Annotated in this window: 34 protein-coding genes and 1 pseudogene (1 of these 35 running past the window's edge); 8 read left to right on the plus strand and 27 right to left on the minus strand. The window is 36.4% G+C overall.

What is annotated here, in order from left to right; genetic code table 11:
* The coding region (locus BLU80_RS12830; protein WP_139188150.1) for an IS30 family transposase at positions 1 to 340 on the plus strand (340 nt) is incomplete at its 5' end.
* 70 nt (positions 341 to 410) lie between these two features.
* Here BLU80_RS12830 and BLU80_RS12835 read toward each other — a convergent pair.
* The gene (locus BLU80_RS12835; protein ID WP_091399096.1) at positions 411 to 1,385 is read right to left on the minus strand and encodes an ROK family protein; all 975 of its coding nucleotides are present in this window, start codon (positions 1,383 to 1,385) and stop codon (positions 411 to 413) included.
* 143 nt (positions 1,386 to 1,528) lie between these two features.
* A complete protein-coding gene (locus tag BLU80_RS12840; protein WP_091399099.1) occupies positions 1,529 to 2,770 on the minus strand; it encodes an MFS transporter in 1,242 nt (413 codons plus the stop codon).
* 631 nt (positions 2,771 to 3,401) lie between these two features.
* Between BLU80_RS12840 and BLU80_RS12845 the strand changes: the two genes are divergently transcribed.
* A complete protein-coding gene (locus BLU80_RS12845) occupies positions 3,402 to 3,965 on the plus strand; it encodes a helix-turn-helix domain-containing protein (RefSeq protein ID WP_091399104.1) in 564 nt (187 codons plus the stop codon).
* 1,092 nt (positions 3,966 to 5,057) lie between these two features.
* Here the strand turns inward: BLU80_RS12845 and BLU80_RS12850 are convergent.
* The 6 genes from BLU80_RS12850 to BLU80_RS12880 all read right to left on the minus strand — a co-directional run bounded on the left by BLU80_RS12850 (position 5,058) and on the right by BLU80_RS12880 (position 18,018).
* The gene (locus tag BLU80_RS12850; RefSeq protein WP_091399107.1) at positions 5,058 to 5,825 is read right to left on the minus strand and encodes a DUF3823 domain-containing protein; all 768 of its coding nucleotides are present in this window, start codon (positions 5,823 to 5,825) and stop codon (positions 5,058 to 5,060) included.
* Between the two features lie 64 nt (positions 5,826 to 5,889).
* Complete coding sequence (locus tag BLU80_RS12855) at positions 5,890 to 7,782, minus strand: RagB/SusD family nutrient uptake outer membrane protein (protein WP_091399109.1); 1,893 nt, start codon at positions 7,780 to 7,782, stop codon at positions 5,890 to 5,892.
* Positions 7,783 to 7,799: 17 nt separating this feature from the next.
* A complete protein-coding gene (locus tag BLU80_RS12860; RefSeq protein ID WP_091399112.1) occupies positions 7,800 to 11,108 on the minus strand; it encodes a SusC/RagA family TonB-linked outer membrane protein in 3,309 nt (1,102 codons plus the stop codon).
* Between the two features lie 1,402 nt (positions 11,109 to 12,510).
* Complete coding sequence (locus BLU80_RS12870; RefSeq protein ID WP_244518906.1) at positions 12,511 to 13,812, minus strand: oligogalacturonate lyase family protein; 1,302 nt, start codon at positions 13,810 to 13,812, stop codon at positions 12,511 to 12,513.
* 707 nt (positions 13,813 to 14,519) lie between these two features.
* Positions 14,520 to 16,238 carry a sulfatase family protein gene (locus BLU80_RS12875; RefSeq protein WP_211481836.1) on the minus strand — a complete coding sequence of 573 codons (1,719 nt, stop codon included), beginning with the start codon at positions 16,236 to 16,238 and terminating at the stop codon, positions 14,520 to 14,522.
* Positions 16,239 to 16,302: 64 nt separating this feature from the next.
* Positions 16,303 to 18,018 carry an arylsulfatase gene (locus BLU80_RS12880; protein WP_091399118.1) on the minus strand — a complete coding sequence of 572 codons (1,716 nt, stop codon included), beginning with the start codon at positions 18,016 to 18,018 and terminating at the stop codon, positions 16,303 to 16,305.
* A gap of 306 nt (positions 18,019 to 18,324) precedes the next feature.
* Here BLU80_RS12880 and BLU80_RS12885 point away from each other — a divergent pair, with 306 nt between their 5' ends.
* The gene (locus tag BLU80_RS12885; RefSeq protein WP_091399121.1) at positions 18,325 to 19,836 is read left to right on the plus strand and encodes a hypothetical protein; all 1,512 of its coding nucleotides are present in this window, start codon (positions 18,325 to 18,327) and stop codon (positions 19,834 to 19,836) included.
* Between the two features lie 154 nt (positions 19,837 to 19,990).
* Here BLU80_RS12885 and BLU80_RS12890 read toward each other — a convergent pair whose 3' ends face one another.
* From BLU80_RS12890 to BLU80_RS12905, 4 genes are all read right to left on the minus strand, one after another.
* Positions 19,991 to 22,018 carry a RagB/SusD family nutrient uptake outer membrane protein gene (locus BLU80_RS12890; protein ID WP_211481837.1) on the minus strand — a complete coding sequence of 676 codons (2,028 nt, stop codon included), beginning with the start codon at positions 22,016 to 22,018 and terminating at the stop codon, positions 19,991 to 19,993.
* Positions 22,019 to 22,061: 43 nt separating this feature from the next.
* On the minus strand, positions 22,062 to 25,301 hold the full coding sequence (locus BLU80_RS12895) for a SusC/RagA family TonB-linked outer membrane protein (protein WP_170831236.1): 3,240 nt from the start codon (positions 25,299 to 25,301) through the stop codon (positions 22,062 to 22,064).
* A gap of 348 nt (positions 25,302 to 25,649) precedes the next feature.
* On the minus strand, positions 25,650 to 28,298 hold the full coding sequence (locus tag BLU80_RS12900; protein WP_091399126.1) for a DUF2309 domain-containing protein: 2,649 nt from the start codon (positions 28,296 to 28,298) through the stop codon (positions 25,650 to 25,652).
* Positions 28,295 to 29,734, minus strand: coding sequence for a proton-conducting transporter transmembrane domain-containing protein (locus BLU80_RS12905; protein ID WP_139188151.1), 1,440 nt, complete (start codon positions 29,732 to 29,734; stop codon positions 28,295 to 28,297). The genes BLU80_RS12900 and BLU80_RS12905 overlap by 4 nt, the downstream gene beginning before the upstream one ends.
* Before the next feature lie 136 nt (positions 29,735 to 29,870).
* Here BLU80_RS12905 and BLU80_RS12910 point away from each other — a divergent pair, with 136 nt between their 5' ends.
* On the plus strand, positions 29,871 to 30,833 hold the full coding sequence (locus BLU80_RS12910) for a LysR substrate-binding domain-containing protein (protein ID WP_091399130.1): 963 nt from the start codon (positions 29,871 to 29,873) through the stop codon (positions 30,831 to 30,833).
* 17 nt (positions 30,834 to 30,850) lie between these two features.
* Here BLU80_RS12910 and BLU80_RS12915 read toward each other — a convergent pair whose 3' ends face one another.
* Positions 30,851 to 31,984 (minus strand): L-threonylcarbamoyladenylate synthase, encoded by a 1,134-nt coding sequence (locus BLU80_RS12915; protein ID WP_091399133.1) that lies wholly within the window; start codon positions 31,982 to 31,984, stop codon positions 30,851 to 30,853.
* Positions 31,985 to 32,069: 85 nt separating this feature from the next.
* A complete protein-coding gene (locus BLU80_RS12920) occupies positions 32,070 to 32,585 on the minus strand; it encodes a hypothetical protein (protein WP_091399136.1) in 516 nt (171 codons plus the stop codon).
* 908 nt (positions 32,586 to 33,493) lie between these two features.
* Here BLU80_RS12920 and BLU80_RS12925 point away from each other — a divergent pair.
* The gene (locus tag BLU80_RS12925; RefSeq protein ID WP_091399139.1) at positions 33,494 to 33,763 is read left to right on the plus strand and encodes a helix-turn-helix domain-containing protein; all 270 of its coding nucleotides are present in this window, start codon (positions 33,494 to 33,496) and stop codon (positions 33,761 to 33,763) included.
* 379 nt (positions 33,764 to 34,142) lie between these two features.
* On the opposite strand, the gene BLU80_RS12930 is transcribed toward BLU80_RS12925, so the two are convergent.
* The 5 genes from BLU80_RS12930 to BLU80_RS12950 form a co-directional block, all read right to left on the minus strand.
* A complete protein-coding gene (locus tag BLU80_RS12930; RefSeq protein WP_091399142.1) occupies positions 34,143 to 35,372 on the minus strand; it encodes an AAA family ATPase in 1,230 nt (409 codons plus the stop codon).
* A 418-nt stretch (positions 35,373 to 35,790) separates the two neighbouring features.
* Positions 35,791 to 36,408 (minus strand): ferritin family protein, encoded by a 618-nt coding sequence (locus BLU80_RS12935; RefSeq protein ID WP_091399145.1) that lies wholly within the window; start codon positions 36,406 to 36,408, stop codon positions 35,791 to 35,793.
* A 21-nt stretch (positions 36,409 to 36,429) separates the two neighbouring features.
* Positions 36,430 to 36,879 (minus strand): ferritin-like domain-containing protein, encoded by a 450-nt coding sequence (locus tag BLU80_RS12940; RefSeq protein WP_091399147.1) that lies wholly within the window; start codon positions 36,877 to 36,879, stop codon positions 36,430 to 36,432.
* A gap of 53 nt (positions 36,880 to 36,932) precedes the next feature.
* Complete coding sequence (locus BLU80_RS12945; protein ID WP_091399150.1) at positions 36,933 to 37,550, minus strand: DUF4142 domain-containing protein; 618 nt, start codon at positions 37,548 to 37,550, stop codon at positions 36,933 to 36,935.
* A 209-nt stretch (positions 37,551 to 37,759) separates the two neighbouring features.
* Positions 37,760 to 38,329 carry a YciE/YciF ferroxidase family protein gene (locus tag BLU80_RS12950; RefSeq protein WP_091399153.1) on the minus strand — a complete coding sequence of 190 codons (570 nt, stop codon included), beginning with the start codon at positions 38,327 to 38,329 and terminating at the stop codon, positions 37,760 to 37,762.
* Between the two features lie 495 nt (positions 38,330 to 38,824).
* On the opposite strand from BLU80_RS12950, the gene BLU80_RS12955 reads away from it, so the two are divergent.
* The gene (locus BLU80_RS12955; protein WP_091399156.1) at positions 38,825 to 39,379 is read left to right on the plus strand and encodes a hypothetical protein; all 555 of its coding nucleotides are present in this window, start codon (positions 38,825 to 38,827) and stop codon (positions 39,377 to 39,379) included.
* A 30-nt stretch (positions 39,380 to 39,409) separates the two neighbouring features.
* On the opposite strand, the gene BLU80_RS12960 is transcribed toward BLU80_RS12955, so the two are convergent.
* The 3 genes and pseudogenes from BLU80_RS12960 to BLU80_RS12970 all read right to left on the minus strand — a co-directional run bounded on the left by BLU80_RS12960 (position 39,410) and on the right by BLU80_RS12970 (position 42,767).
* Positions 39,410 to 39,715 (minus strand): hypothetical protein, encoded by a 306-nt coding sequence (locus BLU80_RS12960; protein ID WP_139188152.1) that lies wholly within the window; start codon positions 39,713 to 39,715, stop codon positions 39,410 to 39,412.
* Between the two features lie 318 nt (positions 39,716 to 40,033).
* Complete coding sequence (locus BLU80_RS12965; protein WP_091399162.1) at positions 40,034 to 40,483, minus strand: WYL domain-containing protein; 450 nt, start codon at positions 40,481 to 40,483, stop codon at positions 40,034 to 40,036.
* A 1,030-nt stretch (positions 40,484 to 41,513) separates the two neighbouring features.
* Positions 41,514 to 42,767, minus strand: a pseudogene (locus BLU80_RS12970) (NAD(P)/FAD-dependent oxidoreductase).
* 632 nt (positions 42,768 to 43,399) lie between these two features.
* Between BLU80_RS12970 and BLU80_RS12975 the strand changes: the two are divergent.
* Positions 43,400 to 43,978 carry a lipocalin family protein gene (locus BLU80_RS12975; RefSeq protein ID WP_091399165.1) on the plus strand — a complete coding sequence of 193 codons (579 nt, stop codon included), beginning with the start codon at positions 43,400 to 43,402 and terminating at the stop codon, positions 43,976 to 43,978.
* A 279-nt stretch (positions 43,979 to 44,257) separates the two neighbouring features.
* Positions 44,258 to 46,777 carry a hypothetical protein gene (locus BLU80_RS12980; protein ID WP_091399167.1) on the plus strand — a complete coding sequence of 840 codons (2,520 nt, stop codon included), beginning with the start codon at positions 44,258 to 44,260 and terminating at the stop codon, positions 46,775 to 46,777.
* Between the two features lie 352 nt (positions 46,778 to 47,129).
* Here the strand turns inward: BLU80_RS12980 and BLU80_RS12985 are convergent, their stop codons facing one another.
* From BLU80_RS12985 to BLU80_RS13005, 5 genes are all read right to left on the minus strand, one after another.
* The gene (locus BLU80_RS12985) at positions 47,130 to 48,014 is read right to left on the minus strand and encodes a phosphosulfolactate synthase (RefSeq protein ID WP_091399169.1); all 885 of its coding nucleotides are present in this window, start codon (positions 48,012 to 48,014) and stop codon (positions 47,130 to 47,132) included.
* Positions 48,015 to 48,363: 349 nt separating this feature from the next.
* Positions 48,364 to 50,133 carry an FAD-dependent oxidoreductase gene (locus BLU80_RS12990; protein WP_091399172.1) on the minus strand — a complete coding sequence of 590 codons (1,770 nt, stop codon included), beginning with the start codon at positions 50,131 to 50,133 and terminating at the stop codon, positions 48,364 to 48,366.
* A 254-nt stretch (positions 50,134 to 50,387) separates the two neighbouring features.
* A complete protein-coding gene (locus BLU80_RS12995; RefSeq protein WP_091399283.1) occupies positions 50,388 to 53,336 on the minus strand; it encodes a glycosyl hydrolase 115 family protein in 2,949 nt (982 codons plus the stop codon).
* Positions 53,337 to 53,601: 265 nt separating this feature from the next.
* Complete coding sequence (locus tag BLU80_RS13000) at positions 53,602 to 55,518, minus strand: sulfatase family protein (RefSeq protein ID WP_091399175.1); 1,917 nt, start codon at positions 55,516 to 55,518, stop codon at positions 53,602 to 53,604.
* 501 nt (positions 55,519 to 56,019) lie between these two features.
* Positions 56,020 to 57,671: the 3' portion of a BspA family leucine-rich repeat surface protein gene (locus BLU80_RS13005; RefSeq protein ID WP_091399179.1), read on the minus strand. 1,111 nt of this gene lie beyond the right edge of the window; the window shows 1,652 of its 2,763 coding nt (coding positions 1,112-2,763); the start codon falls outside the window, past its right edge; the stop codon is at positions 56,020 to 56,022.

A 57,671-nucleotide genomic window follows, 5' to 3' on the forward strand; every position in this document is an offset into this window, starting at 1 on the left:
CAAAAAAATCATTAAAAGAATGAAAAAATACCCACCGATAAAAACAATGACTTTTGACAACGATTTGGCATTCGCACAACATGAAGAGATTGCAAAAGCATTAGATGTCAAGACTTACTTCACAAGGCCATATACGTCACAAGACAAAGGGACAATTGAAAACAGGAACGGAATAATCAGACTATTCTTCCCCAAAAAAACTGACTTTAATGAAATTGATAACAAGGAAATAAAAAGGGTCGAAAAGGCGATCAATAACAGACCAATAAGAAAATTTGGCTATGCCACCGCAAATGAAGTATTTTTACGATTCGAAGGTAGCGTTGCACTTATTCCTTGAACACAGGATTAATTAATATCAAATATTTGGATACAGCCGGCAAACAATTAATATCTGGCTTCAAATGATGCTATTTTTCCCGGTCGTAATATAGTGCGGCAGCACCTAAAATCGCTCCATGAATTAATGTGGATGGATAGATTTTTATTTTTGTAAGAATACCGGGATATGCGAAATCCTGCAAGGCAAGCATCATACTTTTCTCAAATAAATCAAAGGCCTGACTGATAGACCCGCCTAGTACAATACAATCAGGGTCGTATGCATACATGGCAATTTTTATAGCCTGCCCTAAATGATGACCAAATTGCTGATACATTTTTATGGCAGCAGACTCTCCTTTTCTGGCTTGATTAAAACAAGTCTTTCCATCTACCCCATGTTTAATAAAAAAAGCCCCACTCACATAATCTTCAAGATTACTGTCCAGATAAGGCATACAACCAATCTCCCCTGCTCCACAGTTTGGTCCGCTATAAAGCTTGCCGTTAAGAATCAAACCAGCACCGAGTCCCGTTCCGAGCGTCAGACCTACCAGCGACATGGTTGGTTTGCTTTTTTGATCAGCGTCAATTATTTCATCCACGGGCTGCATTTTAATGCCATGGCTTCTCTGGGAATGATCTGCCTCACCAAAATAGAACTCTCCCAATGCAAATACATTGGCATCGTTATTTACAAGGGCCGGAATCCTGAAATTTTTCTTAATTAATTCACCAAGTTTCAATTCCTTACACGCCGGAATATGTTGGATGTCGAAAACAGTTCCTGTTTCAATATCCACAATACTGGGTACTCCAACACAAATAGCAACTGGATGTACCTTTTCATGTAAGGATAATAATTCAGAAATCAAAGTCGATAAGGAAGTCCATACTTCTCCAGCACCCCCCTGATTAGGTGTAGGCTTACTAATAATGTCAGTCATAGCCTTCCTGGAAACCAAGGCAGCTCTTAGCTGAGTAGCTCCAAAATCAATTCCTATTACCCATGAATCCTTATGCGCTTCCTCTTGTATTAGCCTATCTGAATTAATTACATACATTTTTTCACCTCCCTTAAACGCTATTCTTTATTTTTTATATAAAAATTCTCATATATATAAACAACTGCCAAAGTCGACTTACTCCAAATAGGACCACCTCCCCGTGATTTCCCCCAGGCCGGCATTTTTATCATATTTCAGGGTTAAACCTTCTCAATTTTGTTTTTATTACCGCCAATGGTTGCATTATTAATCAGAGGTTTTGCCCAAAATCCTATACTTAAAATATAACCCATGGTCAAAAACAACATGGACATGCCAGCGGTAAGGCCAAAACTGTCACTTATTGCTCCCATTATCAGCGGAATAATGGCGCCACCAATAATAGCAGTGACCAAAATCCCAGCAAAAGAACCGTGGTGCTCACTTAAAGAATTAAGGGCCAGGGAGAAAATAACCGGATACATAACCGAAATAAAGAAGCCCACCATTGGAAATGCGTATAAAACCAAGGTTCCGGTCCCAAATAATCCAATAGCCAGACTAATCATGGCAAGGATAGTAAACAATTTTAGTAAGGCTCTGCTATCCATAACCTTTAAAAGAAATAAGCCCAAGATATTGCCTATTGTCATGTAACCCCAGAAATTGCCAAGCGTATCCGCTGCTGTGGCTGGCTCTATCCCATGGAGCGTCTGTAACAATAATGAAATATTATTATTTAATCCCTGCTCCGTTCCCACATAAAAGAAAATTCCTAGAAAATACAGGATTACGACAGGCTTTTTAATCAAATCCAGATGGACCTTAAGACTTCCCGCCTTTTCATCCAGTGTAAGTTCAACCTTCGGAAATTTCATAAGCGCGATAATCAAAATCATTAACAGGGAAATCCCTCCAAAGATCCAATAAAGAGCAATCCAGGGCATTCCGGCCGGAACCCAATTGGAATAAATATCCCCCCCCTGAACGGAGAGACGTTGTACAACATAAGTGAATGCTCTCGGACTTAGAAAGGAGGCTGCTCCAAATATCAATTGAGCTAGTACAGAAGTGAAGGCATAGTTTTTTTCTCCTCCCGCCGTTCTAAGTAACGGGTTGATGACGACTTGCAGCATGGCCATACCACTTCCTATAATAAATAAAGAAATAATAGCTGTCAGATAATTTGGCCATATTGCCAGCAGCAGAGAACCTATAAAGGACGTTATAAAGCCAAAAATCATAATCTTTTTCTCCCGGTATCTCTCCAATAATATTCCCGTTGGAATGGAGACAAGACCATAAGCTATAAAAAAAGCAAAAGGAAGCAAGGCTGCCAGGGTCAGGCTCAGATTAAAATCCTTAATAAAATCAGGATTTAGGGCTCCAATTATATTGGTCAGAAAGGAGATCACAAAAAATGTGAGCATTATCAGGACAACAATAGTTAAACTCCTCTTCATTTTTATTAGCTATTTTAATATGTATAAGATTACAACCCCTATGTTTTAATCGATTCGTGCGTTGATATGAGGTCTTCTGATAAAAAATATTACGGAAGATTGGCCCACAAACAAAGAAGCACCAATCAATATATTTAAAAATGGCCCCCCAACAGCCGTAAAATATTAATGCTCCCATTATCCCTTAAAATCAGGACATTAATCGGCAATTCCTCTATAAATATAAGGTCATTGAAGTTTTTAGCAAAAAATTGCAACCATTTATTACCTGAATTAAATAAGGCATTTTATCCGTCTAATTTCAACTGTGGCATACAAATCCAATTATTACCACAATTAAAAGGTATATCGATTCAAAGAACAGTATCCTGTTTCAAAAACAAATTGATTAAGCGACTGAATTAAATTACCATTTGATTTCCCTAAGAAGAAATAAAGCCTGCCCCAGAGATTAAGCAATCAAAACCTAATCTCGTTTCCTTTTCCTTGCGAATGAATATTATATAATTCATCTTTATTTTAAATTCTTGTTTCCATTTCTGAGGGCCTACTTCTTTGTACCTGATAGATATTCTTTACAAATACCAGGATTTTAAAATTATCGTCAGTCATGCATTAATTTTATCCTACAATGGCAAAGAACAACCTAGATAGAAAGCGATTAGGACAGCATTTTAAAGAATTAAGGACCCGCCTTGGATACTCTTTGGAGAATCTTGCCAGTATTACTGGCGTAAGTGCCCCAACCATTAGCCGGTTGGAAAATGGCCATCAAATTACCTTAAAAAAGCTGACCTTTATTTGTCAGGTCTTGGGGATTTCTCTGGAAGATTTAGCCGGGAAAAGCTATATCCAGATCTCCAACAAGCAGTTTCAGGCCAATATCAAAAAGAAAATTGAAAAACTCCCCCTGTCATCAACAACTTATAAGGAAATTAATGAGGAAGCCAAAAGTTTTCATGGACCTTCCTACCTTGTGAAAATGGCTATGGAGGAAGGTTATTTGAATGAGTTCCGGGAAGTCCATGAAATTCAGCAGCACATCCACTACACCTCAAAAATAACTTTACTGCCATCCAGCATAACCAATGCCCTGAAACGAAATCCGGGAATTATTTATAAGGCTAGCGAAAGAAACGGTTACCTTAAATATAAATGCAAAGCAGCAAAAAAGGGAACAAAAAAAAGACCTTAAACACGATCTTCTGTTCTGATTTATTAAATTACAGGATGCCATAGCACGATAAGAATCCAGTAATACCCCCTAACACATAACGTTACTCAGACACTTTTAAGATATTTATCAACACCCTATTGGCTTAAACATAACCCGCCTGTTGTCGTAATATTACTACAATGATTTCCAAGGATTACTACAATTAAAACATATTGAAAATCATAATTTTGTTATTACAATTCAGAATAATGACGACACTCATTATTTAAATTTTAATTTGAAGATGCCTACACTATAGGTGCCAGGGTTAATTCGCAACCAATTTGGATCATATAAAAACCATTTTACTCTGGTACCTATATAACTTGTAGCATCATTTAAAGGATTAATATAAGGCATGCAGTAAAATTATGGTGCCTGATTTTGCCCGTTAATTTGTTGCCTATTTACATAACCATTTTAAAAAGCAACATACAATAATTGGCTTTCGGCCCATCCGTCCCTGTCAGTCTCAACAATATGTACCCGCTGTAAAATCAGCTTTCGATTTCCCTATGAAAAACACCTACCTTCTATTGCTTGCCTCGTGAAAGCAACGAATAAGAAATAAACTTAATAAATCTGATCATATAAATATATTTTCGATTAAGGACCGATTTTCCAATATACAAAAATTTGTCTCTAGTAATCTCTTTGATTGTATTCGCCTTTTGAGAAGTAGAAAAGCAATGCCCCTGTAGCCATGTTTGGATGTGAATAATCGCATAACACAGGCCGATCGGGGCATTACTAAATTAGGTTTGATTCTTTTAAAAACCAATCAAGTAGACGCTTTTGAATTTTGTTTTATTTTAAATTTATTAAAATTGGCCAAGCCTCGGAGAAAAAAAATACATTTTTCTGCCAACTATTCACCACTTTACCATTGTTTCTTATCAATTTCAACTAGTAAAAAAGTAAACTGGCCGACTTTTAAACTTTATAGAAAATGTCTAGATTCTCTTTAAGTTAATGCCGACCAGTCCACATTATAACTACACTAAACGCTTGCATATGATTTAAACAAGGCTCATTATTTTTATGAGGCCAAGTTTTAATCAAGAAATCTCCTTATGGAAGCTCCACCTTAATAATATCCGAGAAGATCATATCATCCACACCTTCAATTTTTACACCTACTCGGGCATAGAAGTAATTCTGATCGGCCACCCCGATGTTTCCTCCTGAAATATCTTCTGGAATTTTAGCTTGTAACGCAATACTTGAAAGATTGCTTAAATCAGATCCTGCTATAGTCTGTTTAGCAATATTATTGTCTTCGTCCACAAAGGATGTGCGATTCACATAGAGTCCTACAAACTCAATATCCTTCGCCCTGCTATCTGTTATAACTTTGCTGATAGCAGCAGAAGCCTTTACTATTGAGTCTGCACCCACAGTAAAATTTGCCTGATCAATCATATAATAAGGCAAGACTTCTATATCCATGTCTGTATTTCCATTTAAATGTAAAATTGTGGTATCGGAACCAGTCTGCTCATCTTGCAGACTTATAAAAGGACCTTGTGCAGAAGGTATAACGAGTTTATAATCTCCATTATACAGCAAAGCAGAAAAGGAACCATCCTGATCCAGGTACACATCAATTGCTCCACTTTTCCCAAAACCATCCTGCCAGAGCTCAAAATAAACAGCCCCGATTCCATTACCATCTGTTAGCCCCGTGTTTTTAACCCGAATCGGATTTCCTTTATAAACTAGGTGGCCGGTAAACCTGGTCTGTGGAGCTGTATAGTTATCTTTTTGACAACTGGCGGCCGCTAAAATCATCCCCATCATAATAGCCATTATCTGATAAATCAAACGAATATTTTTCATAAAATAATTTTTAAAACTAAATAAATACTAGCCGTAACCATGGATTACGGTAGAATACACCGAATTATTGGTTCGGATTTTTAATAATCTTCGGATTATTACTAATAATAGTCTGATCAATAGTGGAGTAATAATTACCTAACTGAAACCGATGCGCTGCAGTCACTTCACCAGGTTTTACGACTTTATAGATCCACTTCCCGTCATTTGCCTTACCGGGAGCATAAACTTTATAAGGCCATAGGCCATAGGCCATGGTATTGGGTGCGGTAGCGGTACCCACTCCCGCTTCTAATTCACTAGCAGAAATAGTCTGACCATTCCATACCTTATGCGCTATGCGCCAACGCTTATTATCAAAAAGCTCATGACCTTCAAAGGCCAGTTCCACTCTACGTTCATGGACAATCCGGTCGAAACTCATATCATTTGCCGTCAGATCTTTTGTGAACCCGGCCCTTTTTCTGATCTGATTGATGTATAAGGCGGCAGAATCCTTGTTCCCTAGCTCATACTCAGCTTCCGCCAGGTTCAACAACACTTCACCAAACCGGTAGCGTACCCACCATACTTCACTTTGGGTTCCTATCTGCCCGGAACCTGTGGCAGGATCCATAAATTTGCGAACATAAAATCCGGTTTGTGCAGCAAATTCCAGTCCGTCAATTGGCCCAGAAAATCCCACGGCCTGCTCCTTATAGTCTCTGTCGGGGAGTTGTGCCTGCCCGCCAAATGTACCTGAGGTAACAATTGCACCTGAGGACGCAACAAAGTAGCCGGCCCAGATATCTACATCCTTTCCTTTAAACTGACTTCCGGGAAGTATAAAAGTCCCTGCCAGACGGGCATCACGATTATTAAAAATATCAGCTTCATTTTCATAATAAGCATAGTCTGAACCGTTTTTCACAACAAAGGGTGTGTATTTATTATCCAGTGTTTCATATTTTAAGGCTAGGTTCAGTGTTGGATTCACCCTGCCCCCTTGAGCTTCCTCTGCAATTGCCCTTGGTTGATTATTCAAGGTCCAACCTTCAATAGTTCCACTCTTTAATTTGAAATTCTGAGCAAAAATCACTTCCGGATTGTTACCCTTATCGTAAAACAACGCAGCAAAGTTATCAGCCAAATCATCCGGCTTTTTCATATAAAGACTGTATTTCCCGCTTTTAACCAATGCCAACGATGCATTTCTGGAAATCTGATAGTATTTATTGGCTTCAGAACTTGCAATGCCAACTTCTCCTCCAGAAAGGCTGACGCTAGGAGTACTACTTCCAAATTTAGCTATAGAAGCTGCATATAAGGCAGCTCTGGACTTCATTGCCAGACACAATCCTTTTGAGGCTCTGTCTTGCACACTTGCATCATCGGGCAAATCAACCATTGCCGTATCCAATTCGGACAAAACAAAATCATATACTTCAGACTCTTTCGCCCTGGGCTGTTGCAAATAAGATGGGTCTCCGCTATAATCGTAGGTCAGCGCTTCAGTTACAATCGGCACCCCACCCATTCTTTTGACCAGTTCAAAATAGTTCGCAGCTCTTAAAAATCTGGCTTCTGCAATAAAACGTGCTTTATCCGCATCATCAAGTGCAGTTGCGCCTTTACAACGTGAAATGTAAATATTAATATTGCGGATATAATCATAATTCCACAAACTCCACCAAGAATATGGAAAATCTGTCTGCTGTGCCCGCCAGTAATTACCTGCTTCTGATGGAAATGCCTCATCAAAATTGGTAAATTCTGACCAGTTGGTGATAGTTTGCTGATCTACATACCCCTTATACAAATCTGCAAGCGCAGAGAAGGCAAGTTCCTTTGACCCGAAAACCTGGTCTGTTGTTAGAATGGAAGTCGGATCATTCGTTAAAAAATCTTTGCTACAGCCAGTCGTCATTAAAGTAATGCCGCTTGCAGCAGCCAAGGCTATTAAAAATATCTTTTTCATAACTTGTATTTTAAAAATTAGAAACTGAGGTTTACTCCCACGTTCAAATATTTACTTTGTGGATAAGTCAAACCATTCCCATCATAGATTTCTGCATCAATGCCATAGCTATGCATATTATCTATGGAAAACAGATTATTCGCATTTACATAAAATCTGGCCTTACTTATTTTAATTTTATCCAGTAAAACATTTGGTAAGGAATAACCAATTTCCAGTGTTCTACATCTGATGTATTTTACATTAGTCAGCCAGAAAGTAGAAGTTTTATTATAATTGCTTTGTCCCCCTTCATTAAAACGCATAGATGGATAATCACCGGCTACCCAGGGACTGTTTACGTCATAGATGTCCTCATGATGCCAATGACTTTCATAGAAAACTTCCTGCAAGGCCCCGCCGTTCTGATAAGGCCAGCGCATTTCGTAATCCCGGATAAAACTATAACCACTACCCATAGAAAAATCCATATGAAAATCAAAGCCTTTCCAATTGACGGCAATATTAAGCCCCCCATTAAATATAGGGTTACGGCCTGCGCCCCAGCCAATGGGACGTGTATCCTGCTGATTTATAACGCCGTCCTCATTTATATCTTTATAGATAAAGTCACCAGGAAGTAGCGTTTTATTACCCTGACCATCTATATTGACAGGATAATCATTAATCTGCTGTTGAGAGGTAAACTGGCCAATGACAGTATAGCCCCAACTTAAATTCTGCGGACGTCCTTCTGCACTATTGTAATACTCATCAAGAGAATTAAAGAATCTGGGCTTATACGTAGAAACAGTGTAGGTTCTGGCATAAGACATATTAGCTCCTACCGAAAAATCAAGATCCCCTATTTTTCCCGTGTAAGTCAATGCCCCTTCCAGCCCTTCTACCTTATCTTTATTATCTGCCAGATTTTCTTCTGGCAATGTATAACCTAACTCACTGGGCAACAAGACATCATATTTGGTACCTGGAATATCAGATCTTTCTCTTTTAAAATAATCAAAAGTACCGGTCAGTTTATTATGAAACAGGCCGAAATCCAAGCCTAAATCAAGCATATGGCTCTTAATCCAGGTAATATTGGTCACCGGAATTCCTCTGTATGAAGAACTAATAACAGCAGTCCCATCTAAAATAGCAGGATTCCCATTATTATAATCATAGGCTTCCAAATAGGAAAATTCATCGATAGGCAAATTTCTATCATCCCCAGTCAATCCGTAAGAGCCTCTTAATTTCAATTCATTTAAGATGCCAGGGCTTATTAGTTTCTGGAAAAAGGGTTCCTGTGTTATACGCCAGCCTGCTGAAGCAGACGGGAAAGTACCCCATTTATGGTCGGGACTTAAAATATAAGAAGCATCTCTTCTACCAGCAACCTCCAGATAATACTTATTATTATAATTATAGCTAACACGACCAACATAACCAATCTTGGAAGTAGTTACGTCCCCGTCATCATAAGTATCCATTGTGGAAAAATAAATCAAGGGCAGCACATTGGTCGTTGGAACGGCATGGACCCAGTTGCTGAGCTCCTGGCGCTTGTTTCTCTCATTTACGAAAGTGATCCCTATTGTGTGCTTACCAAAACTATGGTTATAATCTGCCTGCAACTGTACATCTGTTGAGGTAAACATCTGTTGTTTACGTTCCCTCCAGGGATTAGAACTACCTCCTGTAACATTATAAGTACTATCCTTAGGGTCAAATGTGTATGCATCATAAGTATACTCATGATTATTAAGTAATTCACTTGCATAGTAATAACCAAATAATCCCTTCAATACCAATCCTTCTATAGGCGTCTTATACTCTGCATTCAAATTGGTTTGTAACACCCTCCAGGTATCGCGGTATTTTCCTGACAACGTAGTATTAAGCAATCCCCAGTTTTCATTATTATGACCGATATCATTCAAATAAGCGGGATTATCATTGGCATATGGCCTTTCCCAAGGGGTGTTACGTAAAATGGCAAAGCGAGCCTCCCAATAATCATCCGTACCGGGAACACCTGGATTTTGCCTGTCTTCAATACGGCCATTAATGGAGGCCCCAATTTTTAGGCGTTTGGTCACCTGAGCGTCAATATTACTTTGAATATTGGTCCGATTGAACTTGTATTCTCTTCCTAATACCGAATTCTGATATAAGTTACTGGCTGATACATAGTAATTGATTTTATCAGAACCGCCAGTAAAATTCAGATTCACATTATTGAGAGGGGCATTGGGTTTTACAATAAAATCATACCAGTTAAAGCTTTTGTAGCCATCCTCTGTTCCTTTCAGATATTTATCAAGTTCATCCTGAGAAATCGGAGTACGGCCTTGGTTGACATCCGCTTCTACTTTCCCTTTCTGCCAGTCATAATTATCAACTGTTTTGGGGAATCTAGTCCAGTTCTGCCATCCCATGTAAGCATTTAAGTTAATCCGATTTGCGCTTCCAAGTTTACCTCTTTTAGTTGTCACCAGCACAACCCCGTTTGCAGCTTCTACTCCATAAATTGCCGCCGAGGCATCCTTCAGAACGGAGATACTTTCTATATCATTTGGTGAAATATTATTAAACTGCCCTTCATCCTGAGGGATTCCATCAATAATAAACAGTGCAGATCCCATATTTCTGATAGAAACACTGGCGCTGGCCCCGGGCCTACTATCAGACATTCTAAATGTAACCCCAGGCAATTTACCAGCCAAGGCTGCACTAACAGTAGATCCATTATGATTGTTTTCAAGATCCTTGCTGCTAACTGTAGCAATAGCAGAAGTTACATCAGATTTTTTCTTATTTCCGTATCCAATCACCACAACATCATTTAGGCTGCTGTCAGAAGATTCTATTAACTGAATATCCAGACTTTCTGTTGCACCAAGTGCCAGCCTTTGTTCAATATACCCGATATATGACACATAAAGCGTATCACCGGCGTTTGCCTTAAAAGAAAACGATCCATCTGACTCAGATAATGCTCCAGCTGCCCCGTCAGGCACTTTTAAAGAAACCCCTTCCATGGGTTTTCCCTGCGTATTATAAACATGACCATGGTAACTATGAAGAACAGCCATTTGGTTGTTGTTACCAACAGTTGTGTCCTGGGCAAAAACGCCATCAGGATTAAAAAGAACAAGTATTAGGATTAATAATAATGAAGTAAAAGCCCGTAATAGTGTCATTGCAAAGTCCTTACGTCCTTTATCGATAAGAACGGATTGGGTCATATGAGGTGCACTATTTTTATTCATAGGCAGCCCCATATTACCTTGCCGCTCCAAATCTTCAACAATATTGTTGATTTGATAATAATCGTTTTGCATTTAAATAATTTTAGGATAGTAAATAGTTATAAATGATCGTATTGAAAAAACTATTGCAGGCCAAATTCAGCTGTAATTAGAAAGCTCATTCAGGAGCCTGCAAAAGATGGACAATAGATTATCCGTCTTCCGTTAAACTATGCAACATGGCCCTTGTATATTTTAATGCACCCCTGGTACGAGTCTCCGTATGTAAGTCGCCACAATTAAAAAAAATTAATTTAACTTGATGTAAGCAACCGCAAGTCCTCACTTTTAATTCTAATGAATCTTTATGCCACCCATCTTTCCCGATGCCATACCAGACACTCTTCAAAATAATGATCGATTTATATTTCATTTTTTTCATTTCCCGCATTTTAAAAACAAGAAAAATCCTAGCTACTGCCGGTAGAGGACATAAGTTTCCTGGTCACACTTCAGCGCAAACGTTTGCGCTAAAAAAGCATGAGAAAACCAGTTCACCACTGGTTCTTTGATAAAACATATGAAATACAACTGGCGGTACTTTATGTTTAATCCCTATAGCCGAATTGAGTATCTAAAAAGTAATGCCCTCGAAGCACTATTTAACCCCTGTTATAGCAATTCCGTCTATTACAGATTTCATCAACAGGAACTATAATCAAGCCCTACTCTAGATGGTGTAGTGAAGTAAATTAAAATCCATTTTTAAGTGTTTTCCTGACCGACATATTGCGTCGACCTGAGTTCTACATACAGGCGTATTAAGATAACCCTTTATTTTTAAAGGAATTTAAATTAAAACAATTACCAGTTTACCAGACCGGTTGGCTGTATATTATCCCCTTCATTCTTTACGAAAGCTACTTAAACGTAATCGTTTGCATTAATAGGTTAAAAAACTGTGTTTATCATTTTTTGTTTAAAAAATCTTAAGAAATTTTTTGTGACTTTAGAAATGAAATTCGTTACTGAGCGGTTTACGATTACTTTGGCTCACGTTCACCGGTTTACTGCGTTTTCATTTGAATTGAGTATTCAAACCCATTTTCTACCATCGCATTTCAAATCCTTAAATTTTTGATTAAATTAGAACAGTTTTGGCAATTCATTGGCAATTTACGCTACTATTAAAAAAGTTTTTGTTATTTATTTAATATTGATTAACAAGAAAATTCGGATAAATCATAAGGAACCTTCAAAGAATTAATTACTTACAACAATTTGCCTTAATTGAATTAATTCTCCAGCACCTAGCACTTTTTTACTTTAAAATAAACTTTGACACTACGTGAGCAATTATGCGTCTGACTTCGCAAGTATTATAATCTTACAAATAAGCTCCATACTCTTAAATTGCTACAATTATTATTCAATACACATATGCAAGCATTACTCTTTACAATTCCTCTTCTCTAGCTGGAAATGTTACGAAATCCTATTTCTGTTTTTTAATTTTTACAGCATAAATATCAGGGTGGCCTTCAAAATTTGCCCTAAATATAATCCATTGTTGGTCAGGTGAAAAATGAACATTTGGTTCTAACTGATAATCATGGTTATTTAAATCGACCAATTTCTCTGATTGTAAATATTCACCGTCTTTATTCCTTCCAGGTGTAAAATAATAGATCCATTTTCCATCTGGTGCATTGGCGACAGATTTATGGGCACCTCCGTCCCCGGCAAAATGATCTTGATCCCAACTACTGGCATAATGAACCGACCATTCATTACGGGTTACATGAAATTTAATTTCCTTACCATCGCTTAGCCTTGTTCCCCCAACAAAAAATTCTTTGCCTCTTGGTAATTGTAAATCATACCAAATGTATTTGCCATCAGAGCTAAACCATTCATGCCCCGCAATTTCCATGTCCATACTACGTTTATGAATCAAAGTTGGTGCTTCTTTTGAAGCAACATTAATAGTCCATATTCGATCCACTTTCTGCCAGGGACCTTCATGACAGAACATTAAAAGATCAGGATCAGTGGGTGAAAACTGAACATGGTTAAGCCACGCACTATCTGTAAAAATTTTGGATAATACCCCGGTTCTAATATCAATTGTAAAAAGAGTTCTGGGAAGTTTCGCTTCAAATATTCGGTTAAAATAACCGCCTTTGGAAGGGTATTTCTTAGTAATTTCTTTTTCTAATGGACTCGCAAAGGCTCCTGCCAAAAGGGTTCCGTTCGCGTTTACAGTCGTTATACTGGCTTTAAAATCATCTGGAAACTTAAAAATAAACCTGTTTTTGCCTGATAGTACATTGACACCAAAAACACTATCTTTAATCTGGTAATAAGCTTCCTTATTACGCTGATTAACAATTTCACCATACATGACACCACTACAATTAGTCAATCTTCGGGTTACCCCGGTCGTTAAATTATAACTATAAAGCTGATTATCAGATGAATTAACAGAAACTGATTTTACATAACCATCAGGTGTATTATTGCTCTGTCTGTCTGGTTTACTTCCGTAAAAAACCATCAAATCTCCGATAAATGGATTGTTGTGAAAGTAAAAACTACGATGTTTACCTGGGTTACTGATAAGTCTTTTAACCAGATGCCCTGTTACAGCGTCTACCCATTGCTCAGGCATATTACCTGTTCCAGTTTTTAACACAGGTTGAGCTTGAATAGAGTAAGTGATATTCACCGACAGTAATAAAATCATTACAAATCTGGCTTTTTGAAAAATGTTTCGGGTGTTTTCTATCTTATGCATAAGGCTTAATATTAGTATCAATATATTGAATTTTAGAAAATCAGATTTTAATTGCAAAACCATATAAATAAAGAGCTTAACTTGAAAACTGCTCTAAACTTGCCATGCAAAACAGGATTTTAAAAATCCGGGGCTGCTGTAATATCTTTCCCAATTCAAATCTAATAATTTCAATTGACTTAACCGTCCTGTACTATGCTGGTTTATTCAGTAGCCATTTTTGATTTTGTTAAGTTATAACCTAAAAGCGCTGAGCCATCAAAATTCTCCACCAAGCAGACAGATCGTCACAAGAAATTGAAGTAACCAAACGTCCCCCTCTCCCTTTCCTAATGGATATAATAAATTAATTGAGGAAAAATTAGACAATTCCACACTTGGTGCTTCCTATTTGGCCCAAAAATAGCCATGAGACTATCCTTTCTTTATAAGAAAATATATGAATTTAGGATTTTGAACAAAGAAGTTCATCAACACAGTCAAGCTACGCAAGGCAGCCTGACTGTGTTGCGCAGGGGACAGCATAATGTATCTGTGAGTACCTGCCCTCCCAGCTTTAATAAAAGAGGCTATTTTTCATCTTAATTAATAGTGCTATGGCATTAAACTTAATTCAGGAACAGAAGGCCGAATGATTCAATCAGAAACCGGGATTAAGGACCAACAGTAAAATCAGCCTAATAGATCATATATGCAGAGGCACAAGATTATTGCCCCCAATACAAATGAAAAATTTTTTGCATAACAGAACTGAAATCATCCCTATCATCTTTCACTAAATGTTTCTGTACCAGAAGTTCCTGCTTCATTTTTTGAATAACACCTTGGTATTGAGGGTCATGGTAGGCATTATGAAGCTCATGCGGATCAACTTTAAGATCATAGAATTCCCATCCCGGTGTTGTGGGCTGTTGCTGCGCTCCTGTAATCCCGAGTGGCTGGCCATAATAAAAAATAAGTTTGTACTGTTGATTTCTAATTCCAAAATGAGCAGGTCTTTTGACCAGATGTTCCCAATACCGATAATACATTACTTTACGCCAGTCTGCCGGTGTTTTACCTTCCAGATTTCGTCTGAAGCTTCTGCCCTGAACAAATTCAGGAGTTTTTAATCCTGCATAATCTGCAAATAACGCAGCAAAATCTGTATTGAGAATAAAATCCTGGATCCTGGTCTCTCCTTTAATTTCTTTGGGATAGACAATAACAAAAGGCATATGTAAAGACTCTTCAAACATCAATCTTTTATCAAAAAAGCCGTGTTCACCAAGAAAATAGCCCTGATCAGCAGTATAAATAATTACGGTATTACTGGAGAGTCCACTCTGGTCCAGATAATCTAGCAACCTCCCCAGGTTTTCATCATTGGCTGCGCCACAGCGCAGATAATCTTTAATAAATTTTTCATATGTTTTAATTCTGGCCTGAACGCTATCTAATCCGTTTAAATCAAACGGCATTCCGGGATAAGTGGTCCAATAATGTGCCGGATCCTTTTGATAGGTCATCCAACGTTCCGCCAAATCATTCAAATGTTGTCCCGGAAATACTCTGCCAGTAGTTTTTGCCCCGAAATCAAACAAAGACTGTGGAAACGGAATTTCTACATTATTATAAAGGTTTTTTAATCTGTCAGGATATTCCCATGGCTCGTGAGTTCCTTTAAAATGGACCATTTCAAAAAATGGCCTAGTAGTATCCCGGTCTTTTAACCAGTCTAACGCAAAATCTGTCACCAAATCTGTATTATAACCTTTATATTTTTTGCCTGTAATTCCCTTATCATCATCCTGCCAGTCTTTTTCAGATTTAAACACTGGGTCAAAATAAATCCCCTGATCATTCATAACCATAAAATGATCAAAGCCACTTGGCCTTTTCTTAAGTCCCCATTTACCAAAAATCGCCGTTTGATAACCACTTTTCTGAAGCACCTTGGCTATATTATCATGGGCCGGGCTCAGGCCATCTTCCAAGGCATACACCCCGTTGATCTGGCTATATTGCCCTGTAAGAATTGTCGCACGGCTAGGCGTACATAAAGAATTAACATTAAAACAGTTATCCAAAACAGCCCCTGCCTTGGCCATACGCTGGATATTCTTATTTTGCACATAGTCTTTTAATATACCTCCATAAATACCCCAAGATTGTCCAGTGTGATCATCAGCCATAACAAATAATATATTTGGGCGACTATCTTTTAAGGTTGATTCATTAATTCTGCCACTTCCTTTTGCGACATGTCCCTTGCTTTGCGCATTTAGAATACAAAATGAGCATGAGCAATAAATAATTGAAAGCGATAATAATAGTTTTTTTTTCAGGTTATGCCAGCGCCAATTAATAATAGCCCTAACTTTTATCCTCTTTTTAATCGCCTGAATCTCATTTAAGGCCATTTCATTTACTGGATTAGTATACATGTTTTTATGTAATATTCAATTAAATTTAAACTCCTCTCAACCTTAAAACTGACCTATTCTTAAACTAAACAGCCGGTCCCTTATACTGAAAGCCCGTATTAAACTGAAACTTTGGGTAGTTCGGACTAGCAATCATAGATACTTTCTGAACTTGCAATTTACCACTTTTTACCCATACCTCTCCTCTTTCCTCCATTTCTGCAGCGAGTTTTTGGTATAGTTCATTATATACCTCTTTTGTTGTTTCATCACCCATCAGATTTTTTAACTCATGTGGATCCTTTTCCATATCAAAAAGCTGTTCCTCTCCAGTCAACGTAAAGAAAATATATTTATAACGATTACTGCGAATAGCTATCCAGGCATTATCCGGTTCATAGCATCTACTATGCTCAAGGCAAAGTGTTTCACGCCAACCCTCCTCTCCTCTTAAAATTTTTAAAATACTTTCTCCATCTACTTTTGAGGGCAGCGTGAGCCCTGCCACATCGGCCAGGGTCGGAAAGATATCTCTCAGTTCAATCAGTTCTTTTCTTTGCTGACCTCTTTTAAAATTAAAATCCCTTGCACCGGAGGGCCATCGCACAATAAGCGGCACCCTAGCAGACGGATCATAGGGCCTGGTTTTTCTATACATATGCTGATCTCCCAGCATCTCCCCGTGATCAGAGAAAAACAAAATAAACGTATTTTCATATTGACCGGCTTCTTTCAATGCTTGAATCACCCTGCCCAATTGCTCATCCACAAAAGAAATCGCGCCTGCATAGGCTGCCCTGGTTGACTTTATTTCATTTTCGGGAAATATAGCGCTGGAGACTTCAGGATTTTTATCCATCGTAGAGAACTTACCTTTATATTTCAAAGCAGCCCATTGCCCGACTTTTGCCTTGGGAATCTCAATTTGCTCATAATAATCCATCCAACGCTTTGGCGGGTCATATGGAGGGTGAGGTCTTTGAAAAGATAACTTCAGGAACCAGGGATCATCCATATGATGGTTTGCAATAAAATCGATGGCCCTATCTGCAGTCCAATATGTCGCGTGTAATTCATCTTTAAATGGAAATGGACGTCCTCCACGTGCATCATTATAGCTTAAACCAGTTGCATTAATATTTTCTCCAGGTGCCATTTTTTTAAACCAGGCCTCATAATCACAAATAAATCCATCCGGATTTTTAGTATACCAGCCTTCCTCCAGATTAATCGTTTTATAACCCTGCGTATTGCGTGGGGGGCCAAAATGATTTTTTCCCGTTACAATTGTATCATAACAATGTTGAGAAAAGAACTGAGGCAAGGTCAATTTATAATATTGAGCAATATTATTCATATATCCCAACATACCATGATGCCAGGGAGTGAGGCCTGTTAAAAGACTAGTTCTGGCCGGCGTACAGCTAGGTAATGCACAATAACAATGATCGAATCGCGCCCCTTCCTTTGCAAGTGCATCAATATTTGGTGTTTTAAGCCAGGTTGCACCATAACATCCGAGAAAATCTCCTCTATGCTGATCATCCATAATCATCAAAATATTCAATTTATCAGACTTTTTATCTGATTTCATGATAGAAGCACTAACTGGATTATCATCCCAATCCGTTTTGAAATTTCCTAATTTGGAGGCCGCTAACGGAAAGAGAGCAAGCCCACCAATTCTTTTAAAGGCTTCCTTTCTGCTTATGCTTTTTGGATCCTGCTCCTCTGTTTTTTTTGTTGAGTTATGAGCATCTAGCAAGGACTTATTACTTGATCCCTTATGACTATGTTTCACTTTTTTATTCTTTTACAGGTTTTTATTTATTAATTCACAAGACTACAAAGGTGATCAGGCACCCTTAGGAAACAGGAAATTAATTCAAAAAAAGAAAAATATACTAAAAACCGGCCATAAATAAACAGAATTCCCTCTCTCCTAGTCAACTATTTATGTAAAAAGCTAACCTGAATATTCCAATTTCGACCACTATTTTTACTTATAATGATTTCATTTATTTCATTTTAGATAATTATTACATATATTTGAGATTGTTTTAAGTATATTTGACATACATAGCTGAAAATTTATAATCGAAAAATTATGGTAGAACACTTTATCATTCCATCCTTTGTCCGCAGCTGGTTGGATAATCTGATCGAGCTGAATCCAAAAGAAAAAGAGACCTATCTGGATCTAGAAAAGCAACTCAATGAATTACAAAAGAATATAGATCAATATTTTACGGATAGGGAGCAGCTTAAAAAACTAACCAAAACCTTTAGTCAGGACCTGGTGAATGCCCACATTATGTACAGAGAATCCTATACGGAATTTTTATCTTCTCTCATAGCTTATCCTCCCGCAGAAAGGGATGCCCGAGGGATTATGAAACCACCAGAGGATGCCCTTACGCCTAGGCAAAAAAGATTTTTGCTATATTATATCAATTCGGAACTGGATCTACTATTGAACACCACTTTAAACCGCGAACAAGACCCGGCAGCACTCAAATTATTCCAGGAGATGCATCATCTTCAATACCACGTATGGTATACAGAAAAAATAACCTATTTGACCACGGAAATTAAAAGCTACCTGGAATCTCACAATATTCCAATCGTCCCATGGAAAAGATTCCCAGAAAATGACACAGAATTATTCGAATGGGCTAAAAACTGCCTTTATGCGTTTTATACTCCTTTACAGGAAAGTCGACTGGCCAAAACGGCAGGTAGCAGCTTCGCCAAACTAACTTTGGATGAAGAAGACCCAAGGAAGAACACATTTCCAGGCAAAGTCCCTTCACTTAAAAATCAACAAGATTATATCAAGGGGATGACTATCGCATTACCTACCTCAGAAATGGGACAGAGAATGATAAAGCATACATATAAATGTTTAAAATATCACTTTTATCAATTATATTGTTTTACGCTTGAAGAAGGATGGGAAACCTTGGGGACAGCCTTTTTAAAGCAACGCGAAAAGGTGAAAATCCAATTAAAAGAATTTAGAAAGCAAATTACTATCCTGCCTGATATTTTTGCAATTTTAAGGCAGGAAATTGTCGAAAAGCAAGAAACAGTAAGTGAAGAGATTTTTGAAAGGCTTCAGGTTGCCTGGCACGCAGGATTATTTACTGAAAATCTAGGGCCCATACTTGTAAAATGGTTCAAAATCAAAACAAAGGACCCAAGTATTTTAAAAGAAACGCAGAAAATCATTTTTATAGTAGAAATACTCTCAAAATTGAATAAAATGATTAGAGGCCGTATTCAACTTTTAAGAATGGAGGATGAATATACTTTGCTCACTCATTCGGAAGATCGCAATTACAAAGTCATCAAGGAAAAATCACTGGAAGGAAAAATTGATTTTTACCTTAAAAAATCCGAAGAATACAAGCAGAGATTAAATGAAACTAAAAATAATCCCAAGGAACGTACAGCATATATATTAAAGGTGCTACCTAGAGTATTAGATTATCAACCAAAAGACCCGGAAAACCAGAAAGAACTTACTGATCTTTTCTGGTCTGGGGAATTTGTCAGGCTATTCAACCAATCAAAAAATGAAGATGGAGAATTCGATTTTGATGGATTTTCTTTTTAAATCATAAAAAATATATACCAAAAAATCTACCGGGTATTCCAGATAATCCACAATATCCAAAAACCCGGTAAATCTTTATGGTTCAAATTCCTGGTGCAACTTACCAAAAAAGTCTTTAGCTTAATATTGAACCGAATTTTATTGATAATTCCATTTAATTACTCAAAAAGCCATTGAGCCCAGAACTCCCAGTCTGACCATAGCCATTATCTCCATACTGTTCCGCATTATCTATCTGACTTAAGAAATCATAAGAAATAGGTCTATAATAATCAATCGCACTATTGAAACTGGCGGCGGCTCTGGGATTCGCCTTCGGTAAGGCTGTTTCAAAAGCGTGATGACGCTTTAAAAGTGCCCAACGATCAAATTCACCGCAGAGTTCACGGGCATATTCATCGAGTACATCCTGTTCAGTAGCACTTGTAAGATCATGTTTAGCAGCCCCGGCTCTGACGGCTCTGTCCCTTAGCACATTCAGGTAGGTGGCGGCTTTAGCTCCATTCCCTAATTTTTGTTCGGCCTCTGCGGCAATCAGATACACTTCTGCCATTCGCATTATAAACATATCTCCTTGCTTTACTTGCAGATTAGATCCATAATTTAAGCCGTAATAAGACCAGTTAAATTTGGATAGCGAAGGATAAAGCTCATAGCCATTATTTACCTGACCTGTCTTTGCCGTCCACTCTGCAGCCGTTGACAGATATCTGCCATCACTGGCAAATAAATCATTTATATTAATTACAGCATATCCTCTGGCAGCTTTTTCTATTGCAGACATGTTATCTTTCGAAAGATAAATAGCAAAACGGTCTTCATCTGCCTGTAAAGGGTATGGATTAACATAAACATTTGTCGAAGCTTCTAGTTTATTTATATCTCCTGAATGAACACCCTTAGGCCAGACAGATGCAACATATTGATTGCCACCATAGGTAGCTGCTGTTGCATTAACATCTGCATAAGGATAGATCTTTTCCCCAATATGTGAAGCATCTATACCATATTTACTGCAAATAGTTGAAGTCAAGGTTACAACATTGGCATCATAAGTCAACCAGCCAGGCTGTACCATTGAAAAATTTGCAAATGCCGTGGTAAAACTATTCTCCCAACGAGAGTCCCAACTTGCATCAAAACAACCAACTAAATATTTACTAGGTGCAAAATTATTGTTATTAACACGCCCATAGAAATAGTTCTGTTTATTTTTCATAATAACAAGCTCGGGAAGGGAGTTAGGATCACAATAAGTATAGGAAAACAGTTTATTGGACTTAGAAGCATAATTCCAGGCATCGCTTTCTCCACTCACCGGGCCAGAGGCTACAAATAAGGCTTCCTTGTTGTCCCTGTTATTGGCATGAGACCATAAGTCTGCTACATTGTCATATAGCATGGCATTGTAAGAACTGGCATTCGCAATCAGCTCCTCAGATACATCCTTTGCTCGTTGCCAATAAGAGGTACCGTTTTCACTTAACCCTTCCCCAGCCCCTTGAACATATGCTCTGGCCAATAGGCCTAATGCAGTTTTTTTGCAGACTCTGCTTGCAGTTCCGTTTAAAGGAGTTACACCTAACGAGGAAGCGGCCTCAGTCAAATCCTTGATAATCTGTGTATAAATTTCTGCAATTGTATTACGTTTTGGAGTCATATTAGTAGCCACGCCTGCTGACTCCAAATTTAAGGTCACCGGACCGTAATATGTCGCTAATAAAAGGTAATAATATCCCCTGAGACATTTGGCCTCCCCCACCATTTCGTTAATAGTGGCGGAATCTCCATCTTCGAGTGCTGTAGCACCATTTATAACGGAATTACAGGTGGAGATGACAGAATAAGCCTGAGTAAAGAGTTTATTGGTGCCATTGGTACTGGTAGTTAGTCCTTCGTAATAATATAGTTCTTTAGTATTATCATTATCATTATGGCTCAGCCATAGATCCGTTCCTGTTTCAGACACGTACAGAAAATCGGAGGCTGAAAACAGTTGATCATACAATGGTGTATAGCATTGTACCAACAAACCACTCCAAGTATTAAAACTAGTTTCCGTAGCATCCCCTGCGGTTGGGTTATATTCATCCAGATTGCAGGATGAAGCCAGACAAATAAAAGCCATTGCGCTACCTATAAGGGTATAAATCAAGGTCTTATTTAATATTTTCTTTCGCATTATAATGGATTTATAACTTTTTATTTTAATCAGATAGTCTATACTAAAAACTGAGGTTTAGACCTAGTACAATCTGTTTTGTTAATGGAAAATCTAAACTGCCATTCTGCTCAGGATCATATTGTTTTAATAGATGGCTTTTAGCCACCACCAGCGGATTGGTAATGGTGCCGTAAAACCTTAATTTATCCAGTTGCATCTTTTTAAGAGTGATATCGGGCAATGTATAACCCAACGTAATATTTTTAATCTTAAGGAAAGATCCATCTACATAAGAGAGACCATAGAAGCCCACGTAATCCTGTCTTTGTTTAGAGGCGTTCAGCGCTGGAAAGTCATTTGATGGATTTGAAGATGTCCAGTAGTTAAAATAACTTGGAAAATTATCACTGCCACTCGGATCATAATCAGTTAATAAAGAATAATCAATAGTCTGTCCATACCGCATATAAGCATAAATCGTCAAATCAAAATTGGCATAGGAGAAGGTATTTTGAAACCCTAAAGAAAAATCAGGCGAATTATGTCCCACTATCTGGCGGTCATTATCACTAATGGCATAAGGATTATCCGCATTATACAAAATTTTATTTCCATCGTCACCTGTAACATAATTGCCGTTAGCATCCAGTTTATAAAAAGCATTATCTCCGGCGCTCACCAAATTAGGTACTTCAATTTTCAGATCACCGGGTTCTTCACCAAAGGCAGCAGCTTGAGCTTCTTCCCCATTTTGCCACACACCTAAAATTTTATAGCTGTAATAAGAGTTTATCGGCTGACCGACAAGAAGGGCATAATCTCCGTTAACAACAGGTGTTGAGCTTTTTTCTGCAAGTTTTGTAATCATCTCTTTATTAGCAGAGAAGGTCAAGGCAGAACTCCACGAGAACTTCTTATGGGCAATATTGGCTGTATATAATCCCAATTCAATACCTGTATTTTTTGTTTTTGCAATATTTACACGGGTCTGGTATAAGGTACCCGCATTATATGCTCCATTAGTTACCGGAATATTTTTAGTCCAGATTACACCATCCGTATTGGTAATATAGAAGTCCCCCGTAAAACGTATACGATTTTTAAGAAAATCTGCATCAATTCCGATATTGGTGTTATAAGATCTTTCCCAGGTAAGATCGGCATTCGCCAGCAATTGGGAATAATTATACTTATTGACCTTTTGCCCGCTTAAGGAATAAAAACCAGCTTCTATGTTTGAAACGGAGGAATATGGATCTATGCTGGCAGTACCTGAAACCCCATACCCTACACGTAATTTTAAGTTAGAGAGCCAGCTTTTAGTCCCCTGCATAAAATCTTCTTCTGATATACGCCATCCGGCAGAGACTGCCGGGAAAGCTGCCCATTTATGCCCATCCGCCAATTTAGAAGAACCATCTTCGCGTATGGATGCTTGAAAAAGATAACGATCTTTATAAGAATAATTCAACCTTCCAATCAGGCCAAGGCTTCTGGACATGGTATAACTAGACCCAACCGAAGGGCTGGCCCCTGCACCCAAATTCTCCCAGAGATATTTATTAGAAGAAAACTGATTGTTACTCATATTGGTAAATTCACTCTGATTATGATCATATGTACTAACCCCCGTCAATTTAAAATTATGATCAGCCCCCAGATTAAATTCATAGGTGAGGATATTCTCCCAACGGTAATTATAATTTCGATTCTGGACTATTGTAGCTGCCACTGTAGGTGTTGTACCGGTGGCATTAGCTCCTTCAGCCCAATAATACTGATAGGATCCAATTCCAACGAATGTATTGCTTCTAGCATAACTAAGTTGTCCGCTGATTCGAGATTCAAAAGATAAGCCTTTAAGCGGTGTAAATCGTACATATGGATTAAAATAGAGACTAAAATTATTGCTCTGGTCTCTGTAGACATCTGGATCCGTGTCTAATAGGAAATTAACTGTCTGTTCGTCTCCAGCCACAGGTAATATTTTTAAACTTCCATCTTCATTAAAAATAGTTCCATAGGGTATCGCTCTGAGTGCATTTTCAATTTTGGAATAAGCGCTAGAGCCCGTATTATAAAACATCTGCGTATTTAAACCTGCCGAAAACCAATCAGTAACCTTATGATCTATTTTAATGGTTGAGCTCAACACTTTATAAGCATCTCCTTTATATTGACCAGATTCATTATTATAATTCAATGAAAAATAAGCCCTGGTTTTCTTCGTTCCTCCGGATAAAGAGAGGCTATGATTTTGGGTCATATTATTTTTCATAATTGCTTTTACCCGGTCGATATCCTCGCCCCTTTGATAGGCGTCATATACTTCTGTCGAAAGAACCTGATCATCTGTGGTGTATGATCCGGCTTCTTGTTGTGCAAGTTTTTTGGTGTTAAAATATGAATCACCCCTATGTACTTTAGGCGTCATCGACCATCCAGAATATCCAACATAAGCATCATAATTTACTTGTGTCCGTCCCTCTTTTCCGCTCTTTGTAGTAATCAGAATTACTCCATTGGCTCCTGAGGCGCCATAAATAGCGGTAGAGGAAGCGTCTTTTAAGACATCTATACTCTCAATGTCATTGGGATTTAAAGTGCTGTAGGAGCCAGGCATACCGTCAATTAATACCAGCGGGTTACCACTGGCACTTAATGAACGGGTACCTCGTAGTTGCATATTTACACCTGCCCCTGCCTCACCGGAAGATTTAGTAATATCCAGTCCAGGCACTTTACCTTGTAGAGCAATCATTGGATTACCACTGGGGTTTAAAGTTACATCATCTGCTTTAATGCTGGTAATGGCTCCTGTTAGATCCTTCTTTTTCTGGGTTCCGTATCCGACCACAACGACATCATCTAGCGAAGGATTATAAACTGTTAAAACAATTTTTAAATCTCCGGATTTATTATAAATTACTTCTTTATCTGCATAACCTACGTATGAAACCACCAAAGTAGTACCTGGTTGTATGTCAATGGTAAATTGGCCATTTAAATCTGACAACACACCTTTAGTCGTCCCTTTAACCTTAATGGAAACACCAATCAGTGGCTTTCCTTCTGCGTCGGCAACAGTTCCTTTGACCGGTGTTAAATCTCTTCCGTTATTGCCCAACACATGATTATAGGTGTTATTTCCAGAGGAATTACCAGATTCGCCCGTCCTATGGCTACCTGCCATTATAGGCGTCACAGGCAGTAACAGCAACAAAATAACTGCACAACCATAGCTCTTAAAGGCGCTAGGCCCAAAAAAGGCTCCAGACTTTAAAATAATTTTTTTAATCATTTTTTGCATTAAATTTAATATACATATATGAATGCACTATTCATTAGTAAACATAGATTACAAAAATATTAATATTAATATTATCTAATCTTTCAAATGTTCGCAAAAAATTATACAGGATTACCATCTGGATTTAAACGGCAAATCTTTTGGAAGGGCTTAAATAATTATAATTCCAGAATGCATTCCAGGTAGTTCATATGTTCCAAACCGCAAACAATATATCATAAGCAATAAATCAAATAAGCCACTCTTGAAGTACTGATAGAAAAAAGGATGGGACCAGGAAAGTCGATATGATATATCGGTTCCGGCTCCTATCCTTTGAAATAAATAATCTTAATAAATTCAAAGAGGCTGCACCATCTGTTTATAAGCGTCAATTTGATTTTTCTGTTCAGGATCCATCACAAATAATAAAATCCAACCACCTTCAATCAAACTCTTAAGTTTAGGATCGCCCTTTAAAATCTGGTCAATATATCTTCTGGGTGCCTGCACTAGGACACTTATTCGAATTGGATCATGATAGACTTCATCATCTGATTTCATAACAGACTGTAATGGCAATCCTATTTTCAAATCACTACCATTCCCTTCTACAACTCCATACTTTCCGGTTATATTATGAATAATCTTCGACCCTCCTCCAAATTTCTGATTGTCTACTGTAGAAAAATAATAGTGATTGCTAATCCATTGTACGACGACAAGAGGGCCTTGCATAATCCCTTTTAAGATATTACCATCAGGATCCATTGCCCAGTCATAGGAACTCATAAAACAATCACTAAATTCCCCTTTTAAGGTTAGGGATCTTGGACCAATAACATAACCTTTGTGACCGGACAATCCCCATTCAGGTCTGGATTCTGACCAGCTATTTGATTTTAACTTTGCAATAGAAGAACTGTTAACTGGTTCATTGAGTCTTTCCTTTGTCAGTTGGGCCTGAGCCCATATTAAATCCTTTTTCAATTGTGCTGCCAATAACAAATGGCTGGCGGGGATATCCTGATCAAACAGTTCCACCTCGTCAGTAGAAGTAATGTGCTCAGCAGCAATGAAAAAAGTTTCTTTCGGAATCTCTATATCATACTCTTTCTTTAAAATATTACGGACATTATTATTATTGGCCAGCATAGCCAAGGTTCTGGCATTATACTTACCAGGCTGTCCGGCGCAAGCGCCGCAATCAAGACTCGAAGCAAAAGGATTATTTGCACTTTTGCTCGCATGCCCTGTGAAAACAACCAAGGGCGCGAAAGATCTCCAACCACAGCTATCGAACGTACCCTTAACGATTAAAGCCTTCTGATCATCACCTATATCGTCTATGGTACTTGTAACATCATGATGATGGTGTTGTAACAAAGGATTATCAGAATGTATAATTGAAGGTTCTTTCTCTATCTTATCTTGATTTATGCCACCACTTCCTGCCCGCTTATCCCCAACAAAATCATGCGCATACAACGCCAAGGTACTCACTTCATCCAAATCGGGATTTAAAACAATTTTAGCCGAAGTTTTGCTGAAGCCGGTTTTCGTATTGGCGATAACTTCACTTGATATTCTATCCGAAATTACTGGAACAGCGGATGTAATATATGGTTCATATAAGGCCTCATAACCGCTCTTATGCTTTAATAGCCAGTGTTCTGCTCTATTAGGGCTCCATAATCTGAGTAATAGAAAAGCACCATAATATAATCCAGAACCTTCAACATATCCAAAGGCAGAAGGCAGGATATTTTTCATGCGCTTCAAAAAATAACGATAACTGCTTAACTTTCGCCCTTGTTTTAAATAAGCCTTCTGAGCATCTTGTCTATCTCTAACAGGTTTTTCTCTTACCAAATAGGAGGAAGCTCCCACTGCTGGAGAAGACTTATAAGTCATTCCTGTTTCAGGATGTTGATAATCCATCATAATGCCAAAAGCTCCTGCTGAACCAAAGGTTTCATAACGAGGCTCATCTTCTACATTGGTATTTGCACCCGCCTGCTCAAGTATCCGGCGTAGCCTTTCAGACCTTGTATCCAGACAAAAGACAAGTTGTGCCGCTAAGCCAGTTTTTAATTTTGTGTTGGGATTATTCCCGATTATAATATTTTTAGGGCCTGTCTGAAATTCATCGAAACGTTTGCTACTTTTAAGTATTTCTGAAAAAAATCTTTGTTGCCAACTCTTCTCCCATGCCTCCAACCAGCACCGTTGTATTTTTATTATTTCCCTATCAGAGAAATCCACTACCGTCGGTTCTTCTGACATAATAGCAGCACCAATTAAGGACGCTATCCAAAGCCGGACTGCCAGGTAATCAAGTAAACTGATAGGATATTCCTGTTGCCAGATTGAATTGTTTTGTACGCGATATTTAATAAAACCAACCCACCCAGGCAATGCAGCAAAATGCCGCTCAAATATTTCCTGAAAAGCCTCAGGTTCAAAATCAAATAATACCTCTTGCAGCGCTTCTTCAGGGGTTTTAGGGATCGTCGTTAAGCGATGTCCATTTTTCCTGGCAAGGGCCATGAGATCGTTGTCATGAACAACAAGCTTACGCCAAGAGGTATAAAACCCCATATCCTTAAAGGGCATTGGCCATGCTGCCAGACCCTCATCTAAAAATAAAGAAAGCCATTTTACTGTAAGTCGGTCCAGTTCATGTTTATCATTTGGGAAATCAGTAAAAACAACTGATTCCATTTTCTGTAATGTATTTTCAATACTAGAATGAATACCAACAGTATTAAGCTCATTAGTTAATATAACTTCATCAATTTTTTTCTCCTGCCATGCCTTTCTGAATACTGAACCACTTGGCAAGGTCTGCCCACCAAAAACCGGGCTTGCCTTTTTAAGGGCTGTAAAAAAGGGCAACGCTTCATAACCGGCCAATGGATTCGATGTCACAAATCCATAAAGCGGCCACGTCTTTCCGACCACTTCAGCAGCTTCATTAATAACCTTATTTAAGAATTTATAATTCATTTAATATTTTTTTTATAACGCAGCAAGGTCTTCTTATAGGGCTGTGAATCATTAATTAGCTTAACATATAACCAAGGAAAACTTTCGTAAATACCCAATTTCATGATAAAGAAGCCAATTAGGAAGATAACGCCAAAGACAATTTGTAAAACAGAAAGTGATTCGGGATAATCTATCATAGGCAGATCATGCATGAAAATTGTTGTTCCATTATACATTAAAGCATACAAACCAATACTTAACAGAAAAAATATTGGTGCTATAATTAGTTTTTTTAATATTGAAAACTCATCACGTTTAATAATATTTTCCATTGCCTGTCCTACTGTAATAGCTACAATTAGAGTAAGGAAAATTCCGCCATCAAGATGCAATCCCTTGCCTGTAATCCATGCAAAAAATAATGCGCCCAATATACCTAGGGCAAAAACAAAAGCTGTCTGCCATTTAGTTCGACTTGGTCGCTGAGGTTTTTTAGGGGATAAATGCTCAATTTCCTCTCCTGATGATAGGAATAAATAAGCTTTATAACATCCATGTAATATCAAATGTACAACTGCAGCATTGAAAAATCCAAGTCCACACTGCATAATCATAAATGCCATTTGGGCAGTAGTTGAACAGCCGAGCTTTTGTTTTATATTGACCTGTATCAACTTTGCGAATTGCGCGACTATAGCAGTAATTCCTCCAATAAAAAACAGCAAAGTCATCGTATCTGATTTAAAAAACAAGGGTGCAAGTAATGTAAGAAGTATCCCTGCACCATTAACAAATCCTGCATGCATTAATGCAGAAGCAGGAGTTGGAGAAGTCATGGCTGACAAAAGCCACCTATGAAATGGAAACATTGCGGATTGAATAGCCGCCGCTATTATTATGCAGAGGGCAGAGATCAATAACAACCAATAAGGAATATCGCCCACTGAAGATATAATTCCTGTAACTGTAAACTGATTCAATTCAAAGGATAGCATTAGCAATCCTATTGCTAAAAATAACGTTCCTGCTAAAAAATGCTTTTGGCAATATCTTGAAGCCTCTCTTGCTTCTCCCCATCTTCTATCTATACCAATCAATCGGGACATAAAAAATCCCATCCCAAGCCATGCCACAAGTATTATTAAAACATGGTTCGCAAATACCAACAAAGAGACTGAACCAGTAAAGCCCAAAGCAAGCAGTACAAATCGCTTGTAGTATTTGAACCCTATCAAGTACTTTCCCGCGAAATTGATAACCACTGCTGAAAAAAAACAAACTGTTGCCCAGATTATCAGAGATAAACTACTGATTCTAAATAAATCACCATACGTCCAGTTAGGAGCCTCCGGATAATACCAAACAATACTACCAATATTTAAAGCAAATAGCGCCCATAAAAAAAACGCCACCATCCTGTATAAAAGGCTGGGGCGGAGATTTTGATCATTCATAAACTAATTCTTGTTATTTATCGTGAACGCTAATTCAATATCTAATCTTAGATATTCTTTATTTATGTTGCAAAGAAAGCACAGTTTATGTAATAAATTCTATTTATATTTGCTATATCATACATTAATATATTTTATGGATTACACATTAAGTCAGCTACAGATTTTTTTAAAAATCGTCCAAAATCAAAGTATTACCAAAACGGCAGAAGAGCTATATATGACTCAGCCAGCGGTTTCCATACAGTTAAAAAATTTCCAGAATCAATTTTCTATCCCCCTCACAGAGGTAGTAGGAAGAAAACTTTACATCACGGATTTTGGAAGGCAAATTGCAACTTCAGCTAAAAGAGTCCTAAATGAAGTAGATGCATTGAATTACACATCCTCTGCTTTTAAGGGCGAATTAACGGGCAGACTACATATTTCTTGTGTATCTACCGGACAATATGTACTTCCAAGTTTTCTTTCTGGCTTTATGGAACAACATAAAGGTATTGATTTACAAATTGATGTTACGAACAAATTACAAGTCATAGAGTCCTTAGAAAGAAATGAAGTAGATTTTGCCTTGGTATCTGTCCTACCTAAAAAACTCAATATCCATAAAGAAGTCTTACTCCCTAACAGGTTATTTTTAATAGGAAAATCAGCAAAGAATACTGCAATAAATAGTAAAAACGAAAACAAAACAAGCAATACTCCTCCAAAAATAATCAAAAAGGCCCAATTTGAATCGATGCAATTGATTTTCAGAGAACAAGGCTCAGCTACTAGGGATTCTATGGAAGGATTTATTCATAAACATAAGCTTCCAGTTCATAAACGCATCCAACTTGCAACCAACGAGGCTGTCAAACAAGCTGTAATGGCTGGCATTGGTTATTCCATAATGCCTGTTATAGGATTAAAATATGAGTTAAGAAACAGTGCCTTGCAAATAATTCCATTCAAAGGACTCCCCATTACAACTAATTGGTGCTTAATATGGCTCAAAGCAAAAAAATTATCTCCTGCAGCTACAGCCTATTTGGAATTTATCCAACAGGAAAAGCAACATATTATTGAAAACAAGTTCAGTTGGATTAAAGATTATTAAATATTCCGTATCCTAATTTATCTTACAGCTGCTCTACCCAATCTGTCGTTAATAGCACTCCCAATCCCCTCCTCTGGCATACATTCAGCAAAAATCACATCAAGTTCCAATTGGTCTAGTTGATGCAGGGCACCATAAAGATTAGAAGCCGCTTCTTTCAAATCACCAACAGGAGATAACTGTATTTGACATATAGGTAAATTCTCACAGATATTTTGAGAAAAATAAAGATGTTTTAAGCTTATAATCCCTATCCTGGCTGTCTTTTCTTTTATTTTATACTTCAATTGAGACTCAAGCGTTTCATAAATCTGCATTTGTTCCATTAAAACATTAAAGTTTACAGAATTTTGAATGACGTCCTTATGACCTAAATCAGGCAAAAGATATAAAGGTGTTTTGGGGGCATAGTGAGAGAGCGACATTCCAGAAGTTATATGCGAAGTCACCTTCTCCTCGCTATCAATAAATATTTGAAGGTTATTACCCTTAATCTCCTCATTCAATAATTCTCCTTTAATACCCTTAGACTCAAAATACTTAACCTTACCTATTATTGCCTGGATGTCCAAATCTGTAATAACCCCTTTTCTATAAATAATCGGCATGGTATCATCAAATCCAATGATTGTAGATTCTATCCCCTTAGATGAAGGACCTCCATCCAAAATATATTTAATTCGACTTCCCAACTGGTCATTAACATGCTGCACAGTTGTGGGACTAATATAACCATATGGATTTGCACTTGGTGCTGCTAGAGGAAAAGGTAAATTCCGAAGTAACTCAAGCGCCAATGGATGCGCTGGCATGCGCACTGCCACTCGAGGTTGTCCAGCTGTAATAGCATGATGCACTGTAGGTGCTTTTGGCAAAAGGAAAGTCAAAGGACCTGGCCAAAACCAGTCCATTAACTTCAAGGCATTTTCAGGAATTGAACTAACAATTCCCGCCAGATGATCTGAGCCTGCTACATGGACAATTAATGGATTTGTGGCTGGTCTTTTCTTAACAGCATAAATCCTCTCAATAGCAATCTCCCTAGTCGCATCGCCAGCTAGTCCATAAACAGTCTCAGTCGGAAGGCCTATTACCTCTCCCTCCATGAGCAGTTCACATGCATAATCTAAATCCTTTCCGATAGTTGCCATAAATTATTTTTAAATTAAATCAACCTTCTTTCAAATCATGGTTTATTTTAACCTTAAACAATAAAGGATACCTAACAATTATTATTTATTCAGGTAAAATTTCCCGAATTTCATTTTTATGTTTATTAGCAATGAGTAAATGCAAGTTATATTTACCAGACAACAAATCATTACGAAATATTTCCACACTTTTCATCTTGAAGGCCTCATAGCGAAGCAATTTCTCCGTAAGTGTTTCTATAGTATCTGAACATGTTTTTAATTTACCAATTTCAAATTCACAAAACCGTCCTGAATACCCCCCGACTTTCATTACCAGATTAATAAAGTTACAACTCGTCTCTCCAACAAAATAAACGTCCGTAATCTTTTCCCTTTTAATAAAATCATGAATTATCTGGCTTTCATCTGCTTCAAATCTGAAAATTCCCGCAGGTGCTGTCATAAAAAAGGCATTCTCATAGTGACTTGAAATGAAACGCTCCAGACGGCAAAGCGGGCATACAAGAAAAAGCTTATTATGGTTATTACCAGGCATTTCATTATATGTCAGGGAAAAATCTGGAATAGTGAAAATTTTATTTTTAGCCTTATCTAGCATCTAATCAATTTTAAACTGAGCTCATTTTATATTTTCTTAATTGGAAATATAAACGGAGGCAAATGTATAAAACTAAAATAACCATCAGACATTACAATCATTCATATGATATTCTATAATCTCCTCACACAGCCCAATTCTCCCCATACAAAAACTAATATATATTATAAGATGGGAAAAGACAAAAGAACTTAATAAATCATAATCTACTAATTTAAAGTAGGTTATAAAAAGTAACATCCATATTTTATAAGAGAAAAAAAATTAAATAAAAATCCCATAAACACAATTACAATAAAAGAATCTTATAATGACTATAAAAAATTAAAATCATTCCAGATACAAATAAGTCGAAATTGGAAACAAATCATGCAAATAATCAACCAGACTTCAATAAATTTGGATAAGGTAAGCCACTTAAGTAAATGAGAAAAAAAATGACCTACCTATCCGATTCAGCCTGTCAATGATAATTTATTTTAAATAAAAAGAGTTATAGGCAACCAAATACATAAAAGAAAGTCCTCATTGTTAATCAATTCTTTGGCAAAACCACGAAAAGATAACAAGGTTAATATTTTTTCAAAGTATACAGAATTTAAATAACAAACCTCATACACATGAAGTCACACTAAAATGATTGCCTTTTAAAAGTTTCCTCTAATCGAACTTATAAATATTTAAATAACTCAAAATAAAAAAGACAAATTAAACACTAATCTCATTGATTCTTATAAACACAATGCTTGCCTATTCAATGGCGCAAGCATTATATAGCAAAACAAAATAAATTAAAATTTTTGTATAGCGAATTTATACATATGTATTATTTATCTATCTATTTTTTAAATTTATTTTATTGGTAATAAAAGATTAGTAGTTTCATTTTTTAATTTAAAACAAAACATATGACTAGATTAGGTGAATATCTGTATAGCAAATCTATAAATCAATCAGAAATAGCTCGTAAAACAGGTTATAGCAGAGCAAGAATAAACCAATTATGCAATAATGAAAAAACGCGTCTTGAGGCAAAGGAATTGTATAAAATATTTTTGGCTATAGGAGTAAATCCAGGAGAAGAATTTAATAAATTATATTTTGATGTAAAATTAAGTCCTGATACATCAAAAAAATCAGATTCCACCAAAAACACAGAAGGTGAATCATTGGCTTAACCATCCGATTTATAAAGCAATTCAAATAAAGATTTAAAATTCGCTAAAAAATTAGAAACTTAAATACAATAAATACCTCTTTATAGCCAAGGTGATCTTATGAACCGCAATAATATCCGAGATTATAGACTGTCAATATCATTCCTAGAGCTATGTCGCAATTTTGCGCGTCATAGCTCTAGGTTCCGCTGATTGTATATCATAGTAATCTGGTTAAAACAAAGGCAATTTTTTCAGTTTCTCCCATCCGGGGGCATTCTTCTTCAGCTTGGATTCCGCTTCAGTTTACTAAGTAACGACAGCAACCACCTTTTACCCCTAACTCGAACTTGCGGTTCAATTACATTAAAAAATTCAAACCATAGACAAATGGAATTAATCAGTAACAATTTAATGGGAACAGATCTGTACATCCATTATTATCTTTTTCAACAAACCACATCTCATCCTGACTTAAAATATCCAAATCAAGTAGCATAGGTTTAACATCTGTAAATATCAATTGTCCCAAATCAGTTTTCAAATTAACGAATTTTTCCATCAATCTCCTAATTAATAAAGAGTCAATACAACAACCGAGATCATCAACGAAAACAACTTTATTGTTAAAAAGAACATCATAGAAAACACACGCTAAGGAAAAAATCCTTTTAGTTACGCAAGAAGCTTCAACATAAGAAGAGGTACTTTTAATGTCATTAATCATCCGTTCAATCAAAAGTTCTTTAACTAGGTATCTATCATCCATCTTCACCATTAAGATTTCACCTATATGAGTGGCATATGTAAGCTCTTTTTCCTTTGAGAGGCTAATTCTTCTTTTCATATCTTCCAAATTGACTGCTTCAGTAGACAGAAAATAATCATGTATATCTTTATTATTGAGTTTTAAGGAAATAAAATTTAAGTCGATACTATTCATCATTCTTTCAACAAAATTTTTGAAATTATGGTTCAGATCAATTTCCTTTACCATATTTAGAGAACTGTCTTCTTCATCTGTAATAACAACCAACGTATTCTTAAACCACAAATATGCATTCAAAATATCAATGGATTGTTCGTTACAATTATTAGAAAGCAATTTTAATATTGGACAATCCTCCTGAATCAAACCTTCAAAAAAGCCGTCTTTGCAATTCCAATTTGTCCTCAGATCTTTATTTAAAAAAAGCTTAGAACTATTACCATCAAAAGTTCGTTCAAAAAGCATGACATACTCTTCATGCTCCGGTCCAACAAGCATTAAAGCTTCCCTCCTGATTTTATGATTAAATATCTCGAGGTTATATCTAAACCACGTTCCATTCTGAATAAACACAATAATAAAAAGCTGTCGTTGAAAATCCTGGGATTGAAAGACAGAATTTTTATAGGCATCTGGTAAAATCTCTCCAGTAACTATTTTTTTTAAATAATCTAAACATTTGATAAAGTCTGATTTTCCGGAACCATTCAGGCCATAGACTCCGGCTATTTTATTTAAACAAACACCATTCACGTTATAGAACTGGCCATTCTCTAAACTCTTTTCCCTGCCACTTACCATAACAAATTCTTTTTGAATTCCGAATGAAAATACATTTTCAATTAAAAGTTTCACCAACATAATATCAACATTTCATGCAATATGGCGTTATTTTTAATAATTTGAAATAAAATATAAAATCAGTGGAATAAAATACTACCATTTGGCATTAATAGCTGTAAAAAGAATAAATAACACCAAATTTAAATCTAATCAGCAATGCAATCAAACTAAAAAAATCACTTCAAATCAGTTAAACATAGTTCAAACAATTATCCGACATCCAGCAATATTAGAAAATTAAAATCAAAAATATTAAATTCATTTTTCCCAAAAAAGGTCGTCAATTTCTGATCAGATTAAATTCAATCAAGATTTAATTTGCCAGATTGGAACGACCTATTTTGCCACACTAAAGAAGACACTATCTCTAATTATATTTAACCTGATTTATCAAACCAAGCAATAAAAAATATCCAAAACTAATTTTTAAAGGAAATTAAAACGCGCCTGAAGGGCTTTTGGGAATGACATTCAATAACTTCTCTGTCAACATGAAATCAATATGGTCTTGATCTTTCAATATTTCAACATATTCAGGACTATCAGATAAATTTTGCAATTCATCTTCCTTCGCTCTAGTAATATCTTTAAGTCCTTCAATTGTTTCTTCCAATAGATTCATATAGTCTTTAATAATGAAATATTGCTTTTGAAATGTAGACCTTAATAAAGGATAAGCATATTGCAAATAGGTATTATCGCATAACAATTTATAGGATAAATTCAACATTTTTTCAGAAGACAACACCCGCCTGATCAAACTATAAGATTTTCTATGACTTAAACCTACATTCAAAGTCATCCATCCTCTAAAAAATGCTCCTGACCAGGACGGTTTGACAATGATAGTTAAACCCTGCATTTTCAATGCAGTTTGCAAATGATCTGCAAAATAATAACTCTGTTGCATTCCTTGTTCCAATAACGTCTTTATATTAGAATTATCACAAAGACTTCTCGCTAACTGAAACCTTAATGCACGATCTAAATGTCTCTGAATCAGTTTACTCACCTGATCTTTAAGCTGTTCATTTTTCCTAAAAATAGACTTCATAACTAAATTTATAATATTAAATTAGGCATTATCCCTTAATGTTTTAATCTGATCATGCGCCTTTTCAATATCTCTAGATTGCATAGTAACAAGACCAATTAAATTATTATCAAGTTCGTCACTACTTTTTAAAATATTTCTATAGGTATTAACAGCGGCATCTTCTCCTCTTTCACAACTAGCCAGTACTGTTTTTCTTTGATTCGTCGTAAGAGCATCTTTAACGTCCATCCATGCTCTATATGCATCTCCACTAATACTGGTATCATTTTTAGGAACTCCGCCATAACTTTCCACGGCCACACTGAGATCGACAATATTTTTCCCACTTTGATTTGCGAATTGATCAAACAAGGATTGAAGGCTTAAATCGTCACTTTGCTCACGAGCTTTTCGGTAACCTTCTTTACGGTCTTCATTTATCTGAATCAAATTATTGAGTCTCTCAATTGTTTTATCATTAATAGTCATAATTATTGTTTTAAATGGTTATTATTAATATTATCTGAAATAATCAAAAATCATTAAAGTCCTGCTTGTATTTTTTTGGCCATTTGTTGATGTGACTCAATGGTTGGCAAGGCACTTGTTATAAAATCGTGAATTTCTGGATTTACAACAGCCTTAGAAGCCTTTTGAAATAAGTCAACAGTATTATCATGCCCTTTAACCATCATATCCATAAATGTTTTGTCAAACTCCGCTGCAGGTGTCTGATTTAATTTATCAATCATACTTTGACTTTCTTCATCAATTGCTGAAGGAATAGTTACGTTTAAATTCTTAGCAATTTGAACAAGTTGACTGTTTAATTTCCCGTGATCCTCTTCCATTTTGGATGCAAACTGTTTAACCTTATTAGAGGCAGCTTTTTCTTTCCCAATTTGAGCAGCTGCGACTTCTGTCATTCCACCATTAGCAGCCTTAACCATAAAGTCAGCATCATCCTTACTGATTGCAGTCGTACTATCAGCTATTTTCTCTTTATTCAGCTCCATTGCACTATCAACTCCATTTCTCTCAGCGCGACCACCATTGCCCCCTCCTTTACATCCCAATCCTAATATTATAATTGCTAGAAATAAAATGCTGCATATAAATGAAATAACACTTATTCCATTGTACCCTTTAAAATTTTTCATAATTATTCTTTTTAGTGTTTAAAATAAATAGTGGGAGTCCAAGTTATATTTGAATCTATTGCAGCAATTATAATTGCATTCTTTTAAAATATTTATTTGACAGAATCGTCAGGCAAATAAAATTGTCAAATGCGATTCATGCAACAAAACCTACAAGAACTCCCTATATTTATTACCCATAAATATTTTTAAATCTTAATTGTAATTATTTACTTTTCTTCAATACCTTCAATGTTGATATCATTTTCCGCTACTTTGGTCAAAAGCTGATCAGCTCCTTTTTCTTCTACTAAAGTGGCATATAATAATTTGGCCACCTCTTTATGCCCCATTTGCTTAGCCCATTCTGTCAGACAACCATAAGTGGCAATCTCATAGTGTTCGACTTTCTGCGCCGCCAGGATAATACCACAATCCCTAACCATTGTATCTGTCTTAGTTTCAGCCATAATTTCTGCGGCTTCTTTAGTAAGACCAGACATTGCCTCACACTTTTTCCCAATAGCTTTCAATCCCAAATAATCAAAAACTGTTTCAAGCCGTGTTACATGATTCTCAGTTTCTTCCAAATGCCCTTTGATGGCTGATTTCAATTCCGCAGAGGTTGTTCCTTTTATAATTTTAGGCAATTCCTTTACAAGATGCTTTTCCGCCCAATAAATATCTTTTAAGCCGTCAATAAATAATCGATGAAAAGGAGATTTTGCCATTTCCGCACTAACTCCTTTTTTAAAGGTTTTTTTTGACAACACGGGGTTAACATTTGATGTATTTTTCATAGTATCAGATTTTATAGGTTACATGTGAAGACTCAATCCCCACTTTACAAAAAATAAAAAAGTAAATTAAAGAAATAATTAAAATCAGACCTGCCCTACAAACAGTTTAATCATTAATATCTATTATTCACCTAGTTGTTTAACAATTCCTGTTTAGATAGATGCAGGCCTGAAATTGTTCACTTCAATAGATTTAAGGCATAAGGCATTCCAAAAAAAACAAAATAAAAAATAGATTAAAAATCAACAGTTTAAAGCAATGAAATTCTGTACATATAATGCCACCCGAAATTATAGTGGCACCTCTTCCACAATCATCCGTGTAAATCATACCCCAAACTTTTATTTTTAATAAACCTAATTTGGACGAGCCTTAATCAATGATCACATTTAAATTAATAAATGGGATCATTTAAAGTTCTGTCCGAATCTGGCATAATATTTTAAGCTTAATTGAATAATACGGATCTTGAGAATCAATTATAAATAATCATTATGATAGACAACCTTGTCATTCAATTAGAAAATAATTTAAGAGAAAGACCCATGAAAACCATGGATCCTAACACCCAACGGGCAGGGGATGAAAAACAGAAATCACCCAAAGAATTATATCAGAGAGCAACAATTGCGACAGCACTAGCAAGCATATTAGAATTTAGTAGAAAAGACCAGCATATAAAAAAACTAATATCTGACAACAAAGATATGGATTATGCAACGTTGATTTTTCACAATCAATTTGAGCAGTTAGCGCTAAAAATAAACGAATACAGTGGTTATCACCAAGAAAACTTTAAGGAAGATTTCAATTTTGTATTTGGAGAAATAATTAAAATTGTTCGTCATATGTTCGGCATTGATGCAATGGCAGCAAAGGATTACATTTCCAATCAAAGGGCAGATATACTTTCTTATCTACCTGGAGAATTGCAAACCGGTAAGTTCCTGCATAATACAACCATTGATGACAATACAAATAAGATGCATGGGCCATTTTCAGATTTCACTCATTGGCTGGGACAATTATTTTCAACAGCAGACCAATAATTAAGCTTCAAATTAATTATTACAGGGCATTTATTCTCCAGATCCCGCAAATATTGGTTTCCCTTTTTTGTCCCAAGATGCAGATTTGCTATCTTCAGTCGTAAGATTGCCTAAATTTAACTTTGCAGAAGCAATTTTATCCTTTTTAAGTTTAGCTTTACTTGGCTTACAGTTTTTTATGCATAACGGTGCTTCTGTGTTTTTTTTAGTCATTTTTTTCATATCATTTAAAATTATACCGGCATTCCTTATCCCTTTTCCTCTTTTATTCATTGATAAATCCATGACAGCGGCCATTTGAAAGGCAGAATTTAAATTAGATTTTTGTGGTTTCAATAGAACTTATTGCATACTTGCCTATTTAGCTTCAGAGTATCAGGTACAAAACTTATTCCAAAAGGGCCTAGATGCCATCATTAAAATTGCAAGACCATCAGTTATTGGCAATCAGAAGGTGTCAAATAATGTCATCCAACCATCACTATTGCCTGTCGAGGCATTTCACGTTAAACTAAATAGTTATTAAGCGAACAATTTTTATTTTCATTTCATGTATTTCGAATACACTCGATAAACGGTAAGATGAGATTCTGTAATCGGTGCTACCAGTGACTGAGGTTTTATCACGCGAACATTGGCACCAAATGAAAGAAGTCACATGATAAAGTCATATGTAATTTTATTTGTCAAACCAATAGCAATCACACTAGGCTCTTTGTATAAAATGCACTGAGTAGCGTGTAAATGGAGGCTTTTTATATCTTCACCTTGAACCTCTTCAAATAATAACTCTATCTCTTCAAATAATATTTCAGGATCATCAACAATCCCGTAACAATCCTTAAATTTATCATGCAGATTAATTTCTTTTGGATAAAAATGCTTTGAAAGAACTAATAACGATAAGACCCTGCCCATCCCAAAAGTCTTAATAACCTTGAACTTCCTATCCCAGCCAATCAGATACCAACGATGTTCAAATTCCTCTAAATGGTAAGGCCCAATTTCATAGGTAACAACCTCTTCCCTATTGTAAAATTTAAAATACTCAAACTTGACTACTAAATGTTTTTTTATAGCCTCAGTCAAATCCCATAAGGACATGGGCTAATTATACTTTCCTTTTGAAAATCCATCACTGATTCAATCCCATTAATGGAAAGAACATGCACTGTATTCATTGCTTCAATTAGCCGATTACTAATATTACCCGCCCTTTCCTCTTCCTCGAGTTTATATTTCTTAAGCTTTTTATCATAGGAAATTTTTATATTAAAGAAACTTAAAATATTTTCAATATTCCTGGCGAATGTCCTTCTTGAAATTTTTAATTCAATTCCTTTAAGTTCGGACTAATGCTTTAAAAATCATCTAAATCATTATAGGAACATGGATTTCTGGAAACTCATTCAACAATTAAACTTAATCTAAGATTGCTAGCTAAATGTGACATTTTCTTTTAAAGCATTTAACTACTTCAGTTTTTTTTATATATCAAATCAAAACTATTTGTATTCTTAGGATTTCTCTAAATACACTAAACAAATCATTACTAGTATTTTATGAAAATAATATTCAAAAATCAAACAATTACAAATCCAAAAAATGGCTTTTCCTAGCCAAAAAAGCCAATTCTTGCCCGTTTTGGTTGATCAAAGGCTAATTGCTTTGATTGGATATTTCAGCAAGTGTCATAGTGAGATGTTTATTGCAGAGAAATTATAGTGATCTTCTATAAAAAAACTATTTCTATTTTCATTTCCAATGGTTTAAATTTCAGTCAAAAAGAGTCAAAGTTGGTTGTTTAAGGATGGATAATGGAAGCAATCAAATTAGGTTGCCGATTTCTTGAGAAGTTTTGGTTGCGGACTTTCCGTTTTGGATTTCAAATGAACAGGCATGCCTTATTTTAAGAAAATTAGGATAGGAGAATCTAATCGCAGTAATAGATTCCTTTTTCTTTAATATTATTGTTGTAAGTCTTCTCATTGTTCTTTTGAATCATTTAATAATGCAAAATTGAGCAGTCACTCCGCCAAAACATGACCGAGTTAATAACATTCATTAAACAATTTTGAAAATTAAATAAAAAAAATACATCAATATTGAATATCAATAATTTACAAGCACTCCATTATCTTCTAAATTTATAATATGGTTCTAGCGGATGTTTTTTCCCCTGCAACATATAGGATACCATTTCCATTCCAGTTATAGAAAATGTAATCCCGTTACCCCCAAAACCTAAAACAAAATAAGCACCGGGAAAATTTGGATGCTTTCCTATATAAGGTAAACCATCCTTTGTTTCCCCAAAGGTTCCAGCCCATGCAAAATCTGTTCTGAAGGTGCGTCTAGGATCCTCAGCAGGAAGTAGCTTCAATAATTTCTTTTCCAGAAAAATTCGTTTTTGATTTAGCAAGCTATCACGACGGGCCGTATCCAAAAAAGGTTCATCTCCACCACCAATCAGAATTCGATTATCATCTGTCGTACGTAAATAAATATAAGGATTTGCTGTATTCCAGACTAATAGTTCCTGTATTTCAGATTGATCTCCATCAAAGCGTTCCCCAACAATTGCATAGGTGGAAAGCAGTTTAACAAACTTATCTTTTATAATATTGACACTTTCGTAGCCATTACAATAAATAATCTTTTTAGCATTAATGATATTCCCATATGAGGTCCATGCACGAATTCCCCTCTCACCATATTTAACCTTGATTATTTCCGTTTTATCATAAATAGCCAATCCTCTGCTATTATTATATGCTAACACATCATGCGTAAATCTAAAAGCATCGATACTACCGCCCTGATGCGAAAGTATTCCTCCATGTGTATTGGTTATTCGGTATCTTTCAAGAATTTCAGCAGACGAAAGCCAGTCAACCGGCAATCCATTGATTCGTCTTGTATCAAATTCCTTTTTTAGCCAGCTAATATCTTTTTTATATGCCGCAAAGTATAAAGACTCCTTCTTTTTAAAGCCACTTCCAGATTTAACCTGTTTAGAAATACTTTCTAATTTATCAATTGCCCGTTAACATGCCCAGTAACTGGCGGTAGCTCCTTTTTCACCAATTTGATCAATAAGTTTATGCAAGGGTATATCAATCTCATATTGAAGCATGGCGGTAGTAGCGGAAGTGCTACCATTTGCCACTTCCAATTTATCAATTAAGATAGTTTGGTAACCTTGCACTATGCACTGATGAGCAATCAAACATCCAGTTATTCCTCCACCAACAATAAGGATATCTACTTTTTTATCTTCTCTCAACGACGGATAGGTAGTTAATAATCCGTTTTTAACGAGCCAAAAAGGTTCACTTGACTTCAGTTTCATGGCAGTGAATTTATGTTTATGTTTACACAAGTCCATCTAATATTAAGCCAAATAATACAAAATACGCTTCAACAGATTAACAATAATCACAATGATCTTCTACCAATTTAAATCCATTATATCAGCAAGACATCAGTCGAAAGTGGATAAATTTATATTTGGGAAATTAAAGATAAATTTGAACCATTTTCTGCTGAAGCCCGGGCGTTTTATCCAAAACATAAAAAAAAGAAGTAATTTGATAGAATTTAGGACGTACATATAACTGACCATATTAAACAAAAAGCAAGATATCTTGGCATATTATTATAGCATGGTTAACTAAAGGATGGGCTATGGAAAAAATTCAACGAAAATATCATAGATTCCTATTTAATAGTAAAACCCCATTCGGGGCTATTGCAAATCGACTCAAAATTTATTCATAAAAATGGCTTTCCCCAAATAAAAAAATAAATAAAATAACACGGCACAATTACATTACATTACAAATCAAACAGTTACAAATTAACACTGAAAATCCATTTTGGCAATTAATATGCTACGCATTGAATAATATTGATTAATTTTAGGTTAGGTCAGATTAATTATAATCAACTTGTTATTTTTCTTAATCAAAAACGAATTAAATTCATTTACCCCACAAAGCGTCAATATTAAAACAACTTATGAAAAAGAAATTAATACTCGGTACAACTATCGCTATGGGAGCGGTGATGCTCCTTAGATCCATGAAAACAAAACCAAGGAAAGCGGAGCCTATAAAAGATTTTGACCTATATAATTATCTTGGAAACTGGTATGAAATTGCTAGACTTGATCATCGCTTTGAAAAACATATGACCAATGTAATGGCAAGTTACAGTGTCAACGAAGATGGAAACATCCGGATTATTAATAGTGGATATCAAGCAAAAAAAGATAAATGGGAGAAAGTGGAAGCAGTGGGCAAGTTCCGGGGTAGTGAACACGAGGGTGCCTTAAAAGTTAGTTTCTTTACTCCTATCTACGAAGGGTATAATATTATTTCAATTGATGACAACTACAAATATGCCTTAATAGCCGGCAGAAACCTTGAATATCTGTGGATATTATCAAGGGAGAAAAGCATTCCACAAAATATAAAAAACAACTACCTAAAACTTGCAGAACTTATCGGTTATAATATATCCAAGCTTACCTGGGTCAGACATGACAAACAAAGTCCATTTGAACAAAAAGATATACTCTTTGATAAGGATTTCTAAATTATGAAGATCTTAAATAATCATCTTCACTGAAAGTCTTCAATCATTGGCATTCCTTCAAAAACAATAAACTTCCAACTCCGTCTTATTTATTTTTTATAAAAAGAACGTATATCTTAGGCCAATTTTAAGGTTAACTCCAATACATAAGCTATCCAGTAAATAATTGACCATAATTAAATTAACCCTTCCGAAAAAGTTATCCACAATTTTCATTTATTCGATTCATAAGTAACCACAGAAATCCTACTTCACTTGTTGGTCATTTAGCTTCGTAACATGAAAAATTCCAACAAAAAAATTAGACAAAACCTGTATCCAGACAATGCTCAGAAACTGGTTGTAAAGGTCGACAGTGAAGTACTCTTTAAATCTGGCATTATCAGATGTATACCGGACCGTACTTATTATCTGGGTAAATTCCCACATGCACCGGAATCTAGGCAAGTATGTATTTGTCGGACACACCCTGGGGGCTCCACCAGTTTCTTATTAACAGGTATTAATGGACAAAGGGGTATATTTGAAGCCGCAATGACAGAAATTGCCCTGGACGAGGAAAATTTTGAACTTACTAAGTCTATATTTAATTTAAAAATTACTGAGGATGAAAAATCAGTGGAGCGCTTAATTTATGATGCTCTTGAAATTCATTCTAAACTTAACAGGCCACTCCCTGCTGAACTGGAAACCGGTCTACATATTCTTCAATATAATGAACAGGAAGTTAATGGGGCCGCAAGTTTATCACCCTTCCAAAAAAAGACAGAACAAATAGAAAAATATGTTTCTGATAAAAAACATGAACTAAAGGAAAGCCAATTTAAGAAAAAGTACAGAAGAGGCAGCAAGCACTTCAAAAAAGGGAATACGCCTCAAAATAGTTCACAAAAAAATAATATTAAAAAAGAAAACAATCAAGGAAAAGCAAATGGACCAATTATCGGCAAAATCTTTGACAAACAGTCGGAAGAATTGACTAGGGTAATCATGGGCAATGCACTTTTTACATCCAATGTCCCATTGCCCAAGGAATTAATCCAGGCGCTTTTAGACGAAGTTCGTGCAGGTGGTCTTACCAGCGAAAAAATCAAGAAAATCCTTCAAGAGCAGATAACAAGAAAGGAGCATAAGCTTACAACAAAGAAAAACCATTTAAAGGGCTCATATGATGACCAGGTAGGGGAACCATTTACCCAGTATTTAGCTCTTAATCCCACAAATAGTGAGGCTTCTCCTGTGAAAATAAATAATACAGAACAGACGGGTAACGACGAACAGTTCAATTCAATTCCTAGCAGCAACCAGCACAAGGAAGATAAAACGACCTTCGACAGCAATAACTCTAATAAGGATAAGATGGACAACGCTAAAGCAGATGTATTTAGTGAGGCCACTAATGTGGTTGATTCTAACACCACAGATGCAATTAATGAAAGACAAGATGCAACCATTAACGTAGAATCAAATTCTTATAAGGAGCGCAAATTAGATGATGTCCTCAACAAAGAAAAGCAATCAAATCCTGATAACTTATCGGTGGATTCAGGTGAAAAACTAGCGCGTACCTTTGGTGCATATTTAAATTTAGGCCTTAATCAGGGCTCAGAATTCCCATTGGAAGATTATACTTTATTGGCGCAAAGACTTATCAAAAAATTTCCCGACGTTTTTGACTTTCAAACAACACTCAGCCATCCAAACAAAAATCAACTGGATCTATCCGCAAACTCAAAAAACAATATTACAAACCTTACCAATAAACAGGAAAACAGCACTGGTAACAAAAAACGAAATCTAAAAATAAATACCCCTGAATCCAATGGCCGCGAGGAATTCGAGAAAGCTATTCGTAAACTTTCTGAAGAAAAAAATCGGGAAGCACTCGAAGAATTGGGCCCGGATGTGCCCAATTATGATCCAAATTATTGTAAGCATTGGAGTATTTATGACTGGCGAAATTTCCTGGATGAAGACAGGCACGTAGAAAACGACAATTCCCTTCTGCTGCCAGGTCAATTTCAACCTTTAATGTATTTATTTAGAGCATGGGTAAGAGATGTAGATGCGCACGAGGCCACCTTAAAGGAATTACAGTACCTAAAGACACATCCTGCAGTATTAAGTGACAGACAAATACTTACTCAGGACTATAAGCCAACTTTTGAAGAAATTGAATTCCAATTTGATATCTGCAATCAGTTTGCTACCGCCTTCAACACATCCGACAAATTAATGGCAATTGCACATATGGAAGAAATGCTGGAAAAATTTCCAGAGAATCCTTTTTTCTGGCACCGGTTGCATCGCTTCCATATAGAGATGGGCAATAAAGAACAAGCGTTTAGAACTGTATGTCGCAGGTTTAATACAAGCAAAGATCGACAAGCGGCCGTCGTAGGGTATTTTATAGAATTATTTAAAGAAAATAAGGCCTCCTTATTAACGGATTTCTTAAAAGAAACAATACTTTTCGAAAAGCATTTATCAGATCCGGCACCGACTTTTAATGAGCAATACTATCACCATTATTACCAAACTTTGGCCCTTCATTTTACCACAACAAATCAGTGGATGGAGTTCATTACGTTAGTAGACCTTTTCTACGAAATGGCTACTTCCAGAAATGATTTATTTCGCAAGAAATTCTGGAATATCTTATATAGTGAGGCTGTTTTCTTTATGAATGAGGTACTAATTACCTTGAATGATAAAAGGGAGTTCAAAGACACCTTCTTAGAATGCCTCCATCATGATGAATCACTCGGAGATGGCGCTGAGTCAAAGGAAGATCTATAAAATATTGGTATTAAGCACTTAAAAACACTAATCAGGAATTACTCAAAATATTAAAAATATTTAGCCACATGGGCCATGAAAAAGCAATAGTTTTTGTTTTGTTTTCATTTTAAAATAAGGGAATAAATAAAATCATTATATTTTTCATTAATATATCCTATTCAACCCTTTATATTGTCAGTTTGGCTCATTAAAAGTTGAACTACTTCTTAATAAGCCAAACTGTTTTCCTATTATTTTTATTTATACCATTTTCAGTAAGGAGATTCTATACTATCATCCTCAGTGGCTGCCAATATTAATAATCTCAGAACCAAAGCGCTGTAGTAAGTACTTATTTTTTTAAACAGTATTATAAATTTTTAGGCGTTAATTTTACGGTAGGGTTGGCCTTCGTAGATTTGGAGGCCTTTTTAGAGGTATTAATTTGATTCTTACATTCAGAGGCTCTACCAACTGCTGCTTTTTGCCTTTCAATGGGCACAAACTGCTTAAATGTATCACCTCTCAAACCAATTCTTAATGTTTCCAATGGAATTACATCCTCAGGGGCGATATTACCCAGATTAACATTGGGACCAAGCAAACTGATAAACCAGGCCTGTTGGCTTTTATTGGGCGCTTCCCATAAAATACTATCCTTAGGAACATTTTTCAGAATTTTATTGACCAAAGCCACATGGGCATTTCCATTAGGGCGATAAATACCAACCGTACCACTTTCCCTAGCTTCTGCAATTACTTTCCAAGCTCCTGCCTCCAACTCTTTATTCATCATCGAAATCCAAAGGTTCGGGCGAATCATAATACCTTCTTCTTTTGACCCGACCTCAGACAAAACAATAAAATCTTTGCTCAGTTGTTGAATATAGTGGCATTTTTGATCATGATTCATTTCAATAGATCCATCTGATACTTCAACACAGGCCATTTTATATTTACCGATAAGTTTTCTGTATTCATCAAACATTCCTCTAATAATGAAGGCCTCAAACAAGGTACCTCCAAAATAAGTTTTAATACCTGCCTCATGGTATAAACTCAGTTTTTTATCCAGTTCTTTAGTTATAATAGAGGTTCCGAATCCCAATTTGACAATATCTGTATAGTCATCACTTCTACTAATTAAATCTTCAGCCTGTCTCAGGCTGAGTCCTTTATCCATCACCATGGTGATTCCACTCTCTCTGGATTTAATTGTTCTTTGGGGTAAACCAGGTAATTCAAAATTATACATGGATCTTTTCTTAAATAAGTTTTACGGCACTATTGACTTCTCTGAACACCCCTAAAAAGCTAATGGAAGCGACTATTTCCTAAATAGTGCATACATTTTCAGTTAGGTATCAATTCAGAATGCGCGTCTTTATGATGGTAGATGATTCCGCAACCTCCAACCATTAATTGAAAGACTTTTTACATTGATTTGCCCCACAATATTACGTGATAATTAATTTTTTACAAACAGCATCCAATAATTTAACGAAAAACAATTGATTTACAGGAAACTATAACTAACAATATTACACAAAGTCATTTTTAAAGAACTATCCGATTAAATATAATAAAATTCAGATTCTAGTTTTTTAATTTACCCCCTTGGGCAAACTTAATACCTGTCCTGCTTTTAATAAGGCATTTTCTAACCTATCATAGGGTACGTTTTGTACAGGCAGGTCATTTTTTAGGGCTAAGGTTGCAGCAATACCTGCCGCCTCCCCTAAGGCCATGAATACAGGTTCCATGCGAATACTACCATAAGCAATATGTGTGGCAGAAAGGCATACAGGAACCAATATATTTTCCGACTCGTTCATTTTTGGTATAATTACGTCGTAAGGAATGGGATAAGGTATAGGGACCGCAATCTGTACATCCCCTTCATTTTGAACATCTCCCTTATCCGATATATATCGCTGGGTATTATGACTATCCATTGTGTATGCACCCATTGCAATGCCATGAGGCGCATTAGCCGCCAAAACATCTTTTTCACTCATTACATAATCACTCACCATTCGCCTGGCTTCTCTGACATAAAGAGCATATGGGAAGTGACCATTATCTTTAAATTCATCCTTAGGTAATCCCCAACGGCTAAAGGAGGCACGTACGTCTTGCGGAATATCCAGATCGTTTTGAACCGTCCAGATGAATCCCAATGTCCAATACCGGTGACGCTTAGCGATATGTAACCGCGCCTTATAAGAGGCTGTTAAATAACCTTTGTTCCAACCAATTGCATCCATGGAAATCCCACAATCATTATTGGCATCTATTTTACTATTGGGCAATGGAGACACTTTCCACATCCTCTTCTCACCCAACTTCGCGGCACGTATAAGGAGTTCAAAATCATCTCTTTGGTAGCCTTTGGGCTTTTTCACCCGAATCCTATTTGCCGAATCATTAGTCAGACACATTCTATAACAATAGGCCTGTAATAAATCATCTCTTTCTCCATCCATTTTTTTTATACTCGTTTCTATCCCATGCAGCAAGCCGCTTTTAGGGTTTCCAGCCATTCTATAGGGAGAAATACCTCTTGGCAAATTGTTTTTAATTGATAATTTTTTTTCAACACCATTAATGGTTTCTTTATAATTTGCATTTGCTTCTCGGCCAACTGCAAAACTAATGCCTGCCAGAGCCATTAAATCACCTTCATATGAAGCATCAATAAATAATTTAGCCTTATAGACTTGCCCATTATCCATTCGTATACTTCCTAACCTGGACATTTGACCATTGTATCCTTTTTGCTTGTCCGGCTTTTGGCGTCTATCCAGCGCTACTGATTTAACAACGGTTACTGCTGCATCTGACAGCATAGATTCAAAGACTTTTTCTGCCACATGCGGCTCAAATGTCCACATCAATGAGTCCTTGAGTTTGTAAATGCCATAGAGTTTTTTACGATAACTGTTAAGAGTTCCAGATTTCCAGCTGGCATCCTTTTGATAATACTTGTAGATCTGATGATAAAACTCTCTGGCAAGTCCTCCAATAATTGCCGGATTGCCAATATCAGTCCATCCCAGGCCGCTAGCCGTCATGCCGCCTATATGAGCATCCGGACTAATCAGCAGTACTTTGAATCCAGACTCCCCCCCTGTCTTACTAGCTGCTATTGCAGACATAATACCTCCCGGAGTAGCACCATACACCACTATATCATATTTTGCTACAGTATCACTGGCAGCCAATAAACTATACAAATGAAAGTCTTCTTTTACGTTTCTAAACTCAAGTCCATTAGCTCTTCCAAAATTCGCATGAACAACTAAAGTCATCAATACATAAATTATTCTTTTTGGCAACAGACAGAATCTGTTATTGTATTTTTTATTATGCATGCGTCATGATTTTTAAAATAAACTATTTCAATTTTCAAGACATCAATCACTTTAAACATCATGATTTTCAATCTTTTAGAATAAAATCTATTATTAATTAAAAAAGCCCGAAAGTCGTTAATGAATTCACTTTTCCAAACCTAAAAAGCAATTCTCTGACTATCGGGCACCACTTCACTCAAACTTTATTCTTAAACCCTAACAATAAACACAAAATTTATAATTTAAAACATCAAAATTTCGGTAACCGGTTCCTAATCGGGACAATTAACAATGGTAGGTCTTGGGCCTTCATAAGAAGGCTTCAGGCCTCCTAAGTCAATAACCACTTTTTGTATTATAATACCAGGATCTCCTGTAATAATCTTTAAGGTATGCTTACCAGGCTTATCAATATATAAGGTAGAGACATTCACTGCTGCATTACGCTGAACATGAGTCGCCCAGTCCTGCGAGTATTCAGGAGCTGAAGAAGACGGATAATCCACTGCCCCTTCATCAATGGACACACCATAGGTGGTTTGCACGGTAGAGACTTCATGGAAACCAAAATCCCTATTAGAGCTTAAAGGGAAAGTAGGCAAAACATATGTATAAACCTTAACCATACCTCTATGAAAACAATAAAAATCATACTGTAAATTGGGTGCATTGGTATATTTAGGGTTAATCACTGGCAATATGGGACTGCCCATCATCACAGCAGTATCTGTACCTCTATATCCTAAATCAGGAATCAGTTGCATTTTTACACCTCTGGTTTCAGATTTACGTGTATATCCATTTGCTGGGATGACAACTACTCCGTTTTGTTCTACATATAATCCTTTCAAGCTATCGCATGAGTTATCATTAACCTGAGCTGCCACCAATAACCGCTGCTGGCCAGCTTTAGTAACTAGATCAATATATCCTGTATAACGCCCTGGCTTTTGTAGTTTATGCCAGTCTATATCTACACTTACCCTTTCTGCTTCATTTACTTTTCCAGATTTCATATTCACTACAATCCAGGGATTACTTGTCTTTACTGCCCACTCCAATGGCTGACTTCCCGTATTATAAATATCAAAATAATGTTGTTTACCAGAGAGCTGTTCGAAGATGGGAAGAATATTAAAAGAACCATCCACCCCCACATTACCAGCCCCTTCTGCTTTAACTTTTATTACTCCTAAGGCAGGAAGATCAAGTGAATATAATTTAGGTTTTTCAAAATAAGAGGCGGTAACTCCATTAACCATGGATATCACATGATTCCATTTTCCCCCCAGCAGTTGATTATAATTTTTTGTCATCAACTGCAGACTATCATATATTACATCCACTTGTTTTTTAAGAGAGTTTGCACTGCTATTCCCATTATAATAAGCATGCCTTTGCTGTTGGGCTATAAGCCACATTCGGTTCATTAAACTGGCACCAATAACTGGATACAATACCAATTCATAAAAAGAAGGCCGAAATTCTTCTGACAATTGATCGTAAATAGTTTTGGCTTTGTTTTGGATGTCTAAATATTGCTGAATCCTATTCTCTGCTTCTTCATAATTATCAAAAGAATACTCGGTTTCCGTAGCAATTTCTCTTTGATGCTTATTTGAATTCCATTCAAATCCCCAAGCCATCGCTTCCGGTTTTTTGGAAAATGCCAGTTGATTGTAACTCCGGGTTATCTCCTGCAAAGATTTATAATACTTTTTCCCATATATTTTGGCCAGCCAACTTGCCTGAAAAATAGGAGAATTGTCAAAACTAAAGCTGTCTATGGCGTAAGCCATACTTAAAAACTGTGTGACAGGGGCCTCTACTGATTTAATATCTCCCGCATTGAGCAGCCAATATCTGGTAGCACCTGTCAGATAGGCTTTATGTAGCTCCTCATACATTAAATTCGGAGGTGTACTTGCAATCCACAGATAGTCATGAGGCATACCTAAATATGATGCGTGATAATACACCCCAGAACCACCTGGACGCTTTCGTTCAGTTTCATTGGAAAGTTGCTTTAAATAACCAAAATTATCATCTGGCCATACTAAAGTAACTTCTCCTGGGACTTTAAGTCCGGCATTATATATTGCTAAAACTTCTTTATAGGGAACGAAGATTTGTGGAATATCCTCCATTGGCGTATCTATATGTTTTTCCAGTAAGCTCCTCTGATCTTTTAAAGCCTGATCTACTAGTTTCACCCTTTCTGCCATGGAATAATCGCCTTGCATTTCCTTATCATGCAATCCTCTTAATGCCAGAGTCCAGACATTTTCATAGGGTGCATTCTCACTTACTCTTTTGTCCAGAATTTTCAATATCCCTGCACGATTCGTCTTATAATCCCACTCTCCCATCGTCTTAGTATCCCATTCGGAAGCATTATTGAACAAAAGTGGTTCTGGATGCGTTGAACCCATTACAATTCCAAAACTATCAGCAATCACTTTATTCTCAGGATATTTATTAAAAGCACTGGACCCTGGATGCATGGCGGGACATAGATAATTAGCTTTTAGTCTTAGCAAGAGTTCAAAAACGGCCTTATAGGTTTTAGGACCAATATTGTGTACAGGATCATATGTTTTACTAGCCCATGGCCGTAGGCCCCAATCTTCATCGTTTATAAATAGCCCTCTGTATTTCACAGTGGGTTTAATTGAAATATAATCTTTAATTTTCAAGGCAATTACAGGTTGTTTTTTTACAGGAACATCTGCCCAGAAATACCATGGAGATATCCCGATTTTCTCAGAAATTGTAAATAAGCCATAGGCTACCGCCCTACGATCACTACCAGCTATAACAAGCGCCTGTTTTACATCCTTAAATGGATGGTCAACCATAAACATCCCATAGCGTTCCCACTGTCCTTTTAAAGAATCCACATTGATTCTTCCAGATTTAATCAGTTGCTGGATCCACTGGTTTCCATCAATGGTTCCGGCGATTATCAAATAATCTGCTTTAGAAGGTTCGTTTAATTGTTTTGGAAATTTTCCAGTCACGCGTTCCACATCTTCACTAAATAAATGCTTATACGTGCCAATTGCCGACTTATCATGAACATCTGTCAAAATCTCTGCTTCTGATAATAAAAATCCATGAAGATTCTGACGTTCACCAGCGGCATTACTTAACTCAATTTGCCCATACCCTTTTTTCAAACCCACTCCAGAAATCAAAAGCCCTATACAGAAAAGAATCATAATGATACCCTTATGCCTGATAACAATGCGATAGGGAGACGTTTTAGAATGCCTTATACTAATCATTTGACTAAAGATTCTACTTTTAATTACACTCATATTATTACAAAATATTATACATAAAGTCTAAATCCACATAAATTATATGCTCACAATAAATATTGTTTGACCCTTATATTCATTATTATTTTATTACTTCTTAAGTATCCTAATTCAACCCAGACATTATAATTCTTAGAATCCATTTATAAAATAAAAAATGGGTTTAAGGGGCTGTAGAGAGTTCATTCATGGTAAAATAAAGGTCAAAAATGCGGCCTTGATAATTTTGCAGGCGTCCATGTTGATTACGCCCTTGGATTTTCCCACAGGTTACATATCCCCCTTTAACTTTGGTCAGATCTTTACCTAAGTTTAGTGTTAGAATAGGCTGGTCATCAAAAAGTAGGGACAAATCTCCACGTGCCGTAAGTTTAAATAAAACATGCCCTTCTTTCATAGGCAACTTCTGACTTTCAAATATTTCCCCTCCTCCCAATTGAACACCTATTTTACCGTGATATCCAAAGAGTTGAAAATTCCCAAAATAATCAGTAATAACCCCTCCTCTACCCAGATCATTTAAATAAGCCGTAATAAATAAGGTATCTGGGTTCCATAATTTACGATTAAAAGAAAGATCAGAAGCACTCCATCCTTGTTCAATCGTATACCTATGATCAAAAAAAGTAGGCAGTGTCCCTTTTAGAATCATTTCATCTGTTTCACCCTGGCGGCTTAACTCCTCTTTTAGGAATGACCGGCCTTTAGTCAATTCATTTGAAAATTCAGGACTTGCTACAAGGTTTTTAAAATCCTCTTGATCCTGGTTTAGATTAAATAGTTCCTCTGGTGGATGATAACTATAACGGTTGAGTAAAAATCTGGTCTTATAATCGGTTTTGGCCGCTTCTACCCAACTGTCAAAATAAAATTCGTTTCGCTCTACCTTATCAATATGAGTTATAAACCGTTCTCCCGGATGATAGTTTCGAATGTATTGCCAGCCATCTGCTGTAATTATGGTTCTGCCAGGCGTATAATTATACCAATAATGAGGCTCCATGGAAGATTCTCCAAAAATATAATCATGAATCTGTTTTTGATGTCCAAACAATACAGATTTAAAGGACAGCCCATCTAAAGTATCAATTTTCTTTCCGCCAGCAAGGTCGATTAAGGTTGGTGTTATATCCACTAAAGAAACCAAAGCATCAGTTTTACTGAATTTATCAATATGCCCCGGCCAACGCACAATTAAAGGTACATGCAATCCTTTATCATACACGCTCCATTTAGCAGATGGAAATTGGGCTCCCTGATCAGATGTAAAGAAGGTAATCGTATTATTGGTCTCACCAACCTTATCCAAGGCAGTCAAAACACGACCTAACATTTCATCTGCTGCAGCAATGCTCTGGTAATAAGAAGCCAAAGCACTTCTTGTTTCTTTGGTGTCAGCCAGATAAGCTGGAATTTTTATTTTCTCGGGAACAAAATCTTTATGCGGAAACCAAGGTACATGTGGTAACCATGGAGCTACAATTAAACAAAGAGGCTGATCGCGATGCGTTTTAAAATGGGTCTCAATCAAATGTACAGACTCATTATTACGATCTACTCTATTTTCAATCGGTTCATATTTTCCGAATTCTTTTCCAATTACTTCAAAAGGAAAATTATCCAGCGGGAAAACATCTGTCTTTCCTGAAATTACTACTCTGTAACCTAAGGCTTTTAAAATCTGAGGGAGATTATTTACACCTGGATTTACAGTGAAATGATTCATCTGTGCACCATTATGATGAGGATACATCCCAGTAAATAAAGCACTCCTACTAGGTGTGCACATGGAAGAAGCAGCATATGCCCTGGAAAACTGCATGCCTTCCCTGGATAAACGGTCCATATTTGGCGTATGGACATCTATATTGCCATATGCACCCACATCCTGCATATTTAAATCATCTGCAATAAAAATTACAATATTCGGAGGATGTTTATCAGAATGATTCAGAATTTTTGCAGATTGGGCGGAAGCCCCTAGCAAAGCCCCTAAGAATAAATTAACCAGAACTAATAATTTGTGGATCAATCCATTAAGTCTTCTATTATTAATATTTACATTATTAGATTTAGGCATATTTTGCTGATTAAGGGACACGGTGACTGGAACTAAACCATAGTTATATTCTAGTGACTTTTAATTCATTTATTTAATATGTCCAATCTTAGCCACATTATAACATTAAAATGGCCATAAATCATCATCTGGTAAATCTGATACCTGTAGGACACACCATATATATTATAACTCAATTTACGAAATACCCAGTGATTCAAACATAAAATGAATGGAACAGAATTTTAATCCATCAAACCTATTTATTTATAACAAATTCTATGGTATACAATCTTCTCATTATTTCGTACAAATTTCTCAAAATGACTGCTGAAATAATCCGCAATTTTGAAAAGGTATTTACTGCTTCGCAAAGCCACACACAACATATTAATAATCAATACAAAACATATAAGGAGCATACAAAACTTTAAAGATCATTTTCCAAACTCCTAAAATAAGAGTCTCCTAAATGCAGGTCAACTTGGAATCCAAATTAACGTCCGGGTCAATATTGAAGCACTATTTTTTAATTAATTTCAACTTTTGCTCACCTACCTGCATAAAATATACACCTGCGGTAAGTCCAATTAAACTAATCTTATTTGTTCCTGCATGTAAATTTGCAGTTTTTATCAATGTCCCGGTTGATGAATAAATGTGCAGCATTGAAGAAGTATTAATATTGATTTGAACATAGTCATTTGCAGGATTAGGATAAACCTTCAGGTAATTGTCAATAATCCGTGTTAACTGCACTAATTTAGGACCATAACTTATATCACCGTTATCGTCAACTATTTTCAATCTATAATATCCGTTTGCAGCTTCCTGAGCTACTCTTAACTGATAACTATTACCGCTGCCTTTTGCTGCTATATTCCCCAACTTTATAAAGCTTCCGACCGGATCTATACCGAATTCATTATAAACCGCCTCCAATTCAAAATGATCAATACCTGTCTCAACCCCAGTTTGCCAAATAAGTGTGGCTGTGCCATTATTGATAAATCCGGCGAAACTAATTAAAGACACTGGCAAGGTACTTTCCGTAACCGTACAATTACCCACAACATCTCCCTCAATGGTCCATCGTTTATTATTAAGCAGATCATCATGATAGGTGGTTACATAGGAATCATCATAGGACAATCCAGTGGCTGTCAATGTTAATCCCGTAGGAGTATTAGGGTTTAAATCCCACCCTTTTAAAGTCTGGCTGTAATTATTACAACTCATTCCAGAATTGCTTAAAGCATTCACCAAAGAACCATCTGTCCCATTATTAGAGGCCGCAGCCACACTACGCAAATCCCAGGTACCGATATTCTGATCAAAAGAACTGGCTCCGTCTAATAGACGAACCATATTCGTTACACCTGCTACATTCCAATTACCAATATTGGAGTTAAAGCTTGTCGCATCATAAAACATATAGGCCATATTGGTTGCTCCCGAAACGTCCCAATTACTTAAATCCTGATTAAAAGCATGAGCACTTTGCACTACGTGACCGATATTGGACACTTTTGACACATCCCATCCACCAATAGGATGATTAAATCTTAAAGCGCCATTAAATAGATTGCTCATATTAGTCACATGGCTGGTATTCCAATCACCTAATGGCTGATTAAAAGCCTTACATCCCGCAAACGTATAGTCCATAGTTGTCACATTACCGATATCCCAGTTACCAATATCCTGATTAAAGGCTGCTGCATTTCGGAAGGTATTGCTCAAATTGGTGATCGACGAGGTATTCCAGCCAACCATTGCCGTATTTTCAGTCAGGGCTGAACAATCTCTAAAAGCGCCACTCATATCCATGCAATGGGTCAAATCAGGTTTATCTAGCGCATGAATTTCCAGATTAGTAGCCCCTTTAAAAGCATCTTTAAATGAAAGCCACTCAATATTGCCCCATTGTTCAACACTTAAAAGCATGCTCGGTGTTGACGTCCCAATGGCAAACTGATTAAAGTTTCCAGTAGACTCTGTTATGGAGACCAGGTAAGCTCCGGGAGCAGGAAAATTAATTGTGTTTGTACCATTTGCTCCGGTCTGACCTCCAAAGACAGCAGCATCCTCCAAACTTTCCCAATGAATATTAAATCCGCTTCCCACTGCATTAAAACTGATAGTAGTCGCAGTGGAGTTTGTAAGATTTGTCC

Source organism: Arachidicoccus rhizosphaerae, from assembly GCF_900107765.1.
GTDB classification, from domain to species: domain Bacteria; phylum Bacteroidota; class Bacteroidia; order Chitinophagales; family Chitinophagaceae; genus Arachidicoccus; species Arachidicoccus rhizosphaerae.

Bases quoted from the DNA above. Each gene is read 5' to 3' on its own strand.
- BLU80_RS12870 (WP_244518906.1), bottom strand. From the start codon at position 13,812: ATGCATAAGATAGAAAACACCCGAAACATTTTTCAAAAAGCCAGATTT.
- BLU80_RS12900 (WP_091399126.1), bottom strand. From the start codon at position 28,298: ATGAATTATAAATTCTTAAATAAGGTTATTAATGAAGCTGCTGAAGTG.
- BLU80_RS12965 (WP_091399162.1), bottom strand. From the start codon at position 40,483: ATGTCCTTATGGGATTTGACTGAGGCTATAAAAAAACATTTAGTAGTC.
- BLU80_RS12925 (WP_091399139.1), top strand. From the start codon at position 33,494: ATGACTAGATTAGGTGAATATCTGTATAGCAAATCTATAAATCAATCA.
- BLU80_RS12985 (WP_091399169.1), bottom strand. From the start codon at position 48,014: ATGTATAATTTTGAATTACCTGGTTTACCCCAAAGAACAATTAAATCC.
- BLU80_RS12920 (WP_091399136.1), bottom strand. From the start codon at position 32,585: ATGCTAGATAAGGCTAAAAATAAAATTTTCACTATTCCAGATTTTTCC.
- BLU80_RS12905 (WP_139188151.1), bottom strand. From the start codon at position 29,734: ATGAATGATCAAAATCTCCGCCCCAGCCTTTTATACAGGATGGTGGCG.
- BLU80_RS12860 (WP_091399112.1), bottom strand. From the start codon at position 11,108: ATGCAAAACGATTATTATCAAATCAACAATATTGTTGAAGATTTGGAG.
- BLU80_RS12835 (WP_091399096.1), bottom strand. From the start codon at position 1,385: ATGTATGTAATTAATTCAGATAGGCTAATACAAGAGGAAGCGCATAAG.
- BLU80_RS12990 (WP_091399172.1), bottom strand. From the start codon at position 50,133: ATGCATAATAAAAAATACAATAACAGATTCTGTCTGTTGCCAAAAAGA.
- BLU80_RS12940 (WP_091399147.1), bottom strand. From the start codon at position 36,879: ATGACTATTAATGATAAAACAATTGAGAGACTCAATAATTTGATTCAG.
- BLU80_RS12955 (WP_091399156.1), top strand. From the start codon at position 38,825: ATGATAGACAACCTTGTCATTCAATTAGAAAATAATTTAAGAGAAAGA.
- BLU80_RS13000 (WP_091399175.1), bottom strand. From the start codon at position 55,518: ATGCCTAAATCTAATAATGTAAATATTAATAATAGAAGACTTAATGGA.
- BLU80_RS12995 (WP_091399283.1), bottom strand. From the start codon at position 53,336: ATGATTCTTTTCTGTATAGGGCTTTTGATTTCTGGAGTGGGTTTGAAA.
- BLU80_RS12910 (WP_091399130.1), top strand. From the start codon at position 29,871: ATGGATTACACATTAAGTCAGCTACAGATTTTTTTAAAAATCGTCCAA.
- BLU80_RS12855 (WP_091399109.1), bottom strand. From the start codon at position 7,782: ATGAAAAAGATATTTTTAATAGCCTTGGCTGCTGCAAGCGGCATTACT.
- BLU80_RS12885 (WP_091399121.1), top strand. From the start codon at position 18,325: ATGGTAGAACACTTTATCATTCCATCCTTTGTCCGCAGCTGGTTGGAT.
- BLU80_RS12895 (WP_170831236.1), bottom strand. From the start codon at position 25,301: ATGATTAAAAAAATTATTTTAAAGTCTGGAGCCTTTTTTGGGCCTAGC.
- BLU80_RS12935 (WP_091399145.1), bottom strand. From the start codon at position 36,408: ATGAAGTCTATTTTTAGGAAAAATGAACAGCTTAAAGATCAGGTGAGT.
- BLU80_RS12980 (WP_091399167.1), top strand. From the start codon at position 44,258: ATGAAAAATTCCAACAAAAAAATTAGACAAAACCTGTATCCAGACAAT.
- BLU80_RS12850 (WP_091399107.1), bottom strand. From the start codon at position 5,825: ATGAAAAATATTCGTTTGATTTATCAGATAATGGCTATTATGATGGGG.
- BLU80_RS12875 (WP_211481836.1), bottom strand. From the start codon at position 16,238: ATGTATACTAATCCAGTAAATGAAATGGCCTTAAATGAGATTCAGGCG.
- BLU80_RS12890 (WP_211481837.1), bottom strand. From the start codon at position 22,018: ATGCGAAAGAAAATATTAAATAAGACCTTGATTTATACCCTTATAGGT.
- BLU80_RS12845 (WP_091399104.1), top strand. From the start codon at position 3,402: ATGGCAAAGAACAACCTAGATAGAAAGCGATTAGGACAGCATTTTAAA.
- BLU80_RS12915 (WP_091399133.1), bottom strand. From the start codon at position 31,984: ATGGCAACTATCGGAAAGGATTTAGATTATGCATGTGAACTGCTCATG.
- BLU80_RS12945 (WP_091399150.1), bottom strand. From the start codon at position 37,550: ATGAAAAATTTTAAAGGGTACAATGGAATAAGTGTTATTTCATTTATA.
- BLU80_RS12975 (WP_091399165.1), top strand. From the start codon at position 43,400: ATGAAAAAGAAATTAATACTCGGTACAACTATCGCTATGGGAGCGGTG.
- BLU80_RS12950 (WP_091399153.1), bottom strand. From the start codon at position 38,329: ATGAAAAATACATCAAATGTTAACCCCGTGTTGTCAAAAAAAACCTTT.
- BLU80_RS12930 (WP_091399142.1), bottom strand. From the start codon at position 35,372: ATGTTGGTGAAACTTTTAATTGAAAATGTATTTTCATTCGGAATTCAA.
- BLU80_RS12840 (WP_091399099.1), bottom strand. From the start codon at position 2,770: ATGAAGAGGAGTTTAACTATTGTTGTCCTGATAATGCTCACATTTTTT.